At 65.9% G+C, this 57671-nt stretch carries 53 protein-coding genes (1 of these 53 running past the window's edge); 26 read left to right on the top strand and 27 right to left on the bottom strand.

Features of this window, described 5'->3' with window-relative positions:
• Positions 1–11 precede the first annotated feature (11 nt).
• From ACTDXD_RS14030 to ACTDXD_RS14020, 3 genes are all read left to right on the top strand, one after another.
• Positions 12–986, top strand: coding sequence for a D-2-hydroxyacid dehydrogenase (locus tag ACTDXD_RS14030; protein ID WP_440122947.1), 975 nt, complete (start codon positions 12–14; stop codon positions 984–986).
• A gap of 44 nt (positions 987–1030) precedes the next feature.
• Positions 1031–2404 (top strand): amidase, encoded by a 1374-nt coding sequence (locus ACTDXD_RS14025; protein WP_440122946.1) that lies wholly within the window; start codon positions 1031–1033, stop codon positions 2402–2404.
• Between the two features lie 146 nt (positions 2405–2550).
• A complete protein-coding gene (locus tag ACTDXD_RS14020) occupies positions 2551–3912 on the top strand; it encodes a cytochrome P450 (protein WP_440122945.1) in 1362 nt (453 codons plus the stop codon).
• A 106-nt stretch (positions 3913–4018) separates the two neighbouring features.
• Here the strand turns inward: ACTDXD_RS14020 and ACTDXD_RS14015 are convergent, their stop codons facing one another.
• The 4 genes from ACTDXD_RS14015 to ACTDXD_RS14000 form a co-directional block, all read right to left on the bottom strand.
• Complete coding sequence (locus ACTDXD_RS14015; protein ID WP_440122944.1) at positions 4019–4828, bottom strand: SDR family NAD(P)-dependent oxidoreductase; 810 nt, start codon at positions 4826–4828, stop codon at positions 4019–4021.
• 106 nt (positions 4829–4934) lie between these two features.
• Complete coding sequence (locus ACTDXD_RS14010) at positions 4935–5402, bottom strand: SRPBCC family protein (protein WP_440122943.1); 468 nt, start codon at positions 5400–5402, stop codon at positions 4935–4937.
• A gap of 17 nt (positions 5403–5419) precedes the next feature.
• Positions 5420–5917: a DUF3830 family protein gene (locus ACTDXD_RS14005; protein WP_440122942.1), complete on the bottom strand. Its 498-nt coding sequence runs from the start codon at positions 5915–5917 to the stop codon at positions 5420–5422.
• A gap of 12 nt (positions 5918–5929) precedes the next feature.
• Positions 5930–7171 (bottom strand): aspartate aminotransferase family protein, encoded by a 1242-nt coding sequence (locus ACTDXD_RS14000; protein WP_440122941.1) that lies wholly within the window; start codon positions 7169–7171, stop codon positions 5930–5932.
• A gap of 110 nt (positions 7172–7281) precedes the next feature.
• On the opposite strand from ACTDXD_RS14000, the gene ACTDXD_RS13995 reads away from it, so the two are divergent.
• The 4 genes from ACTDXD_RS13995 to ACTDXD_RS13980 are packed head-to-tail and all read left to right on the top strand — an operon-like array spanning position 7282 to position 13440.
• Positions 7282–8769, top strand: a complete 1488-nt coding sequence (locus tag ACTDXD_RS13995) for an NAD-dependent succinate-semialdehyde dehydrogenase (protein WP_440122940.1) — start codon at positions 7282–7284, stop codon at positions 8767–8769.
• 60 nt (positions 8770–8829) lie between these two features.
• Positions 8830–9630: a hypothetical protein gene (locus ACTDXD_RS13990; protein ID WP_440122939.1), complete on the top strand. Its 801-nt coding sequence runs from the start codon at positions 8830–8832 to the stop codon at positions 9628–9630.
• A gap of 4 nt (positions 9631–9634) precedes the next feature.
• Positions 9635–10948 (top strand): alpha/beta hydrolase, encoded by a 1314-nt coding sequence (locus ACTDXD_RS13985; protein ID WP_440122938.1) that lies wholly within the window; start codon positions 9635–9637, stop codon positions 10946–10948.
• 35 nt (positions 10949–10983) lie between these two features.
• On the top strand, positions 10984–13440 hold the full coding sequence (locus ACTDXD_RS13980; protein ID WP_440127645.1) for a bifunctional lysylphosphatidylglycerol flippase/synthetase MprF: 2457 nt from the start codon (positions 10984–10986) through the stop codon (positions 13438–13440).
• A 44-nt stretch (positions 13441–13484) separates the two neighbouring features.
• On the opposite strand, the gene ACTDXD_RS13975 is transcribed toward ACTDXD_RS13980, so the two are convergent.
• The 5 genes from ACTDXD_RS13975 to hsaA all read right to left on the bottom strand — a co-directional run bounded on the left by ACTDXD_RS13975 (position 13485) and on the right by hsaA (position 17463).
• On the bottom strand, positions 13485–13769 hold the full coding sequence (locus tag ACTDXD_RS13975; RefSeq protein WP_440122937.1) for a DUF4193 domain-containing protein: 285 nt from the start codon (positions 13767–13769) through the stop codon (positions 13485–13487).
• 130 nt (positions 13770–13899) lie between these two features.
• Positions 13900–14508: a 3-hydroxy-9,10-secoandrosta-1,3,5(10)-triene-9,17-dione monooxygenase reductase subunit gene (gene hsaB, locus ACTDXD_RS13970; protein WP_440122936.1), complete on the bottom strand. Its 609-nt coding sequence runs from the start codon at positions 14506–14508 to the stop codon at positions 13900–13902.
• Positions 14505–15407 carry an iron-dependent extradiol dioxygenase HsaC gene (hsaC, locus tag ACTDXD_RS13965; RefSeq protein ID WP_440122935.1) on the bottom strand — a complete coding sequence of 301 codons (903 nt, stop codon included), beginning with the start codon at positions 15405–15407 and terminating at the stop codon, positions 14505–14507. Before hsaC ends, hsaB begins: the two co-directional genes overlap by 4 nt.
• Positions 15407–16279 carry a 4,5:9,10-diseco-3-hydroxy-5,9,17-trioxoandrosta-1(10),2-diene-4-oate hydrolase gene (gene hsaD / locus ACTDXD_RS13960; RefSeq protein ID WP_440122934.1) on the bottom strand — a complete coding sequence of 291 codons (873 nt, stop codon included), beginning with the start codon at positions 16277–16279 and terminating at the stop codon, positions 15407–15409. The genes hsaC and hsaD overlap by 1 nt, the downstream gene beginning before the upstream one ends.
• 8 nt (positions 16280–16287) lie before the next feature.
• The gene (gene hsaA, locus ACTDXD_RS13955) at positions 16288–17463 is read right to left on the bottom strand and encodes a 3-hydroxy-9,10-secoandrosta-1,3,5(10)-triene-9,17-dione monooxygenase oxygenase subunit (protein WP_440122933.1); all 1176 of its coding nucleotides are present in this window, start codon (positions 17461–17463) and stop codon (positions 16288–16290) included.
• Positions 17464–17652: 189 nt separating this feature from the next.
• Between hsaA and ACTDXD_RS13950 the strand changes: the two genes are divergently transcribed.
• The 6 genes from ACTDXD_RS13950 to ACTDXD_RS13925 all read left to right on the top strand — a co-directional run bounded on the left by ACTDXD_RS13950 (position 17653) and on the right by ACTDXD_RS13925 (position 24907).
• A complete protein-coding gene (locus tag ACTDXD_RS13950; protein WP_440122932.1) occupies positions 17653–18801 on the top strand; it encodes a Rieske 2Fe-2S domain-containing protein in 1149 nt (382 codons plus the stop codon).
• A 1-nt stretch (position 18802) separates the two neighbouring features.
• The gene (locus tag ACTDXD_RS13945; RefSeq protein WP_440122931.1) at positions 18803–19153 is read left to right on the top strand and encodes a hypothetical protein; all 351 of its coding nucleotides are present in this window, start codon (positions 18803–18805) and stop codon (positions 19151–19153) included.
• A 261-nt stretch (positions 19154–19414) separates the two neighbouring features.
• Positions 19415–21130, top strand: coding sequence for a 3-oxosteroid 1-dehydrogenase (kstD, locus tag ACTDXD_RS13940; protein WP_440122930.1), 1716 nt, complete (start codon positions 19415–19417; stop codon positions 21128–21130).
• 51 nt (positions 21131–21181) lie between these two features.
• Positions 21182–22042 (top strand): MaoC/PaaZ C-terminal domain-containing protein, encoded by an 861-nt coding sequence (locus tag ACTDXD_RS13935; protein ID WP_440122929.1) that lies wholly within the window; start codon positions 21182–21184, stop codon positions 22040–22042.
• A 29-nt stretch (positions 22043–22071) separates the two neighbouring features.
• Positions 22072–23817, top strand: coding sequence for a cholesterol oxidase substrate-binding domain-containing protein (locus ACTDXD_RS13930; protein WP_440122928.1), 1746 nt, complete (start codon positions 22072–22074; stop codon positions 23815–23817).
• Positions 23818–23845: 28 nt separating this feature from the next.
• On the top strand, positions 23846–24907 hold the full coding sequence (locus ACTDXD_RS13925; protein WP_440122927.1) for an alpha/beta hydrolase: 1062 nt from the start codon (positions 23846–23848) through the stop codon (positions 24905–24907).
• Here the strand turns inward: ACTDXD_RS13925 and ACTDXD_RS13920 are convergent, their stop codons facing one another.
• Both ACTDXD_RS13920 and ACTDXD_RS13915 read right to left on the bottom strand, forming a co-directional pair.
• Entirely contained in the window at positions 24908–25711 is an 804-nt protein-coding gene (locus ACTDXD_RS13920) for an ABC transporter permease (RefSeq protein WP_440122926.1), read from the bottom strand.
• Positions 25708–26667 carry an ATP-binding cassette domain-containing protein gene (locus ACTDXD_RS13915; RefSeq protein WP_440122925.1) on the bottom strand — a complete coding sequence of 320 codons (960 nt, stop codon included), beginning with the start codon at positions 26665–26667 and terminating at the stop codon, positions 25708–25710. Before ACTDXD_RS13915 ends, ACTDXD_RS13920 begins: the two co-directional genes overlap by 4 nt.
• A 178-nt stretch (positions 26668–26845) precedes the next feature.
• On the opposite strand from ACTDXD_RS13915, the gene ACTDXD_RS13910 reads away from it, so the two are divergent.
• Positions 26846–28474 (top strand): MFS transporter, encoded by a 1629-nt coding sequence (locus tag ACTDXD_RS13910; protein WP_440122924.1) that lies wholly within the window; start codon positions 26846–26848, stop codon positions 28472–28474.
• Between the two features lie 6 nt (positions 28475–28480).
• On the opposite strand, the gene ACTDXD_RS13905 is transcribed toward ACTDXD_RS13910, so the two are convergent.
• The 7 genes from ACTDXD_RS13905 to ACTDXD_RS13875 form a co-directional block, all read right to left on the bottom strand.
• Entirely contained in the window at positions 28481–29317 is an 837-nt protein-coding gene (locus ACTDXD_RS13905) for a mycofactocin-coupled SDR family oxidoreductase (protein ID WP_440122923.1), read from the bottom strand.
• Positions 29318–29411: 94 nt separating this feature from the next.
• Positions 29412–30584, bottom strand: coding sequence for a lipid-transfer protein (locus ACTDXD_RS13900; RefSeq protein ID WP_440122922.1), 1173 nt, complete (start codon positions 30582–30584; stop codon positions 29412–29414).
• On the bottom strand, positions 30581–31006 hold the full coding sequence (locus tag ACTDXD_RS13895) for a MaoC family dehydratase (RefSeq protein ID WP_440122921.1): 426 nt from the start codon (positions 31004–31006) through the stop codon (positions 30581–30583). Before ACTDXD_RS13895 ends, ACTDXD_RS13900 begins: the two co-directional genes overlap by 4 nt.
• Positions 31003–32046, bottom strand: coding sequence for a bifunctional MaoC family dehydratase N-terminal/OB-fold nucleic acid binding domain-containing protein (locus ACTDXD_RS13890; protein WP_440122920.1), 1044 nt, complete (start codon positions 32044–32046; stop codon positions 31003–31005). Before ACTDXD_RS13890 ends, ACTDXD_RS13895 begins: the two co-directional genes overlap by 4 nt.
• Positions 32043–33194, bottom strand: coding sequence for an acyl-CoA dehydrogenase family protein (locus ACTDXD_RS13885; protein WP_440122919.1), 1152 nt, complete (start codon positions 33192–33194; stop codon positions 32043–32045). The genes ACTDXD_RS13890 and ACTDXD_RS13885 overlap by 4 nt, the downstream gene beginning before the upstream one ends.
• On the bottom strand, positions 33179–34225 hold the full coding sequence (locus ACTDXD_RS13880; protein ID WP_440122918.1) for an acyl-CoA dehydrogenase family protein: 1047 nt from the start codon (positions 34223–34225) through the stop codon (positions 33179–33181). Before ACTDXD_RS13880 ends, ACTDXD_RS13885 begins: the two co-directional genes overlap by 16 nt.
• 135 nt (positions 34226–34360) lie before the next feature.
• Positions 34361–36502: an acyl-CoA dehydrogenase gene (locus tag ACTDXD_RS13875; protein WP_440122917.1), complete on the bottom strand. Its 2142-nt coding sequence runs from the start codon at positions 36500–36502 to the stop codon at positions 34361–34363.
• Positions 36503–36593: 91 nt separating this feature from the next.
• Here ACTDXD_RS13875 and kstR point away from each other — a divergent pair, with 91 nt between their 5' ends.
• On the top strand, positions 36594–37271 hold the full coding sequence (gene kstR, locus ACTDXD_RS13870; RefSeq protein ID WP_440122916.1) for a cholesterol catabolism transcriptional regulator KstR: 678 nt from the start codon (positions 36594–36596) through the stop codon (positions 37269–37271).
• Between the two features lie 106 nt (positions 37272–37377).
• Positions 37378–39936: a trehalose-phosphatase gene (gene otsB / locus ACTDXD_RS13865; protein WP_440122915.1), complete on the top strand. Its 2559-nt coding sequence runs from the start codon at positions 37378–37380 to the stop codon at positions 39934–39936.
• A 6-nt stretch (positions 39937–39942) separates the two neighbouring features.
• On the opposite strand, the gene ACTDXD_RS13860 is transcribed toward otsB, so the two are convergent.
• Complete coding sequence (locus ACTDXD_RS13860; protein ID WP_440122914.1) at positions 39943–41052, bottom strand: LacI family DNA-binding transcriptional regulator; 1110 nt, start codon at positions 41050–41052, stop codon at positions 39943–39945.
• 152 nt (positions 41053–41204) lie between these two features.
• On the opposite strand from ACTDXD_RS13860, the gene ACTDXD_RS13855 reads away from it, so the two are divergent.
• From ACTDXD_RS13855 to ACTDXD_RS13825, 7 genes are all read left to right on the top strand, one after another.
• Positions 41205–42236, top strand: a complete 1032-nt coding sequence (locus ACTDXD_RS13855) for a metal ABC transporter solute-binding protein, Zn/Mn family (RefSeq protein WP_440122913.1) — start codon at positions 41205–41207, stop codon at positions 42234–42236.
• A 45-nt stretch (positions 42237–42281) separates the two neighbouring features.
• Positions 42282–43163: a metal ABC transporter ATP-binding protein gene (locus tag ACTDXD_RS13850; RefSeq protein ID WP_440122912.1), complete on the top strand. Its 882-nt coding sequence runs from the start codon at positions 42282–42284 to the stop codon at positions 43161–43163.
• Positions 43160–44047, top strand: a complete 888-nt coding sequence (locus ACTDXD_RS13845; RefSeq protein WP_440122911.1) for a metal ABC transporter permease — start codon at positions 43160–43162, stop codon at positions 44045–44047. The genes ACTDXD_RS13850 and ACTDXD_RS13845 overlap by 4 nt, the downstream gene beginning before the upstream one ends.
• A 28-nt stretch (positions 44048–44075) precedes the next feature.
• On the top strand, positions 44076–44624 hold the full coding sequence (locus tag ACTDXD_RS13840) for a TetR/AcrR family transcriptional regulator (RefSeq protein WP_440122910.1): 549 nt from the start codon (positions 44076–44078) through the stop codon (positions 44622–44624).
• Between the two features lie 79 nt (positions 44625–44703).
• Positions 44704–46317, top strand: coding sequence for a GMC oxidoreductase (locus ACTDXD_RS13835; protein ID WP_440122909.1), 1614 nt, complete (start codon positions 44704–44706; stop codon positions 46315–46317).
• Positions 46318–46364: 47 nt separating this feature from the next.
• Positions 46365–47123, top strand: coding sequence for a LamB/YcsF family protein (locus ACTDXD_RS13830; protein ID WP_440122908.1), 759 nt, complete (start codon positions 46365–46367; stop codon positions 47121–47123).
• 10 nt (positions 47124–47133) lie between these two features.
• Positions 47134–47742, top strand: coding sequence for a 5-oxoprolinase subunit B family protein (locus ACTDXD_RS13825; protein ID WP_440122907.1), 609 nt, complete (start codon positions 47134–47136; stop codon positions 47740–47742).
• Between the two features lie 16 nt (positions 47743–47758).
• On the opposite strand, the gene mgtE is transcribed toward ACTDXD_RS13825, so the two are convergent.
• Complete coding sequence (mgtE, locus tag ACTDXD_RS13820; protein ID WP_440122906.1) at positions 47759–49132, bottom strand: magnesium transporter; 1374 nt, start codon at positions 49130–49132, stop codon at positions 47759–47761.
• A 98-nt stretch (positions 49133–49230) separates the two neighbouring features.
• On the opposite strand from mgtE, the gene ACTDXD_RS13815 reads away from it, so the two are divergent.
• The gene (locus ACTDXD_RS13815) at positions 49231–50094 is read left to right on the top strand and encodes a biotin-dependent carboxyltransferase family protein (protein WP_440122905.1); all 864 of its coding nucleotides are present in this window, start codon (positions 49231–49233) and stop codon (positions 50092–50094) included.
• On the opposite strand, the gene ACTDXD_RS13810 is transcribed toward ACTDXD_RS13815, so the two are convergent.
• The 6 genes from ACTDXD_RS13810 to carD form a co-directional block, all read right to left on the bottom strand.
• A complete protein-coding gene (locus ACTDXD_RS13810) occupies positions 50001–50450 on the bottom strand; it encodes a hypothetical protein (RefSeq protein ID WP_440122904.1) in 450 nt (149 codons plus the stop codon). The two genes, ACTDXD_RS13815 and ACTDXD_RS13810, sit on opposite strands and share 94 nt — an antisense overlap.
• Before the next feature lie 95 nt (positions 50451–50545).
• Positions 50546–51505: a 23S rRNA (guanosine(2251)-2'-O)-methyltransferase RlmB gene (gene rlmB, locus ACTDXD_RS13805; protein WP_440122903.1), complete on the bottom strand. Its 960-nt coding sequence runs from the start codon at positions 51503–51505 to the stop codon at positions 50546–50548.
• On the bottom strand, positions 51505–52899 hold the full coding sequence (gene cysS / locus ACTDXD_RS13800; protein ID WP_440122902.1) for a cysteine--tRNA ligase: 1395 nt from the start codon (positions 52897–52899) through the stop codon (positions 51505–51507). Before cysS ends, rlmB begins: the two co-directional genes overlap by 1 nt.
• Positions 52900–52910: 11 nt before the next feature.
• Positions 52911–53387: a 2-C-methyl-D-erythritol 2,4-cyclodiphosphate synthase gene (gene ispF, locus ACTDXD_RS13795; protein WP_247274578.1), complete on the bottom strand. Its 477-nt coding sequence runs from the start codon at positions 53385–53387 to the stop codon at positions 52911–52913.
• A 6-nt stretch (positions 53388–53393) separates the two neighbouring features.
• Positions 53394–54110 (bottom strand): 2-C-methyl-D-erythritol 4-phosphate cytidylyltransferase, encoded by a 717-nt coding sequence (ispD, locus tag ACTDXD_RS13790; protein WP_440127644.1) that lies wholly within the window; start codon positions 54108–54110, stop codon positions 53394–53396.
• A 39-nt stretch (positions 54111–54149) separates the two neighbouring features.
• Positions 54150–54638 carry an RNA polymerase-binding transcription factor CarD gene (gene carD / locus ACTDXD_RS13785; RefSeq protein WP_169688069.1) on the bottom strand — a complete coding sequence of 163 codons (489 nt, stop codon included), beginning with the start codon at positions 54636–54638 and terminating at the stop codon, positions 54150–54152.
• Between the two features lie 273 nt (positions 54639–54911).
• On the opposite strand from carD, the gene ACTDXD_RS13780 reads away from it, so the two are divergent.
• Together ACTDXD_RS13780 and radA are read left to right on the top strand one after the other, a co-directional pair.
• Positions 54912–55541, top strand: a complete 630-nt coding sequence (locus ACTDXD_RS13780; RefSeq protein ID WP_440122901.1) for a hypothetical protein — start codon at positions 54912–54914, stop codon at positions 55539–55541.
• A 97-nt stretch (positions 55542–55638) separates the two neighbouring features.
• A complete protein-coding gene (gene radA, locus ACTDXD_RS13775) occupies positions 55639–57027 on the top strand; it encodes a DNA repair protein RadA (RefSeq protein WP_440122900.1) in 1389 nt (462 codons plus the stop codon).
• A gap of 19 nt (positions 57028–57046) precedes the next feature.
• Here the strand turns inward: radA and ACTDXD_RS13770 are convergent, their stop codons facing one another.
• Positions 57047–57671: the 3' portion of a crotonase/enoyl-CoA hydratase family protein gene (locus tag ACTDXD_RS13770; protein WP_440122899.1), read on the bottom strand. The gene runs 170 nt beyond the window's last position; 625 of the gene's 795 nt are visible here — the last part of the coding sequence; the start codon falls outside the window, past its right edge; it ends in the stop codon at positions 57047–57049.

Here is a 57671-nt window from a genome sequence, read left to right as displayed (position 1 = left end):
CGGTGTCAATCGTGACAGCGAACCCTGTGGTGGCAGTGCTACATGCCGAGTCCGTGCCGGACGAGACACTCCTTGCCCCGGTCGCCGAGCACGCAGACATTCGCTACACCGACAGCGACGGCCTCGCGACCGCGCTCGCCGGAGCCGAGGTGCTCTTCGTCTACGACTTCCTCACCGATTCACTCCCCCGTGCATGGCATGCCGCCGAGACGCTGCGCTGGGTCCACGTGGCCGCAGCGGGAGTGGATCCGATCATGTTCCCGGCCCTTCGCGACAGCGACGTCACCGTCACCAACTCTCGGGGTGTGTTCGATCAGCCGATCGCAGAATACGTTCTAGCGCAGATCCTCTCGTTCGCAAAGGATCTCCCGCAATCCCTCCGGCTCCAGAGCGAGCACACGTGGCGGCACCGCGAATCCGAACGTATCGCCGGACGAACCGCTCTCGTCGTCGGCACCGGCCCCATCGGTCGCGCGATCGCACGCCTCCTCACCGCGGTCGGCATGAGGGTCCGGGGCTCGGGGCGACGCGCACGCGACGACGACCCCGATTTCGGCACTGTCACCGCCACCGAAGACCTCGCCAAAGCACTCGCCGTCGCCGACTTCGTGGTCGTCGCTGCACCCTTGACCGAGCAGACACGTGACATGTTCGATGCCTGCATGTTCCGCGCGATGAAACCGAGCGCACGCTTCATCAACGTCGGACGCGGCGACCTCGTCCGCACCGACGACCTGGTCGAGGCCCTGCGTTCCGGGGAGGTTGCCGGCGCCGCACTCGACGTCGTCGACATCGAACCGCTCCCGCCGGAACACCCCCTGTGGGATATTCCGAATGTGATGATCACACCGCATAATTCCGGCGACTTCGCAGGATGGAGGGACGCACTTGTCGACGTGTTCGTCGACAACTTCCAGCGGTGGCGCTCCGGCGGCAAACTCGAGAATGTCGTCGACAAGCGCCTCGGCTACGTGCCGAGTACCTGAGGCCCGACGCCAGGGAGCGGGCCCGAACACCAGGGAGGCAACGCATGAAGCCCACCGACATGACCGCGGTCGACATGGTGACTGCCTTCTCCGCGGGTGAGCTTTCCCCGGTCGAGGCCACTCGGGCAGTTCTCGACGACATCGCCGAGCGCGACCGCGACATCAACGCGTTCTGCCTGGTCGACGAAGACCGAGCCCTGGAACAGGCCCGCCTATCCGAGGAACGCTGGCGCACAGGGTATGCAAAGGGACTGCTCGACGGAGTCCCCATTTCGATCAAGGACATCTTCCTCACGAAGGGCTGGCCGACACTGCGCGGCTCTCAGGCCGTCGACGCCGATCAGGTGTGGGATGTCGACAGCCCCGTCACCGCACGGCTCCGTGAGGACGGGATGGTGTTCGTCGGCAAGACGACAACACCGGAGATCGCCTGGAAAGCCGTGACAGACTCCGCGTTGTACGGGATCACCCGAAACCCTCACGACACAACGAAGACCGCGGGCGGATCCTCCGGCGGCAGTGCCGCCGCCGTTGCAGCGGGGTTCGGGCCATGTTCAGTGGGCACCGACGGAGGTGGCAGCATCCGCATTCCCGCGTCGTTCTGCGGTGTCGTCGGATTCAAACCGACGCACGGGCGGATCCCGCTGTTCCCTGCCAGCCCGTTCGGTCCGCTTGCTCACGCCGGGCCCATCACCCGAACGGTGGAGGACGCGGCCCTGCTCACCGACATCCTGTCGCTGCCCGACCCCCGTGACCCGACCGCGCTCGCGCCTCCCGTGATGACGTTCCGCGGCTCACTGGACCGAGAGGTCGTCGGTCTCGGTGTCGCGTACTCGAAAACGCTCGGCTACGTGTCGGTCGACCCCGAGGTGGGCGACATCATCGACCGCGCCGTGCGTCGACTCGCTGATGCCGGCCTCGCCGTCACCGAAGCCGATCCCGGATTCGGCGACCCGCTCGAAGCCTTCGAAGTGCTGTGGGCATCCGGTGCTGCCGCAATGCTGAAGAACTTTCCCGACGGCGCCCGCGACAAGGTCGATCCGGGCCTGGCCCGAGTGTGGGAGCGCGGCGAAACACTGAGCGCCGTAGAGTATCTCGATGCGCGCGCGGTCGCCGCCGCCCTCGGCATCACGATGGGGGAATTCCATCTGACGCACAACGTGCTGCTGACGCCGACGATGCCGATTCCCGCATTCGAGGCGGGCTACGACGTACCTCCGGGTTCGTCGGCAACGAGCTGGCCACAATGGACACCGTTCAGCTACCCGTTCAATCTCTCGCAGCAACCGGCGATCAGCATTCCGGCAGGCACTACGTCGGCCGGGCTTCCCGTCGGGCTCCAGATCGTGGGACCGCGCCACTCGGATGATCTGGTACTCGCCGTCGCGCGATTCGCGGAGTACGCGCTGGCCGAGTAGGGATCGTCGCTCCGCTGCACTGTACGAACTCCGCCCGGTCGGATCTGCCCTCCCGGGGCGACACACGATTCGACCGTGCTCGATACGGGTAGACCCCGGTAACGCGCGAGAAGTGCTCGCCCGAGGACATCCACCCGGAGGTATCGATGACACTGACCGCCACAGGACCGGCCTCGACCGCACAGCAGCGCCGTGCAACTCCCGCTGATACGGCACGCCTGTTGGGTCAGGTCGCGCTGCCATTCGTCGCGGCGGGCGCTATCGCCCGGCGCCGTCCCGTCATGGGTCTGCTCGAACGGCTGCAGGCCGACTCGGCCACTGTGCGGCAGATTCCCGTGCTCGGTGAGCGCTACGGGCACGGGCCGTTGCCGTTACGGGTATTCGGCCGCGACCTCGCCCTGGTTCTGTCGGCCGATGACGTCGATACCGTGCTGACGCGCAATGCCGACTCGTTCACCGCGGCGAACCGCGAGAAGGTGGCAGCGCTCAGCCCGTTTCAGCCCAACGGTGTCCTGATCTCACGCGGTGACCTCCGGGCTCACCGCCGGGACGTGAACGAGCACGCCCTCGACACCGGGCACGCGATGCATCGCCTAGCGGACCCGATCACCGACCTGATTCGCGACGAATCGGACGAGTTGCTGCGCAATGCCCGCACTTCAGGCACCCTCGATGCGGCCGTGTTCACCCGGTGGTGGTGGCGGATGGTCCGACGTGTCGTGTTGGGAGACACCGCACGAGACGACCACGAACTGACCGATCAGCTGTGGACGCTCCGGTCCAACGGGAATTGGTCGTTCGCCCATCCGACCCGGCATGCTCTCCGGGACAAGTTCACCCAGCGCCTGCAACGGTACGTCGAATCAGCACCGGCCGAGAGTCTCGCCGGTGCGCTCCGAGAGGTTTCCACGGTTGCACCGATCGACCCCGTCGGCCAGATCCCGCACTGGTTGTTCGCCTTCGACGCCGCGGGCATGGTCACCTTCCGAACAATGGCGCTGCTGTCCACTCACCCACTCCAGCGCACCAGAGCACTCGAGCTGATCGACGAGTCCACACTGGACGCGCCGCAACCCTACGACTATCTACGCGGGTGTGTCCTCGACAGCACCCGGTTGTGGCCGACCACGCCCGCGATCCTTCGAGATTCCCTGGTTGCGACCGAGTGGGAGGACGATCACGGCCGGTATTCCATCCCGGCAGGTTCTGCTTTCGTCATCCTGGCGGCGGCGTTCCACCGGGATCGCGACACTCTTCCGTTCGCCGACCGATTCGAGCCCGAAATATGGGTGGACGGACGCGCGGAACAGTATCGGGGACTCGTTCCTTTCAGCGCCGGGCCCGCAGCGTGCCCCGGACGCAACGTGGTCCTGCTGGTGGCCAGCACAGTACTGGCCAACCTCTTCACCCGCGCCGGTTTCACCCTCACCTCGCGCACCACTCCCGACCCGGACCGTCCGCTTCCCGCCACGCTGAACAACTTCGGGATCAGCTTCTCCGTCCGATAGGACTGCAGTACAACGGTATCGGAGCGTCGATGCCGAGCGCCGTAAGCTCGTAGTCCCGACACAAGCGTCGGCGGAGGACCATCAGCGCGGCAGTCCTGACTCACGCTCACTTCGAACCCGGCTTGGTTTGCGTCCGGTGCAGAGCCGCTGCAATGCCATCCGGCAACAGCCGGCCTACCGCCGCTTGCACACGATTCATGGCCTTGCCGGTGACGACGTGCTCCTTACCGTCGAGCAGTCCCTCGACGGCCTCCGCCGCGACCTGCTCGGGATCGTCCAGATCGGTGCTGGTCACCTTCGCTTCGTTCATATCCGCACGGTCGAAGAATTCGGTGTCCGTGGGCCCTGGAATCAATGCGGTGACTGTGACACCGGTATCGGCGAGTTCGTTGCGAATCGCTACGGCGAACGACTGGAGGAACGCTTTGCTCGCCGCATATGTCGCATACAAGGGGCCCGGCATGGTTGCTGCTACCGACGAAGTGATCATCACCCGTCCGCGACCACGCTCCACCATCGCCCTCGTCAGGCTCTTGGCCAATGTCACATTGGCGGTGATGTTCACGGCCACCACTGCCAGATCGTCTTCGAGTGGAATTTCGTGGAAGAGACCGTACGCGCCCACCCCTGCGTTGAGAGCAGCAACCTCGATGGGCCGCTCGAGCGCGTCGAGTGAACGTTGCACCTCGTCGAGACCTTCCCTGGTACCGAGGTCGGCCTCGATGGCGTGGGCAGTGACGCCTTGGGGCGCAAACTCCTCCGCGACTCGATAGATCGACGGCTCGTCGGCCACGAGAACAAGATCGTAGCGATGACGGGCAAGCTGACGCGCGAGTTGATAGCCGATCCCTGTAGAGGCGCCGGTGATCAGCGCCAGCGGACGTCCGGTTGTCGAAGTCGAATCGGAAGAGCTCATGGTTATCCCTCACTTCCGGGAGCGGTAGACGCGTGGGTCATACCCCGGCACGCCGCATCGAAACGGCTGCCGATCACGGAATGGGACGAGCAGCCGACGCTGCGCGTCAGCTCTCCAGGATTCGTTTGATCGCGGCGAGTGTCGTGGGGATGCCCTCGCGAGCGGCCTGCTCACGCGCGGCGATTTCGCGCGGAGCCTCCGCCCCGAAGCGCTCGTCGAAGAATTTCTTTCCTGCGTCGCCGAACTCCCACGTCTCCGTCAGCTCCGCGCCGCCGTCCGTCGGCTCGATGAGATAACCCCAGCGCACCACGCCGGGCCCGACCGACCACGCGAACTCCCGGCCCCGATCGGCGACGACAACCTCCGAGCGTGTCTCCCAGGTGCGCTCCGGAGTCACGTTCCGGCCGACGAAAACGGCACCGACCTCGGGACCGTCGCCGTTGTCCCACCAGCACCCCGTGCACACCGGCGACCACTCGCCGGTCCGGGTCACATCCGACACCAATGCGTACACCTCCTCCGGGGTGGCGCGCACGACGACGGAGGACTGGAACGTGAGAGGCAAGGTCTGCATGGGCCCATCCTGCCCGCTCACCTCGCTCGTGTGAAACTCAGTGTCTCCCCCACTACTCCCTGCATCCACAGGTCGTTGCATGCCGCGGCGAGCTCAGGTAAGCCATCCTCGATGGTCGCGAACACATTTCCCGGCACCCACCCGACATCACCGTTGATCAGCAGATTGTTGCGGCCGTAGAACAGCGCCAGATCGGTGGCGCCCTGTTCGTGGTGCGCTTCGGACCCCGGCTCGTACCCATACGCCGGGTTGCCGATCTCCCACGGTTCGAAATCGAACAGGCACACATCACCCGGAATGGGCGTCACGGTGGGGTTTTCCCGATGTGGCGCCGCGGTGATCCGTGGCACCAGCGTGTACACCTCGTTGCGGGCGTACTTCGCGTGGAACGCCGCACCGCTCTGAGGAAGGGCATTCCACACTGCTTCGCACGTGAGTGGCGCTTCGATGTCGAGTAGTCGTGCACGACAGGAGATTCGTCTCTTGTCGAGTGCGATCGTGATATAGCGGGCCACAGGAACTCCTGGTCAGACTTCGGCGAGCACCTCGGACCAGATGCCGAGGGCATCCTCGACCTGCTCGGACGTGACGATCAGCGGCGGAATCATCCGGACGACATTCATATACGCGCCGCACGTCAGAAGGAGCAGTCCTTTGCTCGCTGCAAGTTTCTGTGCGGCCGTGGCGCGTTCGCGATCCGGGCCACCCTCGGCAGTGACGAACTCACTGCCCACCAGCAAGCCGAGCCCCCGCACGTCACCCACTGCGTCGGTAGCGCGTGAACGCGCCCCTTCGAGCAGTTCGGTGCCGCGGGCCGCGGCATTGTCGACGAGGCCTTCCTTCTCGATGACGTCGAGGGTCGCCACCGCTGCCGCACACGACACGGCATTGGCACCGTAGGTGCCGCCCTGGGAGCCCGGCCACGCCTTGGACATGAGCTCTTCGGAGGCCGCGATGCCCGACAGCGGAAACCCACTCGCCAGGCCCTTCGCGATCGTGATCACGTCGGGCCTGGTGTCGAAATGCTGGTGTCCGAAGAACTTTCCTGTTCGGCCGAATCCGGTTTGGATCTCGTCGAACACGAGGAGGATTCCGTGCCGGTCGGCGCGCTCGCGGAGCCCCTGGAAGAACCGGGTGTTACCCGGGACGTATCCGCCCTCGCCGAGAACGGGTTCGACGATGAACGCCGCGGTTTCGGCGGGCGATGTGACCGTCGCGAACAGGTAGTCGAGTTCCTTCAGCGCGAAGTCGGTGGCCTGCTCTTCGGTCCAGCCGTAGCGGTAGGCGTTGGGGAACGGCGCGATGTGCACACCGCCCATCAGCGGACTGAAGCCCGCGGAGAATCGGGTGCCCGAGGTGGTCATCGATGCGGCGGCGACAGTGCGGCCGTGGAATCCGCCGTGGAAGACGATCACGTTGGGGCGTCCGGTCGCTTGGCGAGCGAGACGCAACGACGCCTCGACCGCCTCACTCCCCGAGTTCGCGAAGAACAGTGAGTCGAGGCCCTCGGGCAGGACGGCGCCGAGCCGTTCGGTGAGCTCGAGCAGCGGTTTGTGCATGACTGTCGTGTACTGGCCGTGGATCAACGATCCGATCTGACGCTGCGCCGCTTCGATGACGTGCGGATGACAGTGGCCGGTGCTGGTCACACCGATCCCCGCCGTGAAGTCGAGATATCTTCGTCCGTCGGTGCCGTAGATGTAACTGCCCGCGGCATGGTCGACGGTGACGGGCGTGGCTTGCTGAAGCAGTGGAGACAGTCGAGTCATGACAACCCTCCCGGGTTCGGCGACCGATTCGAATCTCAATCCCATTGTTGGATTGTTGACAATATGCATAACATGGGCGAAGGCCGAAGGCAACGGACGAAAGGCACGCCATGCCCGATCAGACGGTCAGTCGCAACGACACGCTCAGCCCGAACGAGGATGCGGCCATCCGCACTGTCCCGACGGGCCTGTTCATCGACGGGCGATGGCAGGAGGCCGACAACACGATGCCCGTCGTCGACCCCTCCACCGAACGCGAATTGTGTGCGGTCGCCGACGCGAGCCCCGCCGACGGAATGCGCGCGCTCGATGCTGCAGCTGCAGCGCAGGATTCGTGGGCGCAGACATCACCGCGTGAACGCTCGACGATCCTCTCGGACGTCTATCGGCTCATGATCGAGAACGTCGATCGGCTCGCGCTCGTCATGACGCTCGAAATGGGTAAGCCGCTTGCCGAGGCACGCGGTGAAGTCAGCTACGCAGCCGAGTTCTTCCGCTGGTTCGCCGAGGAGGCCGTCCGCATCGACGGCGGTTACATGCAGGCGCCCGCCGGCGAATCGAGATTTCTCGTGACCAAGCAGCCGGTGGGCCCGTGCCTGCTCATCACCCCGTGGAACTTCCCGATGGCGATGGGCACACGCAAGATCGGTCCGGCCATCGCCGCCGGTTGCACGAGCGTGATCAAACCGGCGTCCCAGACCCCCCTGTCGATACTCGCCCTTGCCGATCTGCTCAGCGAGGCGGGACTCCCGCCCGGGGTCGTCAATGTCGTCACCACGTCACAGTCCGACGAGGTGATGGCCCCGCTGATCCTCGATTCGCGTTCGCGCAAGCTCTCGTTCACGGGATCGACCGGAGTGGGCAAACACCTGCTCGAACTGTGCGCGCGCACTGTCATGCGCACGTCCATGGAACTCGGCGGCAACGCGCCGTTCCTCGTGTTCGACGACGCGGATCTCGACGCCGCCGTCGACGGCGCAATGGCCGCGAAGATGCGCAACATCGGGCAGGCCTGCACCGCCGCCAACCGTATCCTCGTCCAGCAAGGCATCGCCGCGGACTTCACGAAGCGCCTCACCGAGCGCATGTCCGCACTGCCGATGGGCCGCGGTGTCGAAGACGGCGTCGTCGTCGGACCGCTCATCAACCGCGCCGCCGTCGACAAGGTCGGCGAGCTCATCGACGACGCCGTCGCCCGCGGCGCGACGGTCGCCCTCGGCGGCACCCCCGTCGACCGACCCGGATTCTTCTATCCGGCATCGGTGCTCACCGACGTCGCCGACGACGCGCAGATGTGCCATACGGAGATCTTCGGTCCGGTCGCGGCGATCAGCACCTTCGAAACCGAGGACGAAGCGATTCGGCGCGCCAACGATACTCCCTTCGGGTTGGTGTCCTACGTCTACACCGAGAACCTTCGACGGGGTCTGCGCGTGTGTGAAGCGCTGGAAGCCGGGATGGTGGGGCTCAATCAGGGCGTGGTCTCCAACCCTGCCGCACCGTTCGGCGGGATCAAGGAATCCGGGCTCGGACGCGAAGGTGGCTTCACCGGAATCGACGAGTTCCTCGAAACCAAGTACATCGGTGTGGCCTTGTAGTCACGCGGAGACGCAGTCGTTCGGCGCACATGAAGAACGGGTCCCTGACAGGATCGGTCCATGCTGGCGGCGACGGTGGCGCGGTTCCGCGCCGAGTTGAATACCCACCCGGTGGGTCGCGCTCTCGAGCGCATCCTGGTGGGGCTCGGGCGGATCGAGCTCGTCGACCGCTCGATGACGCTCGCCGCGCAGCTGTTCACTTCGGTACTGCCCGTCATCATGGCGGCGTCGCTCCTCGTCGACACGTCCGCAATTCGGGAGACCCTGCTCGCTCCGTTCGGAGTCGATCCGAGCGCACTCCTCCAGGACGGATTCGAGGTGACGTCGGAAGCGGCGGCGTTCGGCGCAGTGGGACTGTTGATGGTCCTCATCAGTGGCACATCGTTCGCGCGTGCGCTCGGCAGGGTGTACGGCAGGATCTGGGATACGCCGGTGTTGCGCCTGTCCCATGCGTGGCGGTGGTGTGCTGTTCTATTGCTGGTGGCGACCTCCGCGTTGGTCACCGGACTGATCCACCAGCTGGGGGCACCGATCCTCGCGCTGGTCGCCCAATGGTGCATGTGGGTCTGCGTGTGGACGGCGTGCCCGACACTGCTCACAGCAGGCCTCGTTCCCACCCGTGTCCTGGGCGCCACCGGTATTCTCACCGCGACGCTGCTGACCGCTGTCAGCATCGGAGGACGAATCACACTCCCCCATGTCACCGCCAGTTCCGAAGCGCATTTCGGGACACTCGGGATCGTCTTCACCATCGTTGGATATCTGTTCGTCGTCGCTGTCGCGCTCGTTGCATCTCCGGTGATCGTCCAAGCGCTCATCGGCGACAACGACTCCGGAGACGTCGAGGCCGATCCATACTGAGTCGGTGTCCTTGTCCGGGATCGCCGACCCTGTGCTGGATCTACCGCTGACGACGAGTGCAGCGGCGATCGTCTTCACCGCGGCTGCGGTCGTCGGGCTCGGCATACTCGCCGTCCGGCGAAGCAGGCGGTGGCTCGTCCTCTTACCTGTGCTTGCATCATGTGCGCTGGTGGTCACGGTGGCGGCCGCGGTTGTGGTCGAGAAACTGTGGCGGCCGTTTCCCGATCCCCTTCCGACGACGGTCTATGTGTGGGCGGGGATTGCGGTTCTGGCTCTCGCTCTCCTCGTGGGCCGTCTGCTGTCCCGTGATCGGGCCCGGCGCCATCTTCCCGCGGCATGCGGGTTGATCGCGGCGTGGCTGGTCGTCACGCTGGCTGCCGCAGGTCAAATCAACACCGTGTACGACGCGTACCCGACCGTCCGCGCGGCCTTGGGTGTGAGCAGCTTCCGCACCGTGTCGCTCGATTCACTGGAGCCCGCGAGGACGGTCCCGATCGACACGTGGACTCCACCGCCTCGTCTGCCGACCAGCGGCGCGGTGATCACCGCTCCGATACCGGGCGCAGCCTCAGGGTTCGAGGCCCGCGCCGCGAACATCTACCTTCCGCCCGCTTATTTCACCGATCCTCGTCCGGAGCTGCCCGTCCTGGTGCTGTTGGCAGGGCAGCCCGGCAGTACCGAGGACTGGCTCATCGGGGGCCGGCTCACCCAGACCATGGATGCATTTGCCGCCGAACACAGCGGACTCGCACCGATCGTGGTGCTCGCCGATGGAACCGGCAGCGAGTTCGCAAACCCGATGTGCGTCGACTCGCATCTCGGCAACGTCGCAACATACCTGTCGGTCGACGTCCCGGAGTGGGTGCGCAGCAACCTCCAAGTCGACACCGACCCGCGAGCGTGGGCGATCGGAGGCCTGTCGTACGGCGGCACCTGCGCACTCCAACTCGCGACACTTCGACCGGACGTCTATCCAACCTTCCTCGACATGTCCGGGCAGGCCGAACCGACCCTCGGCGACCGAGCCAGCACGATCAACGAGGTGTTCGGGGGCGACGAAGCGGCGTTCGATCGAATCAACCCCGCGTACCTGCTTGTCCACGAACGCTTCCCGGATTCGGCCGGTGCATTCGTCGTCGGAAGTGACGACAGCGAATACCGTTCCGGCATCGAACAACTCACCGCTGCCGCGCAGGCTGCGGGTATGGATGTCCATCTCACCGAGCTACCCGGCGGGCACAGTTTCGAGGTGTGGTCGGCCGGACTGGAGAAGGAGTTGCCGTGGCTCAGTCAGCGACTAGGCCTGACACACCCGTGACACACGTTCGGCCGGTGATCGCGCGCTACACGTCGATGCTGCGAAGCGCTCCCGTCTCGCTCACGCTGCTTGCTGGACTCTGGATTCTCGGGGTGGCCACGGGAAGCGTCCTGCGCGGCCCGTCGCGAGATCTCGCCCACGACGTCTCGCTCGGAGTCTCGAGCTTCTCGGACGGGCATGTGTGGGTGCTCTGGACGTCCGGGTTGTTCGCGTCGAGGCTCGCGGATTACCTTCTCGTCACCGCCGCCGTTCTGGCAGTTGCCGTTCCGGTCGAGAACCTCTGCGGTAGCAGGCGGTTCGCGATCGGCGCGGCCGTCACTCAGGGCGTGGGCGCAGCCGCAGCATTGGCGGTAGCACAGCTCGCCTCCACGTTTCCGAACTCGTGGGGAATCGCCCTCCACGGCCATCTGATCGAGGATCCACTTCCCTGGATCATCGGCACGCTGCTGACCGCCACCGCTGCGATGTCGACGCTGTGGCGACGACGAATCCGCATGGTCGTGCTCGTCTTCCTGATCACCACCACGCTGTTTGCCGGTCACCTGCAAGACCTGACTCGCCTCGGCGCTGCTGTCGCCGGGTCGATGCTGGGACCCCTCGTCTTCCGCGGGCGTCCGCGCGCCGCAACGCTCGGCGGCACGATCAGAGAACAACGCACACTCATCGCTCTCGTGGTTGCGGCCAGTGTGCTCGGCCCTGCGCTCGCTGCCTTCTCACCACACGCCATCGGTCCGCTGTCGGCCCTGCGTGAATTGTTCGGCCAGGTCCCCTACACGGCTCGCGAACTCGTGGACGTGTGTGACGATCCGGCTCTGGCAGGCGAGTGCCGTAAAGGGCACCAAGCCCTCCGACTCTCGGGGTTCGGTCCGCTGGTCGCGAATCTGATGCCCGCTGCAGTGTTGCTGGTGGGCGCGGAGGGTCTGCGGCGAGGTCGCCGCGCCGCGTGGTTGCTCACGGTATGGGGGCATCTCGCACTCATCGCTGCAGCGACGGCAAGTGCCGTCGTCCGGGCGACCGAGACGCGTTCGCTGGTGTACGGATATCACCGGCACGGATCGTTGTACCAGGAACTGGCGCCGTTGTCCGTGCTCCTCGCGGTCCTCGTGGTGCTTCTGGCGACGCGCCGGTTGTTCCAGGTACGGGCGCCACGCGGAACCTACCGGCGCGTGTGGCTCGGTACTGCCGCCGTGACCGCGGCGGCTCTGGTCCTCTACGTTGCAGCAGGAATGATTCTCGCCGGGAGCTTCGATCGCGATCCCGGTCCGGTGACGCTGCTACGCGACTTTCCGCGCCGGCTCGTGCCGCCGGTGTATCTGCAGTTGTTCGACCCACCGATATTGCCTGCGACGATTCCCGCGACGGTGCTGTTCGAATGGGTGGGCATCGCGGTCTGGGTCGTCTTCGCTGTATTGATGTTCCGCAGCTTCACGATTCCCGCACTCGGGCACTCCACTACCGACGAGCAGAGGGTTCGCGCGCTGTTGCGATCACCAGGAGGCGAATCACTGTCATGGATGATCACGTGGCCGGGCAACAGCTATTGGTTCAGTGACGACGGTGCACACACAGTCGCGTATCGGGTGCACTCGGGTATCGCTCTGACCACAGGCGACCCCGTTGGCGATCCGTCGACACGCGCCGACGCCGTCGATGCGTTTGCTTCGTACTGTCTGCGCAACGGATGGACGCCGTGCTTCTATTCGGTCGGCGAGGATCTCGCAGTCATTGCGCGCAACCACGGCTGGAGTTGTGTGCAGGTCGCCGAGGAGACACTCCTCGACCTGCCGGAACTCGCATTCAAGGGCAAGAAGTTCCAGGACGTACGGACCTCTTTGAATCGCGCGACCAAACAGGGCATCGAAGCCCGCTGGACCACGTTCACCGACGCTCCCCTGTCGGTGGTTTCACAGATCGTCGAGATCTCGGAAGAGTGGGTCTCCGACAAGGGGCTTCCCGAAATGGGTTTCACCCTCGGAGGGCTCGAGGAACTGAAGGACCCGGAGATCCGTCTGCTGGTGGCAGTCGATACCGGCGGCCACGTGCACGGTGTCACGTCGTGGATGCCGGTGTTCCGCGACGGCAGGCTCGTGGGGCTCACACTCGATTTCATGCGACGACATTCCGACGGGTTTCCGCCGGTGATGGAGTTCCTCATCGCGTCGGCTGCGCTGTCTGCCCGCGAGGACGGGCTCGAGTTCCTCAGCCTGTCCGGCGCCCCGCTCGCCAGTGCGGCGGACGAGTCCGGTGCCGATGAGCGGGGTGCACTCGACGACCTCCTGAACCTGCTCGGTCAGGTTCTCGAGCCCGTGTACGGGTTCCGGTCGCTCTTGTCGTTCAAAGCCAAGTTCCAGCCCCGCCATCGACCCATGTACATGGTGTTTCCCGACTCGACGGCATTGCCTCGGATCGGGCTCGCGGTCGGCCACGCGTACCTGCCGAACATGTCGTTCGGGCAGGGACGGCAGCTGATGTCACGGATATTGCAACGCTGACCGCAGACGTCGAACGGCGTTCAACCGCTGCGAGAACGGCGTTTTCAGGCGCAATCCAGGCAGATGTTCTCTTCCTGGTCGGCCATGCGATTGCGATGTTGGACGAGAAAGCAACGAGTGCAGGTGAATTCGTCGGCCTGTCGAGGAACGACGCGGACGGTCAGTTCCTCACCCGACAGATCCGCACCGGGAAGCTCGAACGATTCGGCGGTGTCGGCTTCCTCGACGTCCGCCACCGCCGCCTGTGCGGTGTTGCGGCCCGGACCCAAAATGTCGAGCGGCTCGTCATTGTTCTGTTCGACCCTGGGGCGGTCGTAGTCGGTTGCCATGGGCTCCTCCCATTCATGCACGTCTGGCGGCTGTACCAGGTCTTGGTTGACCGATGGTAGAGCACAACACGCTCAGGGGAGGATTTATGCCCGATCACATGAGGAAGATTTCCGGACCGAATTGCAGCCCCTACAACCAGGTGTCCTCGGACGCGGTGGTGAGGAACGCTTCGAGATCATCGCGCCACGGCGCCGGGGTGGTCTTCTCCGGTTCGATACCCGTGTACTGACCTCGGTAGAAGAGCAACGGCCGCTCGGTGTCGTCGGGGACCTCGCTCAACGAGGCGACACGTCCGAAGACGACCCAGTGGTCGCCGCCGTCGTGCACGGTCTCGACAGTGCAGTCGATATGCGCGAGGGATCCGGCGAGGATGGGCGACCCGAGAGGTGACGCGGTCCAGTCGACGCCGGCGAACTTGTCCGGTTCTCGCGACCCGAATCGGGCGCACACGTCCTGCTGCTCCTCGCCGAGCACGTTCACACAGAATCGGCCACTACGCTCGATCGCTCCCCACGAGCGGGATTGCTTCGTGGGGCAGAACAGAACGAGCGGCGGGTCGAGCGACAGTGCCGCGAACGACTGGCAGGCGAATCCGACGGGCGCGTCGTCGTCGACGGTGGTGATGATGGTGACGCCGGTGCAGAACTGCCCGAGGACGGTGCGGAACGTCCTCGGGTCGAGGGGCGCGACCCCCTGCGGCTCGAACGCACCGGCGCCACCGTCTGTGGGGGCACTCATTGCGTGAACCCCACCGAGAAGTCGTGCCCCCACAGGCTCACGGCAGTCGATTCCCGAGCGATCCAGCCCTCGTCTTCGACCTGCAATCCTTCACAACCGAATTCGACGTCGAACCCGCCCGGTGTCTTCATGTAGAACGAGAGCATCTTGTCGTTGACATGGCGGCCGAGGGTCGCCGACATCTTGACCTTCTTGCGTAGCGCCCGGTCGAGCCCGAGACCGACGTCGTCGGAATTCTCGACCTCGATCATCAGGTGCACGATGCCGCTGGGTGTGGGCATCGGCATGAACGCGAGGCTGTGGTGGCGCGGGTTGCATCCGAAGAATCGCAGCCATGCCGGCTTGCCGTCGGCGGGTCGGCCCACCATCTGCGGGGGCAGCCGCATCGAGTCGCGCAGGCGGAAGCCGAGGACATCGCGGTAGAAGCGCAGCGACTCCTCGTCGTCCCGAGTGGAGAGCACGACATGTCCGAGACCCTGTTCGCCGGTCACGAACTTGTGCCCGTACGGACTGACGACTCGACGGTGTTCGAGCGCGGCTCCGTGGAACGCCTCCAGCGTATTGCCGGACGGATCCTGGAACACGATCATCTCGTCGACGCGGCGGTCGGCGATCTGCTCCGCAGTGCCTTCCTTGAACGGGACCCCGGCGGCCGACAGGCTGTCGCGCACCGACTGCAGGTCGCCGGCATTCGCGGTCTCCCAGCCCGACACCAGCAGGTGGTCGGTGTCGTGCGGCTCGATGACGAGACGAGCCGGGAAATCGTCCATGCGCAGGTACAGGGCGTCGGGGTTCGTACCCTTGCCCTCGACCATGCCGAGCACTTTGAGGCCGTAGTCACGCCACGCAGCGACGTCGGTCGCGCCGATACGCAGATACGCGAGGGACCGGATCGACATCACTTACCTCCGTCCGTGAGGAAATCCGCCGTGATCCGGTTGAATTCCTCGAACTTCTCGAGTTGCGCCCAGTGTCCGCAGCCACCGAAGACGTGCAGTTGTGCGCGCGGGATCATCTTGAGTGCCACGAGCGCACCGTCGAGTGGATTGACGCGGTCTTCACGCCCCCAGATGAGCAGGACGCGCTGCCGGAGCTTGTAGGCGTCGCGCCAGAGCATACCGAGCTCGAAGTCGCTGCTGGAGAACGACTTCCCCATTGCTTTGGCAGCGGCGAGCGATTCGGGGGCGCTGGCGGCTTCGAATCGCTCGTCGATCAGCTCCTCGGTGACGAGCGACTGGTCGAACACCATGATCCGCAGGAAGGCTTCGAGATTCTGCCGCGTCGGCTGATAACTGAACTTGCCGAGATTGCGCACCCCCTCGGTCGGGTCGGGGGCGAACAGGTTGACGCTGAGGCCGCCCGGGCCCATGAGGACGAGTCGGCCCGCGCGGTCGGGGAAATCGAGGGCGAAACGCACAGCCGCGCCGCCACCGAGGGAATTTCCGAGCAGGTGCACCCGCTCGATACCGAGGTGATCGAGCAGATCCTTCAACGCGGTCGAGCTGTGCACGAAGTACTGCGGGTGCTCGGTGGGCTTGTCGGACTTGCCGTATCCGGGCTGGTCGACGCAGATGACGTGGAACTTCTCGGCGAGCACCGGGATGTTGCGGGAGAAGTTCGACCAGCCCGAGGCGCCGGGGCCTCCGCCGTGCAGCAACACGATGGTGGTGGCGTTCCCGACGCCGGCCTCGTGGTAGTGCAGGCGCAGATCGTCGCGGACCTGCGCAAATCGGGACGTCGATTCGTAGGTGATCTCTTGCGTTGCAGTCACGGGAAACCTCACACCATCGTGTCGGTGAGCGGAAGACCGAACTCTGCGCCGCCGAACATCACGTACGCACGCTCGGCATCGTTGGCAGCATGCACGCGGCCGGCGTGCGCGTCTCGCCAGAAGCGCTGGATGGGTGTGCCATTGGCGAGAGCGGTAGCGCCCGAGTTCTCGAAGAGCAGGTCGATCGAGGCGATGGCGCGACCCGTCGCGCGCACCTGGTCGCGGCGCGCACGCAGGCGGAGTTCGATGGGAACGTCCTTACCGTCGAGGAGACATGCGTATTCGTCGGCGACATTGCCCGACAGCTGACGCCACGCGGCGTCGATGTCGCTGGATGCCTCGGCAATGCGGATCTTCGCGAACGGATCGTCCTTGGCCTTCTCCCCCGCGTAGGCGGCACGTACCCGTTTGCCCTGATGTTCGACGTGGGCGTCGTAGGCACCGTAGGCCATGCCGACGATCGGTGCGGAGATGGTCGTGGGGTGGATGGTTCCCCACGGCATCTTGTAGACGGGAGCCGTGTTGCGCTCCAGCCCGGGCGAGGCGAGATCGTTCATCGTCTTGAAGCTGAGGAAGCGATGTCGCGGAACGAACACGTCCTTGACGACGATGGTGTTCGAACCTGTGCCACGCAGTCCGACCACATTCCACACGTCGTCGATCTCGTATTCGGATCGCGGAATCAGGAAGCTGCCGAAGTCGACGGGACGCCCGTCCTTGATGACCGGGCCCCCGACGACCACCCAGGAAGCATGATCACTGCCCGACGACCAGGCCCAGGCACCGTTGACCTTGTAACCGCCGTCGACGACCTCGCCGGCTCCCATCGGGGCATAGGACGAGGAGATCCGTACGTCGGCGTCCTCGCCCCAGACGTCTTCCTGCGCCTGCTGATCGAACAATGCGAGGTGCCAATTGTGGACTCCGATGATTCCGGACACCCATCCGGTGGACCCGCAGGCACTCGCGATGGTGCGTACCGCGGTGTAGAAGGTGACGGGGTCTGCTTCGTATCCCCCCCACTGGGCCGGTTGCAGAAGCTTGAAGAATCCGGACTCCTGAAGCGCCTTGATCGAACTATCGGGGATGCGGCGAAGATCCTCGGCTTCCTGCGCGCGTTCCCGCAGGCTGGGCAGCAGAGCGTCGATCCGCTGCAGTACCTCGTGGCTGTCGTGGTCCCCCACTGGACGCTCCCGTCTGTTCAGGAATTGATCGCTTGGTTCGAGACTAGAACATGTTCTTATTTGTGTCGAGACCGGACGAGTTCCGTGGCATCACAGGCTCCACGGGGATCAAAGTCCCCGTTCTCTTTCGATCGCGGGGGAAATTCTATAACGTGTTCTACTAAGAGATCCGGAAGGAAGTGAGCGGACATGGCACAGATTCGCGAGATCGACGTCGGAGAGGCGCGGACCCGGTTCGCGCGGGGTTGGCACTGCCTCGGACTGAGTCGCAGTTTCAAAGACGGCAAGCCACACTCCGTCGAGGCCTTCGGCACCAAACTCGTGGTCTGGGCCGACAGCAACGGCGAGATCAAGGTCCTCGACGGCTACTGCAGGCACATGGGTGGCGACCTGTCCCAGGGAGAGATCAAGGGCGACTCGATCGCATGCCCGTTCCACGACTGGCGCTGGGGCGGCAACGGCAAATGCACCGACATCCCCTACGCGCGTCGCGTCCCCCCACTCGCCCGCACTCGCGCGTGGACCACGATGGAGAAGCACGGCCAGCTGTTCGTGTGGAACGACCCGGAAGGCAACAAGCCGCCGGAGAACGTCACCATCCCCGAACTCGAGCAGTACGGGACCGACGAGTGGACCGACTGGACGTGGCATCAGATCCTCATCGAGGGGTCCAACTGCCGCGAGATCATCGACAACGTCGTCGACATGGCGCACTTCTTCTACATCCACTACGCCTTCCCCACGTTCTTCAAGAATGTGTTCGAAGGACACGTCGCGGAGCAGTACCTCAACACCCGCGGCCGCCCGGACAAGGGCATGGCCACCCAGTACGGTATGGAATCGAAACTCGAGTCGTACGCGGCGTACTACGGCCCGTCCTACATGATCAACCCGCTGAAGAACAACTATGGCGGATACGAGACCGAATCCGTGCTGATCAACTGTCATTACCCGATCACGCACGACTCGTTCATGCTGCAGTACGGCATCATCGTCAAGAAGCCGACGGGCATGAACGCAGAGCAGACCGACATACTGGCGGCCAAACTCACCGAGGGCGTGGGCGAGGGATTCCTTCAGGACGTCGAGATCTGGAAGAACAAGACGAAGATCGAAAATCCACTGCTGTGCGAAGAGGACGGTCCGGTGTACCAGCTGCGTCGCTGGTACGAGCAGTTCTACGTCGACGTCGCCGACGTCACCGACAAGATGACCGGGCGCTTCGAATTCGAGGTCGACACCGCCAAGGCCAACGAAGCGTGGGAAAAGGAAGTCGCCGAGAACCTCGAGCGCAAGGCAGCCGAAGAGGAAAAGCGTAAGCAGGAAGCGGAGGTCTGACATGAGCGCCTCGACCCGAGAAGCCAAATGGGCGAAGTCCCCGGATTTCGCCGATCGCCCCGACCGGGTCGAGGCCATCGCAGCCCAGACCGCGATAGACAAGATCAACTACCTCGACTCGGGTCTGAACGAAGTCGCGTGTCGCGAGTGCGGCACGTGCGTCCTCGTACGCAAGAACAGCTACCGGCATACAAGCGTGCAGTGGCAGGACGACCCGGCCGCGGTGTGCCCGGTCTTCCGCGCCGACGCAGCCGCCGCGGGCACATCGATCACCCCCCGCGAAGGCTGCCCGAATCTGCGCGCCAGCATCGAACAGGCCGTGATCGACGGAACGGTCCCCGTCCCGAATTGAGATTCGTTCCGCCCCGCGACATCGTGCAGGGACGGATCGCACCCACACTTCCACCACCGACGTTGCCGCGGCCTCGAACGCCGCGGCAACGTCGTCGTCGGAGTGCGCAAGTCGAGCGATTTACCTCGAGATGTCGGTTCCGGGCACCGCGCAGACCCGTCACGCCCTGAAACAAGTTCCGGTGTGGCACGCTCGAAAGATATACGCGATTCACAAGGAGGGGATGGACTCCGGACACCCTCATTCTATAACGTGTTCTACATGAGTGAGCAGGAGTACGACATCGTCGTCGTCGGCAGCGGCGCCGGCGGCATGACCGCCGCGATCACCGCTGCCCGCAAGGGCGCAAGCGTCGTCCTGATCGAAAAGGCACCCCACTACGGCGGCTCGAGCGCGCGCTCCGGTGGCGGCGTGTGGATCCCCAACAACGACGCCCTGAAGGCCGCGGGCATAGAGGACACCCCGGAAGCCGCACGCACCTACCTCCACAGCATCATCGGCGACGTCGTTCCGGCCGAGCGGATCGACACCTACATCGACCGCGGACCCGAGATGCTGTCGTTCATCCAGAAGAACAGCGCACTCGAACTCGCTTGGGTTCCAGGGTATTCCGACTACTACCCCGAAGCGCCCGGCGGACGTGCCGGTGGCCGCTCGGTGGAACCGAAGCCGTTCGACGGCAATCGTCTCGGCGACGACCTGAAGCTCCTCGAACCCGACTACGTCAAGGCACCACCGAACTTCGTCATCACCCAGGCCGACTACAAGTGGCTCAACCTCCTGATGCGCAACCCGCGCGGCCCACTGCGCGCAGCGAAGGTCGGCGCACGATTCGTCTGGGCCAAGATCACCAAGAAGAATCTGCTGGTCCGTGGGCAGGCCCTGATGGCGGGGCTGCGCATCGGCCTGCGCGACGCGGGTGTTCCCGTGCTGCTCGACACCGCCCTTGTCGAACTCGTCGTCGAAGACGGAGTCGTGAGCGGAGTTCGCGTCGAATCCGACGGTGAGCAGCGAACCATCCACGCGCGCAAGGGCGTCGTCCTCGCGACCGGCGGATTTGAACACAACCTCGAGATGCGTGAGCAGTACCAGCGTCAGCCGATCGGCACCGAGTGGTCGGTGGGCGCGAAAGCCAACACCGGCGACGGCATCCGCGCGGGCCAATCTGTTGGGGGCGCAGTCGATTTCATGGACGATGCCTGGTGGGGTCCGTCGTTCCCTCTCACCGGCGGCCCGTGGTTCGCGCTGTCCGAGCGCAGCCTTCCCGGCTGCATGATGGTCAACAGCGCAGGCAAGCGGTTCGTCAACGAATCCGCCCCGTATGTCGAGGCCACCCACGCCATGTACGGCGGAGAGCACGGCCGCGGCGACGGACCCGGAGAGAACATCCCCGCGTGGCTCGTCCTCGACCAGCGCTACCGCAACCGGTACACCTTCGCAGGCATCACACCCGGTCAGCCGTTCCCGAAACGATGGTTCAAGGCGGGAGTGATCGTCAAGGCCGACACCGTCAGTGAGCTCGCCGAGAAGATCGGCGTTCCGGCGTCTGCACTCTCCGAGACCGTCGAGCGATTCAACGGTTTCGCCCGCTCGGGCAAGGACGAGGACTTCGGTCGCGGCGAGTCGAAATACGACCACTACTACGGCGATCCCCGCAACAAGCCCAACCCCAGCCTCGCGGTGATCGGCAAACCGCCGTATTACGCGATCAAGGTGGTTCCGGGCGACCTCGGCACCAAGGGTGGTCTCGTCACCGACGTCGACGCACGCGTCCTGAAGGAGGACGGCACGGTCATCGACGGGCTGTACGCGACCGGCAACGTGAGCTCCCCCGTGATGGGCCACACCTACGCCGGCCCAGGCGCCACCATCGGTCCCGCGATGACCTTCGGCTACCTGGCCGTGCTCGATATCCTCCGCAGGAACGGAGCCCATTCAGCGGAAGACACCGTCGCCGACACCGCCGATCACGCTTAGGCTGCGCCCACCCGGCGCCGAAGTGCGGCCCGGCAGCAAGAAAGGATCCCCGTGCCCATCGATCCCTCAGTCGCCATCGGCGCAACGCTCCCCGCCCAAGAATTCTCGTGGAGCAGCAGCGACGTCCAGCTCTACAATCTCGGACTCGGTGCAGGCGCCCGCCCCACCGACGCCGGCGAGCTGCGCTACCTGCGCGACGGTGATCCTCAAGTGCTCCCCACCTTCGCGACGGTGGCCGCGACATTCCACGACACCGAACCCCCGAAGGTATCCTTCCCGGGTATCGAGATCGATCTGGCGAAGGTCGTGCACGGCAGCCAGGAGGTTGTGGTCCACGCGCCGATCCCGGCATCCGGCAAAGGCCGCACCACCACTCGCATCGCCGAGGCGTGGGACAAGGGCAAGGCCGCGGTCATCGTGCAGGAATCCGTCACCGAGGACCTCGACGGAAACCCGCTGTGGACCGCACGATCGTCGATCTTCGCACGCGGGGAAGGCGGTTTCGGCGGTGAGCGCGGGCCGTCGGAAGCGCTCGCGCTGCCCGACCGCGATCCGGATGCCGAGTTCGACGTCCCGACGCTGCCCCAGCAGGCACTCCTGTACCGCCTCTGCGGCGACCGTAACCCCCTCCACTCGGATCCGGAATTCGCGAAGGCTGCAGGGTTCCCGGCGCCGATTCTTCACGGCCTGTGCACCTACGGGACCGTCTGCAAATCGATCACCGACCACCTCCTCGATTCCGACGCGACACGTGTCGCCGGGTTCCGCGCAAAGTTCGCCGGCGTCGTGTTCCCGGGTGAGACACTGCGCGTACGCGTGTGGAAGAGCGGCAACCAGCTACTCGCCACCGTCACCGTCGCAGACCGAGATCTTGCACCAGCCCTGGCCGATGTGGTCCTCACCGTCGCGTGAGTCCACCTTCGTGGAAAGCTGTCCGATAAATGACAATTCGAGATTCTGCACCGCGCCTTTCCCGGCGGGGATTCCTCGCCGTCGGCGCCGGCGCACTGGCCGCGACCGCTGTCGGCGGCTGGACACCCGCGCACGCGATTCCATTCGGATCGTCCGATGCGACGCTTCCAGCGCCGCCGTCGTTCCCGGAGGGAATCGATCTGTACCAGCAGGCGTACCAGAACTGGTCCAAAGAGATCATGCTCGACTCGATCTGGACGTGCGCACCGAACAATGCCGATGACGTGGTGCGGCTGACCAATTGGGCCCACGAGAACGGCTACACCATCCGGCCGCGGGGTGCAATGCACGGCTGGACGCCGCTTACGATCGTCAACGGCGCTCCGGTCGACCGAGTGATCCTCGCCGACACCATGCTTCACCTGAATTCGGTGAGCGTGAACCCGGGTGGCGATCCGGCCACGGTGACGGCAGGACCCGGCGCCACACTCGATGCGATCACGTCGGCATTGCAGGCCCACGGACTCGGGTTCGCGAATCTTCCCGCACCCGGTGTGCTGTCGATTGCCGGGTCGCTCGCAGTCAACGCCCACGGGGCAGCGCTTCCGGCCGACGGCGAAAACAATGTTCCGGGACATACTTTCGGTTCGCTGAGCAATCTCGTCACCGAACTGACCGCCGTCGTGTGGGACGGCAGCAAGTATGCGTTGCGCACCTTCACCCGCGCAGACCCCGATATCACTGCGCTTCTGACGCACCTCGGTAGAACGTTCCTGACGTCGGTCACGCTCCAGGCCGGACCCAACTACCGGATGCGGTGCCAGAGCTTCACCGATATCGACTGGCGCGAACTGTTCTCGCCTGCAGGCGCTTCGGGTCGTACGTTCGAATCGTTCGTGAGCAGCACCGGCCGGGCGGAAGCAATCTGGTATCCGTTCACGGAGAAGCCGTGGATGAAGGTGTGGTCACTCGCGCCGGACAAACCTGCCGAGTCGCGCGAGGTCACGGGGCCCTACAACTACCCGTTCTCCGACAACGTCCCCGAGCCGATCACCGATCTGCTCGGCCAGCTGACGGGCGGAAACCCGCAGATCGCGCCACTTTTCGGTCAGACGTACTACGGGGTGACCGTTGCGGGGCTCGCAGCGACTGCGTCGTCGGACATCTGGGGCTGGTCCAAAGACCTGCAGTTCTACATCAAAGCCACCACTCTGCGTCTGACCGAGGGCGGTGGCGCAGTGCTGACCAACCGCGCCAACATCGCCAACGTCATCCATGACTTCACCCAGTGGTTCAACGAACGGATCGAGCACTATCGCGGCCTCGGCCAGTTCCCGCTCAACGGTCCCGTCGAGATTCGTTGCTGTGGTCTCGACCAGCCCTCCGACGTGCGCGTGCCCTCTGCCGGTCCGCCGACCATTTCCGCGACGCGTCCACGTCCCGACAAGCCCGAGTGGGACACCGCGATCTGGCTGAATGTGCTGGGTGTTCCAGGCACACCGGGCATGTTCGCGTTCTATCGCGAGATGGAGCAGTGGATGCGCCAGCGCTACAACGGCGGTGATTCGACCTTCCGTCCCGAGTGGTCGAAGGGCTGGGCGTTCGGACCCGAACTGCCGTATACGGACGACCACATCATCACCCAGGGCCTGCCCGATACCTATCGCGAAGGTGTTCCCAACGATGAGAATTGGGATAGTGCGCGGGCGGTGTACAACCGGCTCGATCCCCATCGGGTGTACAGCAACACGTTCATCGACCGACTACTGCCCTGATCGTTGACCTTTGCTAAGGTTCGCAACCATGCGAAGCTTGCGACGTGCGATCGGTGCTGCAGCGGTTCCCCTGCTCGTGGTGGCAGGCGGTGCGGCGTTCACAGGTACAGCGTCCGCACTGCCCGACACGGGCTCGGTGATCGCACCGGCCGGCTCCGATACCGAGGTTGCGTTCGACTCTTCCGGAACCACCTTCCACGGCAGTCTCCGCACCCCCGACGGTGACATCAAGGGCGCGGCACTGCTGTTGCCGGGCAGCGGAGTCACCGATCGTAACGGCAACCAGGCACCGTTGATGGTGGCAGACACCCTGCTTCGTGTCTCCGACTCGCTCGCCGCCCACGGGATCGCGAGCCTCCGCTTCGACAAGATCGGTGCGGGCGCCACCGGTCTCGGGTCGTACGCTCCCGAGACCGGAAAGGTGTACGGGTTCACCGATCAGGTCGATCACGCTCAGGCCGCTGCCGAGTTGCTCTCGGAGCGCACCGGATTTACGACCGACGACATCCTGGTGCTGGGTCACAGCGAAGGCGGTCTCACCGCGCTCGCACTGGCACAACGCGGTGTCGGCGACGGCTACGGGCTACTTGCACCGCTGTCGATGCGCTACCTCGACCTGCTGCGCGGCCAGCTCGAGTCGCTCGCAAATTCGGGGCAGCTCCCCGAGTCCGACGCCGACGCACTGCGCACCGACATTCCCCGCGCGATCGAGTCGCTCCGCACCACCGGCACCGTCCCGGAGGGCTTGAGCCCGATCATGGCGCAGTTCGGATTCAATGATTTCACCGCGACGTTCCTGGCCGAGGCCGACGCACTCGATCCCCCGGAGCTGGCCGCGTCACTCCCGGACGGCACCCCCGTCCTGCTGACGTGCTCCGACAAGGACCTCAACATCAGTTGCGATCAGATCGAGCCGCTGCGGGTCTCGCTCGAACACACGGATCTGCAGTTCGGGCACTTCACGACTGCCAATCACACGCTCGAAGAGCTCGGCCCGCTGCCCGCCGGCGGCGCCGACGGCCCGGTGCTGCTGCCCGCATCGACCGAGTTCGCGACCGCGATCAACGGATGGGCCGCACAGCGCGGCTGATCACCGACTCACCGCCTTCTTGTAGCGACGGATCGCGAACGGCACGAACACAACCAGCATCAGCGCGGTCCACAACAGCGACGCAATGATGGGGTTCTGCAGGGGCCACACCTCCGGCACGGGCATCATCGGGTTCGTGTTGCCGAACAACTCGCGGACGGCCTGGGTCACCGCTGACACCGGGTTCCATTCGGCGAACGTGCGCAGGACGGTCGGCATCTGTGAGGTGTCGACAAATGTGTTGGCGATGAACGACAGCGGGAAGATCACCATGAAGCTGGCATTGTTGAACACCTCGGGCGTGCGAATCCACATGCCCACCACCGCCATGAGCCACGACAGGGCGTACGCGAACAGCAGCAGCAACACGTAACCACCGAGCGCCTCGAGCGGCGACGAGGTGATGCGCCAGCCCACGATCAGACCGGTCAGCGACATGACGACCAAGCTCACGATGTTGATGAGCACGTCGGTGGAGGTGCGGCCGATCAGCACCGCCGACGGCGCCATCGGCAACGTCCGGAATCGGTCGATGATGCCCTTCTGGAGGTCTTCGACCATGCCGAGGCCCGTCCATGTCGCGCCGAAGATGACCGTCTGCGTGAACACGCCCGCAATGAGGAACTCCCGGTACGACGTACCGGGGATTTGAATCGCGCTGCCGAACACGTACGCGAACAGCAGTACGAACATGATCGGCGACAGCGTCGTGAAGACGATCAGGTCGGGTACACGTTTGATCTTGATCATGTTGCGTTTGGCGATGGTCAGACCGTCGGATGCGGTCATCTGCAGAGTGTTCACGTCGCGCTCTCCTCGATTTTCTCCTCCGCCTCGTGACCCGTCAGGGTGAGGAACACGTCGTCCAGGGTGGGCCGACGCAACGTGACATCGGTGACCTGGACACCGGCCTCCGCGACCCGCCCGAGCGCGGCGACGAGCAGTTCGGTGCCGCCGGTGGAGGGCACGATCACCCGGCCCGATTCGATGCGGATATCTCCGGCAGCAAGCTCCGCCAGAGCTTCACGAGCGGTCTCGATCTGCCGGGCGTCGGGAATTGCCAGCTCGATACGTTCACCGCCGACGAGCGATTTGAGTTCGTCTGCGGTCCCCCGGGCGATGATGGTGCCCCGATCGATCACGACGATGCGGTCGGCCAGACGTTCCGCCTCGTCCATGTACTGCGTGGTGAGCAGCAGAGTGGTGCCACGTTCGACGAGTTTCTCGATGATGTCCCACAAATCGAGGCGGGCGCGGGGATCGAGGCCCGTGGTGGGCTCGTCGAGGAACAGGACGGGAGGCTCGGCGACCAGTGCGCCGGCGAGGTCGAGCCGGCGCCGCATTCCACCCGAATAGGTCTTCACGGGACGATCGCCTGCTTCGACGAGGTCGAATTGGCCGAGCAACTCGCGTGCCCGCTCACGGCTTCGTTTGACACCGAGATGGTAGAGACGGCCGACCATTTCGAGGTTCTCGTATCCGGTGAGGTATTCGTCGACCGCGGCGTACTGACCGGACGCCCCGATCTGGGTCCGCAGAGCGGCGGCCTCGGCGACCACATCGAATCCGGCGACCTCGGCGCGGCCACCGTCGGGGACGAGCAGTGTGGTCAGTACGCGGACCGCGGTGGTCTTCCCGGCGCCGTTGGGACCGAGCAGCGCCGTGATCGTGCCCTCCGGAACACGGAGATCGATTCCGTCCAGCGCGGTGAAGTTCCCGAACCGCTTGATCAATCCTTCTACGACAATGGCGTCGGCCATATGTTCTCCCCTGGATTTCGGGTGCTCGCCCAGTGTGCACCAGGGCACCGACACGTGCGACCGATTTTTGCCCGCGAGCCCGGCGTGGAGTTCGATCGAGTCACTCCTTTGCCGCGCCGGGCTGCTGTACTTTGTGTGCACTGCGGGATTCACTTCTGGACTCGGAAGCCGGTTCACCATGAGTACTGGTCGCGATTCGGGTGGTGTCGATTCGGCGCCGGACAGTCGATCCGGCTCCGCTCTGATCCTGGCCGTGTTGGCGTCCGGCCAATTCCTGATGACGCTCGACAGTTCGGTGATGAACGTATCGATGGCGACTGTCGCGCAGGACCTGGATACGACGATCACCGGTATCCAGACCGCGATCACGTTGTACACGCTGGTGATGGCGTCCCTGATGATCACGGGCGGCAAGATCGGCGCGGCACTCGGGCGACGCCGCGCTTTCGGCATCGGTCTCGTGATCTACGGCGTCGGCTCGCTCGTCACCGGGCTCGCCCCGAATCTTCCGATCCTGCTGGTGGGATGGTCGCTCCTCGAAGGCATCGGCGCGGCCCTGATCATGCCGGCGATCGTCTCGCTCGTCGCCGCGAACTTCCCACCGGAACGTCGCGCCGCAGCCTACGGTCTCGTCGCGGCGGCCGGCGCGATGGCCGTCGCCGTCGGTCCCCTGCTCGGCGGCGCCGTGACGACCTTCGCTTCGTGGCGGTACGTATTCTTCGGTGAGGTCGTGGTGGTGGCGCTGATCCTGCTCGTGCTGCGGCGGGTTCGAGATGTCCCGCCGTCGCCGGTCTCGATCGATGTGCCCAGCGCGATCCTGTCCGTCGCGGGGCTCGCGATGATCGTGTACGGCGTGCTGCGGTCGAGCGAATGGGGATGGGTGCTCGCATCGCCCTCCGGTCCGCAGGTCATCGGCATGTCACCGGTGATCTGGCTGGTGCTCGGCGGGTTGCTCGTGCTCTATCTGCTCATGCGACGGCAGCACGCGCTGATCGGCAAGGGCCGCGATCCACTCGTCGATCCGGCGCTGTTCGAGAACCGCCAGCTCACCGGTGGAGTGACGATGTTCTTCGCACAGTTCGCAGTACAGGCCGGGGTGTTCTTCGCAGTCCCGCTGTTCCTGTCGGTGGTGCTGGAATTGAGCGCACTCGAGACCGGCGTGCGAATCCTTCCGCTCTCGATCGCACTCGTCCTGGCTGCGGCCGGTATCCCCAAACTCCGGCCACACGCGAACCCTCGACGGGTGGTACGACTCGGACTCGCGTCGATGATCGTGGGAATCACGATCCTCACCGCCGGAATGGATCCCGGCGCGAACGCCGCGGTCGTCGCGATTCCGATGCTGTTCATGGGCCTGGGCCTCGGGGCCCTGTCCTCACAGCTCGGGGCGATCACGGTGTCCGCGGTGCCCGATGCGCAGAGCGCAGAGGTCGGCGGTGTGCAGAACACCGCCACCAACCTCGGCGCGTCGCTCGGCACGGCACTGATCGGTTCGATCCTCATCGCGACGCTGACCACCTCGGTCGCCGGAGGCATCGAGGACAACCCGGAGATCCCGGCATCCGTCCAGCAACAGGCCACCACGCAGATCACGAACGGAGTGCCGTTCTTGTCGAACACCGAACTCGACAACGCGCTGGTGACCACGGGCCTGGACGAGCCGACGCGCGACGCCGTCGTTGCCGTGAACAGCGACGCGCGCCTCGAGGCCCTGCAGGTGGCGTTCGCCGCGACAGCGTTGATTGCGGTCGCGGCACTGTTCGGGACGGGTCGACTACCGACCCGAGCCGTCGGGTCGGAGCCGTGAGCAGACCTATCCGGTGACGCGCGCGGCGTTCCCCGCGTCGATCGGGAGCACGGTTCCGCTGATGTGTGCGGACGCCTCGTCACAGAAGAACAGGACCGCGCGGGTGATCTCAGCAGGCTCGAGCCACGGCACAGGCTGGGCATGTAGCGACGTGAAGACGGGAGCGACGTCGTCGGCCGTGGGGTTCTCCAGATCGGGCCGGAGCATGCCGTAGAGCGCGTCGTTGTGGATCATCGGAGTGGAGATATTGCCGGGTGCGATGGCATTGACGGTGATCCCGTTCTGCGCGAGATCCAGCGCGGCGCTCTTGGTCAGGCCGATGACACCCCACTTGGATGCACCGTAGGCCACCATGTTGGTGTTTCCGGCGCGCCCGAGCATCGACGAGATCGTCACGATCCGCCCGTATCCGCGCTCGATCATCCCCGGGGCAACGGACGCGATCGTGTTGAACACACCCGTGAGGTTCGACGAGATCGTCTCGTCCCACATGGCCTGCGGCATCGACTGGACCGGCGCCGCCGTCGACACCCCGGCGTTGGCGACCGCGATGTCGATGCGGCCGAACTCGTCGTGGGCGCGTGCGACGAGCCGGTCCATCGCGGCGCGATCCGCGGTGTCGAGCTTCTCCGAGACGACCTTCGCACCTGCGGCTTCGGCCAGACGCACCGTTTCCGCGAGGTCGTCCTCGGTGGCGAGAGGGTAGCGCACGACGGGCGAATCCTCGCAGCGGTCGCACAGGACGAGATTCGCTCCCGCCTCCGCGAATGCCAGTGCGTGCGAGCGCCCCTGGCCGCGAGCGGCTCCCGTGACGAACGCGACCTTGCCCTCGAAGTTGCTCATGCCGTTCCCTTCTCGATTCCTGGCTACTGACCCGGTCTACACCACAGTCCGGTGTCGCGCCCGGAATTCTCCCGCCGACCGGGAGTACGCCGGGTCAGGACCGGGACAGCATCAGACCCGACGTCGGGACACCGGTACCCGCGGTGACGAGTACATTTTCGACGGTCTCCACCTGGTTCACGGACGTCCCGCGAATCTGGCGGACGCCCTCGGCGATGCCGTTCATGCCGTGGATGTAGGCCTCACCGAGCTGGCCACCGTGGGTGTTGAGCGGCAGGTGCCCGCCGAGTTCGATTCCGCCGTCGGCGATGAAATCCTTCGCTTCGCCGGGTTTGCAGAAGCCGAGTTCCTCGAGCTGCATCAGCACATACGGGGTGAAGTGGTCGTAGAGCACCGCGGTCTGCACGTCCTGCGGAGTCAAACCCGACTGCTCCCACAGCTGATTGCCGACGATGCCCATCTCGGGCAGTCCCGTCAGGCCGTCCCGGTAGTAGCTGGTCATGATGTACTGATCCGGCCCGCTGCCCTGCGCAGCCGCCGTGATGATCGCCGGCGCGTGCTTCAGGTCTTCGGCACGCTCCGGAGTCGTGATCACAAGCGCCACACCACCATCGGATTCCTGGCAGCAGTCGAGCAGGTGCAGCGGCTCTGCGATCCACCGGGAACTCTGGTGATCCTCGATCGTGATCGGCTTACCGTGGAAGAACGCCTTGGGGTTCGTCGCCGCGTGTTTGCGGTCGGCGACCGCGACGGCACCGAAGTCTGCACTGGTGGCGCCCGTGACGTACATGTAGCGCTGCGCGGTCATCGCGACGAACGAGGCGGGGGTGCTCAGGCCGTGCGGGTAGGAGAAAGCGTTGTCGGTACCCGATGAATTCACCTGGGTTGCAAGGGCACCGTTCACCTGCCCGTAGCGGGCACCGGAGCGTTCGTTGAAAGCACGGTAGGCGACGACGACGTCGGCGACACCGGTCGCGACGGCCATCGCGGCCTGCTGCACAGTCGCGGCCGCAGCCCCGCCGCCGTAGTGGATGCGGGAGAAGAACTTCAGGCTCGGGATACCGACCGACCGCGCGACTGCCACCTCGGTGTTGGTGTCCATCGTGAAGGAGACGAGTCCGTCGACGTCGGCCGGCGTGAGTCCGGCGTCGTCGAGGGCATCGGTCACCGCTTCAGCGGCGAGGCGCAGTTCGCTGCGCCCGGAGTCCTTGGAGAAATCGGTCGCGCCGATTCCGGCGATCGCAGCCTTACGCGACAGCCCGCTCATGCGGCTCCTCCTTCGGATGCGCCCTCACCTGCGAGGAACGTGGCTTTCGCGACGATGTGGTTGCCGAGTGAGTTGCTGCCCACGATATCGACGGTGATGACTCCGTCGTCGGCGATGCCGGCGACGGTACCGTTCAGCGTGAGCGTGTCGTACGCGTACCACGGGACACCGAGGCGCAGCGAGATGGACTTCACGACGGCACGCGGTCCGGCCCAGTCGGTCAGGTACCGCTGGACCAGTCCGGTGTCGGTGAGGATGTTGACGAAGATGTCCTTCGAGCCGCGCTGCTGAGCCAGGTCACGGTCGTGGTGGACGTCCTGGAAATCCCTGGTGGCCAATGCCGTCGAGATGACGAAGGTCGGGTCGCCGTGGATGGACAGAGGTGGGAGCTTCTCCCCCACCGTCGTCGCGGGTGTGCTCACGCGTCCTCCTCACGGGGTTGCCATGCGTAGAGAGTCCAGGGGCTTCCGCCGGTCTCGTCGTCGCCGGGGAAGTCGAGATAGGTGACCTGGACGGGCATTCCGATCTTCACGTCGGATGGGTCGACGTCGCGCAGCTCGCCGAGCATGCGGATTCCTCCCCCGTCGCTTCGCTCGCCCCTGTCCCCCTCCTCGAGTTCGACCAGCGCCACCACGAACGGGAGTTGCCTTCCGGGGGCCTTCGGCGCGTGGTGCACCACGAAGCTGAACACGGTGCCGCGACCGCTCGAGACCAGGTAGTCGGTCGTCTCGTTCTTGTCGAGCCACAGCGCGGGCACCGGCGGATGCTGCAGTGACCCGTCGGGCCGGCGCTGGATCCGCAGCTCGTGCTCGGCGACACCGTCCCAGAAGAACTTCGTATCGTGCGACGCGGACGGGCGGAGCATGCGGGTCGGGTCGAGATCCTCCGGTACCTGCTGCGCTGCAACCGTCTTCGATGCTCCACCATCTGAGGCGGGGGGCGCGAACTTCAGAATGCGGAAGATCATCTCGGCGACCGCTTCGTCGCCGACCTTCCAGATGTTGCGGGTGGTGAAGAACCACCCCTCACCGAGTCCGGTCTTCTTGGGTCCGACGACGTCCTCGAGCGTGGACTCGATCGTCACCTCTTCACCCGGGCGAAGGTAGCGGTGGTAGATCTGGTCGCAATTGGTCGCGACCACCGATGTGTAACCGGCCTCGTCGAGGATGGCGGTCATCCGGCCGAGTGGATCATCCTTCTCCCGTTCGGCGCCGAGGCCGCGCATCGTCCACACCTGCGCCATCGCGGGAGGTGCGACGAGACCTCCGTGACCGGCCGCAATGGCCGCGGCTTCGTCGGTGTAGATGGGGTTGTCGTCCCCCAGCGCCTCCACCCAGTTTCGGACCATCGGCATGTTCACCGGGTCGCGCCCCCAGCGGGGGGCGGAGGCCCCATCGGCACGAACCGCGTCGGCTGAGGCGAGGATCTCTTCGGCTGTGCTCATCGTGTTCGCCTCCGTCATCGCGGCACCCGGGGCATCCCGAGACCGGCTGTTGCGATCAGTTCCCGCATCACCTCGTTGACGCCGCCGCCGAAGGTGATGACGACGTTCCGCTTGGCCTGCATGTCGAGCCAGCTGAGCAGCGCACCGGTATCCGGGTCGGCGGGATCCCCGTAGCGTCCGACGATCTCTTCGGCGAGCATGCCGACCCGCTGGATGCGCTCGGTGGCGAAAACCTTGGTGGCCGACGCGTCGGCGATGTCCACGGCGTCTCCGTCGCTCGACGCCACCTGCCAATTGAGCAGTTCGTTGAGCCGGTACGTCGCGTGGATCTCACCGAGTGCGCGGCGCACCTCGGGTTCGTCGGTGAGCTTGTGTTTGCGCACCCACTCGACGAGGTGCTCGTAGATGCCCGCAACCTTGCCTGCCGGTCCGAGCATGACGCGCTCGTGGTTGAGCTGCGTCGTGATCAGGCGCCAGCCCTTGTTCTCTTCGCCGACGAGCATGCTCGCGGGCACTCGCACGTCGCTGTAGTACGTGGCGTTGACGTGGTGGGCGCCATCGGCGGTGATGATCGGGGTCCAGCTGAAGCCGGGATCGCTGGTGTCGACGATGAACACCGAGATGCCCCGGTGGCGGGAATCCGCGGAACCGGTGCGAGCGGCGAGCCAGATGTAGTCGGCGTCGTGACCGCCGGTGGTGAAGATCTTCTGGCCGTTGATCACATACTCGTCGCCGTCGCGGACGGCAGTGGTGCGCAGCGCCGCGAGGTCGGTTCCCGCTTCGGGCTCGGAGTAGCCGATGGCGAAATGGACTTCACCGGCGAGGATTGCGGGCAGGAACTTCTGTTTCTGCTCGTCGGTGCCGTACACCTGCAGGGTCGGGCCTACGGTCTGCAGAGTGACGCTGGGCAGGGGCACGTCGGCCCGGACGGCTTCGTTGGCGAAGATCTGCTGCTCGACATCACCGAAACCGTGGCCGCCGAATTCCTTGGGCCAGCCGACGCCCAGCCAGCGGTCCTTGCCCATGCGCCGGATCACATCTCGGTAGGTGGGTCCGTGCCGCTCGGTGCGCATGATCTCGGCCTCCTCGGGCGAGATCAGGTTGGAGAAGTAGCCGCGCAGTTCGGTCTGCAGTGCGCGCTGGTCTTCGGTCAGTTCGATGAACACCGGGCCCCCACGAGGTCGAGTCGGTACGAAGCGCCGCCGAGCAGGCGCGCAATATCCTTGGCCAGAGACGAATACCTGTGCATCGGATAGGTTTCGTCGACGCCGATGCCGCCGTGCAGGTGATGCAGCACGCGCATCGCCGGGAGCAGTTCCGCGGCGATCCAGTAGGCAGTGACGTCGAGATCATCTGCAGCGTCGAGATTCTCGGAGATCCGCCAGATCGTCGACAGTGCCGCAACGTGCAGGGTACGGGCGGTGACGTAGACGTCGGCAATCTGCTGTGCGACGGCCTGGAAGGCCGCGAGCGGCTTGCCGAATTGGTGGCGTTCGCTCACGTGCTTCGCGGTGAGTTCGGTGGCTCCGGTGAGTAGTCCATCGGAATGCGCGGCGATCCCCGTTGTCGCGAGGCTGTACAGGGTCTGGACGTCGGACGCTGCGTCGCCGCCGCCGAGCCGCGTACCGACTGCGGACTCGAGCCGGACGGAGAATTCGGGGGTGTGCGCCGAGGTGGGGCTCTCGAGCAGGGTCACTCCGTCGGCGTCCGGCGCTACTGCGACGACTCCGGCGTTGGTGGGAACGAGGATGCTCTGCGCGCGATCCGCGTAGGGCACCGCGACGAACGAACCGGTGACTGCGATACCACCGTCGACCTCGACGACTGTGGCGGAGGGCGTCTGCGGGAAGGGCCGGCCCGGTTCGGCGAGTGCTGCGGTGAGGACTCCTCCGGAGGCAACCTCGCCCAGCAGCGCGTCCTGCTGCTCTTCGGTCGCGAGTGCGAGTACCGGGAGCACACCGAACCCGATGGTGGGTAGCGCCGGGACCAGTGCCGCAGCGCGGCCGACCTCGGTGAGGACGGTGAGGGCCTCGGCGACTCCGAGTCCGGAACCCCCGAGTCGTTCGGGTAGTGCCAGCGAAAGGAGATCCGCGCCCGCGAGCGCAGACCACAATTCGTCGGAGTCGAGCCCCCGACCGAGCAGGTCGGCGGCAACTCCGGCCACTTCCTCCTGCGTCTCGTCACGTGCGAAATCCACCGTAACCGCCTTCTAGTTAGAACGTGTTCTAGTTGTAGCACCATTCCGGTGTCGGCGAAACCGCCATCTGCCCGTATCGTGCACGCCTCGGGGAGTCACCGTCGAGCTCGTCCCGACCTTCGGGACTCCGTTCCGTCAGCTCCTGGGTAGCCCCAGGAGGCGTTCAGCGGCGACGGTGAGCAGAATCTGCTCCGTGCCGCCCGCGATGCTCAGGCAGCGCAGATTGAGGAACTCGCGGGTCAGGGGGCCCTCCACCCACCCGGCCTCCCCCGCAAGATCCATCGCGAGCTCCGCGGTGTCCTGCCGCTGACGCACTCCGATCAGCTTCCGCACGCTCGACGCAGGCCCCGGGTCCTGTCCCTCGAGTTGCGCGAGCGTAGTGCGCAGGTCCAGCAGCGAACCGACCAGCGCCTCACCGATCTGGACGCCGATGCGGTCGTCGGCCACCGCGTCGCCCGGTGCAGCCAGGCTGAGGAGCTCTTCGATCGCGGGACCGAGCGACGATTTTCCGCCCATCGCGACCCGCTCGTTCGCCAATGTGGTCCGGGCAAGTTTCCAGCCGCCGCCGAGTGAACCGACGACACAGTCGTCGGGCACGAACACCGAGTCGAGGAACACCTCGTTGAACAACGCGTCGCCGGTGATCTCCCGAAGCGGTGCGACGGCGATGCCCGCAGATCTCATATCGACGAGGAAGTATGTGATGCCCTTGTGCTTCGGAACGTCCCGGTCGGTGCGAGCCAGGCAGATGGCCCAGTCCGCCTGGTGCGCGAGCGAAGTCCATACCTTCTGCCCCTGCAGTTTCCAACCGCCGTCGACCTTCTCCGCTGTGGTACGCAGTGCCGCGAGGTCCGATCCGGCACCGGGCTCGGAGAACAGCTGGCACCACACGATGTCGCCGCGGAGGGTGGGCATCGCGAAACGTTCGATCTGCTCGGCGGTTCCGTGTTCCAGAATGGTCGGCACCGCCCACCAGCCGATCACGAGGTCCGGACGCGAGATACCCGCGGCAGCGAGCTCTTCCTGAATCAGCAGCTGCTCGGCCGGCCCGGCCCCGCGCCCGTACGGAGCCGGCCAATGCGGTGCGAGACAACCTGATTCGGCAAGTGCTACCCGGTGCTCGGATTCAGGACGCGAAGCGATCGCCGCAATCTCGCCGCGGATGCGTTCACGATCGGCGGCATGCCCCGACAGATCGATGCCGAGATGACGGCGCGCACCTCCGCGGGTCAGATCGGTCAGGCGTGCGCGCCACGTGGTCGAACCCCCGAGCAGCTGCCGCGTGGCGACCGCACGCCGCAGGTAGAAGTGCGCGTCGTGCTCCCACGTGAAACCGATTCCGCCGAGTACCTGGATCGCATCCTTGGCGGTCTCCACGGCGGCGTCCAGTGACACCGCGGCAGCGACAGCAGCCGCAACAGGCAGCTCTGCCGCATCTGAATCCGCGGCGACAGCCGCATCCCAGGCGAGGGTTCGGATCTTCTCTGTGCGGCAAAGCATTTCCGCGCACAAGTGCTTGATGGCCTGGAACGAGCCGATGGGCTTGCCGAACTGCTCGCGGATCTTGGCGTATTCGACGGCGGTGGTCAGTGCCCAGCCTGCGACACCGGCGAGTTCGGCTACCGAGAGCGCAACGATGAGATCGCGGACGAATCCCGGTGGGGTTTGCACCATTCGCTCGGCGGGAACAACCGTCCCGCCGAGTCGTACCCGTGCGAGGGGTCGAGACTTGTCGATCGTCTCGAGCGCGTCCAGATGCAGGCCCGGCGCATCGGAGTCCACCAACGCCCAGCGCTCGGCCCCATCGGCATCGGTGTCGAGGCGGACGAGAACTGCGACACCGGACTCCGCCGCAATCACGGCACCGGCTCCGCCGGTGAGCACAGCCCCGTCGGCAGTGAGTTCCGCGGCGACCGGGTCGAGTGCGAGGGCCGTGGGCAGTGCGCCTTCGGCCAGCAGGGCGGCCGTCTTCCCTACTGCGTCCCCACCGCGACCGAACACGAGCGCTGCGACCGCGGTGGTCACGACGGGTCCTGGGGCAAGTTCGTGCGCGGCCTGTTCGAGCATGACGGCCAGGTCGACCACAGTGGCACCGAGCCCGCCGGCCTCTTCCGGAACAGCAACACCGAACAGGCCGAGTTCGGCGAGCGATGCCCAGCCCTCGCGCCAGGCGTCACCGGGGTCGCGACGTATCCTCGACACCGGCTCCACGCCTCGTGACCAGGCCCGAACAGAGGCCTGAACGGCCCGCTGCTCCTCTGTCATGGCAATACTCACAGCGGGACTCCGACCTTTCGAAATGACATCATTACCTAGAACGTGTTCTAATATGACACCGGTCCAGAGTCAAGGTGTGAGGAAACGATCTATGGTCACCCCGTCCCGCTCGCGTTCCAACGGCAACGGAACCCTGGCCGCCCTCACCGAGGACGATCTCAGTTCCAACGCCCAGAAGGAACGGCGCAAGCGGATACTCGATGCCACCCTGACGCTCGCGTCCAAGGGTGGATACGAGGCCGTGCAGATGCGCGCCGTGGCGGAACGCGCAGATGTCGCGGTGGGCACGCTGTACCGGTACTTCCCGTCGAAGGTGCACCTGCTGGTCTCGGCACTCGGACGTGAGTTCGCCCGCATCGAGGGCAGGGGGAAGATCCCGCCCGGACACAGTCCACTCGAACGCATGCACCTGATCCTCAGCCTGATCACCAAGGCCATGCAACGCGACCCGCTGCTCACCGAGGCAATGACACGGGCGTTCATGTTCGCCGACGCGTCGGCAGCCGCCGAGGTCGACCAGGTGGGCAAGCTCATGGACCGACTCTTCGCCAAGGCGATGAACGAAGGCGAACCCACCGAGGAAGAACTCGCGATAGCGCGCGTCATCAGCGATGTGTGGCTGTCCAACCTCGTGGCGTGGCTGACTCGCCGGTCTTCGGCCACCGACGTTGCACGCCGCCTGGAACTGACCGTCGACCTGCTGCTCGGCGATTCCCCCCGCGAGGTCTACTCCACGCCGGGTGGCGCCGAGTCGCGCAGCGATTCCTGAGCAGAACGACTCTTTCATCCAGCACTTCGCGGGTGTAACGCGAAACACCCCCGCGATTGCCTCCACACGGGTGGGTGCACCGGCTTTTTCGCCTACCTTGGGACAGGTGAGCGCACTAGACCTCCCCATCGAGCTGCGCCGGGCGCTGGCCGCCGTCGCACGCGCGCCCCGGTTGCTGGTTGCGAGCGACTACGACGGCACCTTGTCTCCCATCGTGTCGGATCCCGACAACGCTCATCCGCACGCCGAAGCAGTCCGCGCCATGCGGGGCCTCGCGGTTCTGCCTGCGACGTCCGCGGCGGTGATCTCGGGGCGCGCGCTCAAGGATCTGGCAGCGCTTTCACGTCTGCCGGTGGAGGTCAAGCTCGTCGGAAGTCACGGCTCCGAGTTCGATGTCGGATTCGTGCACGCGATCGACGACGAATCCAAGAGCCGGCTCCGTTACATCGTCACGGGACTCGAGGCCATCGCGAGCCGATTCCCCGGTACCAGGGTGGAGGCGAAACCCGCCAGCGCCGCCCTCCACGTACGCAACGCCGAGTGCGGGGACGCCGAACACGCCCTGACTGCGGTACGCGGCGACCTCGCGTTGCTGCCCGGCATCCAGGTCACCGAAGGCAAGGCCGTCATCGAGCTGTCCGTCGTCCCGACCGACAAGGGCAGCGCACTCGACATCATCCGGCACCAGGAAGCCTCCAGCGCCGCCGTGTTCTTCGGCGACGACGTCACCGACGAGAAGGCATTCGCTTCCTTGCGCGGACCCGACGTCGGCATCAAGGTGGGCGAAGGCGCGACGGTCGCCGAGTACCGGGTGGACCGCTCCGAGGACGTGATCGCGGCGCTGGCATTCCTTCTCGAAGAACGCCGCACGTGGCTCTCGGGTGCGCATGCCAGCCCGATCGAGCGACTCACCATGCTCGCAAGCCCGCGTTCGAAGGCGCTGGTCACCCCCGATGGCACCATCACCTGGCTGTGTCATCCCGAGCCCGATTCGGCCGCGATCTTCGCGCATCTCCTCGGCGGCGACGCTGCTGGTCATTTCACTATCGGACCGACGCGCGAAGCACTTCCGCTGAGTCAGCGGTACATCGACTCGACGATGACGGTCGTGACCCGCTGGGCGAGCCTCGCGGTGATCGACTACCTGCCGCACGACGTCGAGGCCGGCCGCACCGACCTGACACGGGTCATCTCCGGCCGGGCAACGGCGGTCGTGACATTTGCACCGCGTCCCGAATTCGGCCAGGGCCAGGTGGTCCTCGAAGCCGTCGACGAAGGCCTACGGGTGCACGGCTTCAACGAACCGTTCGTCCTGCGGTCGCCGGGAGTCCGCTGGGACATCACCAGCGAGGGCGTCCACCAGACCGCCCACGCTGTCGTCGATCCTGCCGACGGCGACATAGTCTTGGAATTACGTTGCGGTACAGATGATCTCGAGAAGCACCCGACATCGGAGGTGGAACGGCGGGCACACGCGGAAGCGTACTGGTGGCAGTGGGCCGCCGAACTCGACCTCCCCACACTCAAGCCGGATCTCGCCAAGCGGTCGGCACTGACGTTGCGCGGCCTCGTTCACGAGCCGACCGGGTCGATTCTCGCTGCGGTGACCACCTCACTGCCCGAGGAGATCGGCGGGGTACGCAACTGGGACTATCGGTACTGCTGGCTGCGAGATGCGGCACTGACGTCGCATGCGCTCGTCGACGTGGGCTCCCTCGTCGAGGCGGAGAACTACCTCGACTGGGTGCACGACGTCCTCGAGACCCTACCCGGGCCCGAGCGCCTGCACCCGCTCTACACGCTTGCGGGTGGCCCGTTGCCACCGGAGGCCGTTCTCGATTCCCTTCCCGGATACGCCGGTTCACGACCGGTGCGCGTCGGTAACGCGGCCAACCAGCAGGTTCAGCTCGATGTGTTCGGTCCCATCGTGAACCTGATCGCCGCAATCGCTCACCGGCGTGATGCACTCGGCGCCGACCGGATCTCTGCGCTCACCGATCGCGACTGGGAGCTGGTCTGCTCGATGGTCACAGCGGTCGAGCGCCGCTGGTTCGAACCTGATCACGGCATCTGGGAGATCCGCGACAACCCTCGACACCACGTCTATTCGAAGGTGATGGGCTGGCTCACCGTCGACCGGGCCCTCACTCTCGCCGATACGTTCTCCCGCCCCGCCGGTGAAGGGTGGGAATCCCTGCGCGACGAAATCGCGGAGGAGGTCCTCGAGAAGGGCTGGAACGACGACGTCCGCTCCTACACCGCCGCATACGACGGCTCCGACCTCGATGCGGCAACTCTGTTCATCGGGCTGACCGGACTGATCGATCCCACGGACGAGCGGTTCCGCGAGACGGTCCGCGCCACCGAAGCGGAACTGCGAAGCGGTTCGACGGTGTACCGGTATCGCCATGAGGACGGGCTACCGGGCATCGAAGGCGGCTTCCACCTGTGCGCGGCGTGGCTCGTCGAGGCGTATCTGCTCATCGGGCAGCGCAACGACGCGGAGGCACTGTTCGCACAACTCGTCGCCGCGGCAGGCCCGACCGGACTGCTCAGCGAGGAGTACGACCCGGTCGCCGAGCGGTCGCTGGGCAATCACCCGCAGGCCTACAGCCACATCGGCCTCTTGCGCTGCGCGCAGCTGCTCGCCGCCAACCCCGCCTGAGCCGGCCTACTCGGCGTACCAGCCGGTGCTCTCGACCGGCCCAGAGGTCTTGCCGAAGACGAGCTGGGTGTCGAGGGTCTCGATCTCGGGGATGCCCGAGTGCGCGGGCGAGGCCAGCAGGAGCTCACCCGCGCGACGTCCCTTGTCCTTCTGAGGCTGGCTCACCGTGGTCAGACCTTCGCGCAGTGCCTCGTCGACGCCGTCGAACCCGGTGATCGACAGGTGTCCGGGGACGTCGAGCCCCGCCTGGTCGGCCCATGCGAGCGCACCGAGCGCCAGCACGTCGGTGGTGCACATCAGCGCAGTGATCCGCGGATTGACGCTCATGATCTGCGCCGCAGCAGACTGCCCGTCGCCGGAGGTGTGGGTGAAACGCTCGACGACGGTGAGCGCGGAATCGTCGAGCCCGGCGTCGCGCATGGCGTCGCGCACGCCGAGTATCCGCTCATGTTGGACGTGGAAGCCCGTGTCTTCGAGCGCAGCGAGGTCCACGACACCGTCGTGTCGTTCGCGACCGAGCCGCATGCAGACGATCCCGAACTCGCAGTGACCGAGCTCGATCAGGTGGGCGGCGAGGTCACGCATGGGCGAGCGGTCGTCGATGCCCACGACGGGCGCCGCCCCGATACCGCGAGGCTGGTCGCATGCAACGATCGGCAGGTGTCGTTCGAGCACAGCGGCCAGATACGGATCCTCGGGCGGCACGGAATAGACGACGAACCCGTCGACGGACGAGCGATGCACGACCTGCGCGGCCTCGGTGTCGGTGAGGCCCGGCCCCGCCGGAATGAGCAGCAGGCCCTGCCCGGCAGCCTCACAGGCTTCGGAGAGGCCGGAGAGAAAACTCATCGCTGCCGGGTCGCGGAACGAATAGCTCAGCGCTTCGGTGAGTAGTACTCCGACCGCGCCTGCCTTGCGGGTACGCAGGGATCGGGCCATCGGGTCGGGGCCGGCGTAGCCCCGGCGTTTGGCGACCTCGAAGACTCGTTCGCGCAGTTCAGTGGACAGTTGGTCGGGCCGGTTGTACGCGTTCGAGACCGTGGTGCGAGAGATTTTCAGCTCGGCGGCGATCGACGCCAGGGTTGCCTGTCGGCGCGGCTGACGGGACCTGGACATGATCGGACCGTAGTCCTGTGTCGATGCTCACGACCAGGCGGGTTGGGCGGAATGCGCGGAATCGTCCGCTAAAGTGGAACGGTAACGGTTTCCAATAGCGTTAGGGTGGCCTCATCGCCTTCCCCCGCGCCCCGATTCAGGAGAGAACAACAGTGCGTATGTCCTCCCGCGCCGCGCTTGCTGCGGCCACCCTGTCGTGCGCCACCGTCCTCGCAGCGTGTGGCTCCGGCACGACCGGCGACTCGGGCTCGGACGACGAACTGAGCGTGGTCGCGTCGACGAACGTGTGGGGCTCGATCGCCCAGGCCGTCGCGGGCGACCGGATCGAGGTCGAGTCGCTGATCTCCGAACCGAGCGCAGATCCACACTCCTACGAGGCCAGTCCACTCGATGCCGCTGCCATCAGCGACGCGTCGCTGGTGGTCTACAACGGCGGCGGATACGACCACTTCGTCGATGACATCCTCGAGTCCGTCGGTGGCGACGTCCCCACCGTCGAGGCGTTCGCACTGTTCGAGTCGGGTGAATACAGCGACCTGCACGCAGGCCACGACCACGGCACGGACCACGACGCCCCCGCCTCGGATGCTCCGGCGACGGACGAGGCCGCCCCCGGTCATGACGGCCACGATCATGACGGCCACGATCACAGCGGCATCAACGAACACGTCTGGTACGACCTCGCGACCGCGGACGCGGTCGCGCACGCCGTCGCCGAGCAGCTCGCAGGCCTCGACCCCGACGGCGCGCAGGTGTACCGCGACAACGCCGCGGCGTTCCACGAGAGCCTGCACGGCATCTCGGACGTCACGGCTCGGATCGCGGAGACCCACGCCGACGCGCCCATCGTCCAGACCGAGACCATCGGCCAATACCTCGTGCTGGCGGCCGGTCTCGACGACGTGACTCCCACCGATTTCACCAACGCGATCGAGAACGGCACCGACCCGTCGCCCGCGAGCATCGCCGAGACTCGGCAACTGCTGCTCGACAAGAAGGTCGGAGTCCTGCTCTACAACCCGCAGACCGAGGACAAGGTGAGCAGGGAGATGCGCTCGGCTGCCGAGTCTTCGGGCATTCCCGTCGTCGAGGTTTTCGAGACCCTGCCCGAGGGCGTCGATTACATTCAGTGGCAGACCACGACCGCCGAGTCGCTCGCCACCGGACTCGATTCTGCGTCGTAAATCCTCACCACAGTCCCTGACCACAGCTCGAGAACGCGAACTCCGGTGACATCTTCCCCCTCCGACCATCCCCGCGCGGTCGAACCTCACGCGGTCGAGCTGAGCGGCGCCCGCCTGGCATTCGGCGAACGCATCCTCTGGGACCACCTCGACCTCGCGGTGCACCCCGGAGAGTTCGTCGCGGTCCTCGGGCCGAACGGCGCCGGAAAGACCTCCCTCCTCAAAGTCCTGCTCGGTCAGCTCGCGCTCAGCGCTGGAACGGCCACCATCGCGGGCACACCGGTTCATACCGGCAGCCCTCATGTCGGATACGTACCGCAACAGAAGACCCTCGACGTAGGTGTCCCGTTGCGTGGCCGCGACCTTGTCGGACTCGGCGTGGACGGACACCTGTGGGGCACCGGTATTCGACATTTCAAGCGCCGCAAAGCCGCCGTGAACGCCGCGATCACCCAGGTCGGTGCGCAGTCGTACGCGAACGCGTTGGTCGGCGACCTGTCCGGAGGTGAACAGCAACGGCTCCGGGTGGCGCAGGCACTCGTCGGTGATCCGCAAGTGCTGCTGTGCGACGAACCGCTACTCAGCCTCGACCTCGCCAATCAGCATCTCGTGTCGGCGCTCATCGACCAGCGGCGCAAGGACCACGACACCGCCGTGCTGTTCGTCACCCACGAGATCAATCCGATCCTTCCCCTCGTCGACCGGGTGCTCTATCTCGTCGACGGCCAGTTCCGCATCGGTACACCCTCGGAGGTCATGACCTCCGAGGTGCTCTCCGAGCTGTACCGCACCGAGGTCGAGGTGCTCGAGATGCGGGGGCGGCTCGTCGTCGTCGGGACCGGTGACGCCATCGATGCGCTCGGCAGCGCGGGCGGGCTCCGCCCCGGCGAAGGCGTCCACCATCACCACCCGGAGGACCAGTCATGAGCAGCAAGTTCACGGACGCTATGGCACGGCTGTTCGATTTTCAGGCCACTGCCGAGCTGCTGCAGTACGACTTCGTGCAGCAGGCGCTGATCTCCGGCGCCATCCTCGGCCTTCTCGCCGGTGTCATCGGCCCCCTGATCATCAGTCGCCAGATGGCGTTCTCGGTGCACGGCACCTCCGAGTTGTCGCTCACCGGCGCTGCCGCTGCGCTCCTGGTCGGAGTGTCCGTCGGGCTCGGAGCGGTCGTCGGCGCCGTGGTCGCCGCGATCCTGTTCGGGCTGCTCGGAACGCGTGCCCGCGAACGGGACTCGGTGATCGGCGTCGTCATGGCGTTCGGCCTCGGCCTCGCGGTATTGCTGCTGTGGGCGTACGACGGACGAACCGGCGCCGCGTTCTCACTGTTGACCGGCCAGATCGTGGCGCCGGGCGGAACCGGCATCTCGCTGCTCGCAGGCTGCGCGGTCCTCGTGATCGGCGCACTGCTCCTGATGTACCGTCCGCTACTGTTCGCGAGCACCGACCCAGAGGTTGCCGCCGCACGCGGCGTCCCGGTGCGAGCACTGTCGATGGTCTTTGCGGTGCTCGTCGGCATCACCGCGGCGCTCGGTGTGCAGATCGTCGGCGCACTGCTCGTGATGGCCCTGCTCATCACGCCTGCCGCAGCAGCAGCGCGGGTCACGCGCGGACCACTCGCCGCGACGATCCTGTCGGTGATCTTCGCTGAGGTCGCGGCCGTCGGCGGCATCCTGCTCGCGCTCGCACCCGGAGTCCCGGTGTCGAGTTTCATCACGACGATCGCCTTCGTCATCTACCTCGTGTGCCGGGCTATCGGGTCGGTGCAGCGCCGCCGGGGCGCGGGGCGGGTTCTCACACCGGCGGCCTGACGTCCACTCGGTGCGGGACAATCAGCGAATGCGCTCCCGTACGAAGGTCCTCGACGCGACGCTCGCGCTCATCACCCACGAGGGGTTCGATGCCGTCACCATCGCGGGGGTCGCGAAGGCCGCAGGTGTTTCCCGGCAGACCGTGTACTCGATATTCGGCAGCCGGGAAGATCTGGTGTCGCAGGCGGTCGCCAGCGCTGCCCTTGGGGGCCTCGACGACATCCGCACGCGCTTGGCCGGGACCACGACGCCGTGCGAGTACGTGGTCGAACTTCTGGTCGCGGGGCGGATGGCGGTGCGTAGCAACCCGGTGCTCTCCGCGTTGCACCGCTCGGGTCGCGAGCATCCGTTCTTCGACAGAGGCATGGTGAGCCGCGCGAAACCGGTCGTCCACCAACTGCTTACGCCCATGACCGACAGGCACCCCGAGGTGATTCCGTTCTTCGACGACATCGCCGATCTCACGCTCTTTCTCGGTTTGTCGGTAGTTCTGTTCGACGATCCGCAGATGCATTCGGACGACGAATTGCGGCGATTTCTCACCAGATGGCTGGGTCCTGCGATGCCTAAACCTTGACACTCGACACCCTTCTGTCTAGTTTTGCACGCGGCCCGGAGAAGACCGGGCCGGAGCAGACTCTTGGGGGGTCGAGATCTTGTCGAGCATCACCAGACGCACTTTTCTCGCAGGAGCAGCCACCGTCGGCGCCGCGTTGGCGGGGCCGGCCGTCGCCCATGCATCCAGCGGTATTGCCGCTTCGTCGGGCATCGCTGCCCGAACGAACAAGGTTCCGCTGACACGCGAAGAACATCGCGTCGTCGTCATCGGCTCCGGGTTCGGCGGCGGGGTGAGCGCACTCCGTCTGGCCGAAGCCGGGGTGCCCGTCACCATCCTCGAGCGGGGAAAACGCTGGCCCACCGGACCCGACGCGACGACCTTCCCGCGAGTCGACGCACCCGACGGGCGCATGCTGTGGTTCCGGTCCGCACCCGAACTCTTCGGCAGGCCCGTCATGGTCGAGCCGCACACCGGCCTGGTCGAGGCGGTCGTCGGACAGAACATGACCGCCCTGTGTGCCGCAGGCGTCGGCGGAGGCTCGCTGGTCTACCAGGGAATGTCATTGCAGCCCAGCGAGGAAGTGTTCAACACCCACTTCCCGAACGAGCTCGACTGGGCCACGATGAATCGCGTCCACTACCCACGTGTGTCGCGGATGCTGGGACTCGCGACCGCCCCCGACGAACTCGTCTCCCACCCCAACTACGCCGCCGCGCGGATATTCGCCGAGCGCGTGAAACAGGCGGGGCTTCCACTCGAGAAGATTCCCATGCCGATCGACTGGGACTACGCGCTCGCCGAACTGCGCGGCGAGATGGCTCCGTCGTACACGGACGGCTCCGGCGCTCTCGGTGTCAACAACGGCGGCAAGCATTCCGTCGACGTCACCTACATCGCCGCTGCCGAGGCGACCGGTCTGGTGACCGTCCAGGCCCAGCATGAAGTCAAGGACATCGAACGAGCGTCCGACGGCCGGTGGACCGTGTACGTCGACCGGATCGACACTTCCGGGCAGCTCCTCGAGAACAAGATCCTCACCACCGACACGCTCATCCTGGCCGCCGGTAGCCTCAACACGACCCGGCTGCTGGTCCGGGCGGCGCAGAAGGGGCAGATCCCGGATCTCCCCGACGATCTCGGACGCAACTGGGGGAGCAACGCCGACCGTATCTACCTCTGGTCCGACATGCGTGAGGACTTCGGTGCACTGCAGGGCGGTCCGGTCGTCTACGGCAGCAAGAATTGGGACGACCCCAACGCCGCCTTCACGGTGATCCAGGCGTCGATTCCGGCGATGGGACTCGACGCCCACAGCACCGTGCTCGTGGGCTACGGCATCAGCGACAGCCGCGGTTCGTTCGTCTACGATTCCGCGAACGACGACGCGATTCTGCACTGGCCGAAGGACGGCGACGTCGCGATCCAGAACGGTCACATCGATCCCACGGTGCGCAGGATCGTCGGCAACACAGGTATCGCCACCGACACCAACGCCATCGTGCCGTCCACGTGGCACCCGCTCGGCGGTGCGAGCATGGGCGGCGTCTGCGACCTCGACGGACGAGTGCACGGCCAGCGCGGCCTGTACGTGCTCGATGGTGCACTGCTTCCCGGCCAGTCGGGTGCGTGCAACCCGTCGATGACCATCGCCGCTGTCGCCGAACGCGCGCTCGACAATATCGTCGCGAAGGACGTGGGGGCAGTAATCTGACATGCGCCTTCGAGGCGACCATCCGACGCACGCCTAGAATCGGACACGTGACACGCATCGACCTGAACAGCGACCTCGGCGAGAGCTACGGGCAGTGGCGACTCGGCGACGACAAGGCCATGCTCTCGCTTGTCACGAGCGCCAACATCGCGTGCGGGTTCCACGCGGGTGATCCGTCGAATCTGCTCGAAACCTGCAGGGGCGCAGTGGATCACACCGTACGCATCGGAGCCCAGGTGGGGTACCACGATCTGGCGGGGTTCGGTCGACGGTTCATCGATGTCGAGCCGGCAGAGCTCACCGCCGAGGTCATCTACCAGATCGGCGCCCTCGACGGCCTCGCCCGGGCTGCGGGCTCAACGGTCGGATACGTCAAACCGCACGGCGCTTTGTACAACGCGATCGTTCACCACCGCGAGCAGGCCCGCGCGGTCGTGGCGGCGATCCGCTCGTACAACGCCTCACTACCTGTTCTCGGGCTTCCCGGATCGGCGTTCCTCGAGGAGGCCGAACGCGCGGGTTTGATCGTGGTGACCGAGGCGTTCGCCGACCGCGCGTACACCCCCGGCGGGGCCCTCGTGTCGCGGCGCGAACCGGGTGCCGTGCTGCACGATCCGGATCTGGTGGCCCAGCGCGTGTTGCGCATGGTCACCGAAGGCGTGGTCACAGCAATCGACGGCACCGATGTTCGTGTGGACCCTCAGTCCGTGTGCATCCACGGCGACTCCCCCGACGCCACCGCCATGGCCGTAGCCGTCCGGGCCCTGCTGGATGCCGAGAACATCGACGTCCGCGCTTTCGTCTAGGCGGCGGCACGTGAGGATCCTGCGCAACGGCGACTCCGCAGTACTCGCGGAGTTCGATTCACTCGACGACGTACTCGCGCATTTCCGTGCACTCGACGCGAATCGGATACACGGTGTCGTCGATCTGGTGCCCGCTGCCCGCACACTGCTCGTCCGTTTCGACACGCGAACGACCCACGCCGACACGGTGCGCCGCTGGCTCGTCGAGACGCAGCCGATGCGCACCGACACCGCCCCGGGGACCGAAGTGGTGATCGGCGTGCGGTACGACGGTCCCGATCTCGAAGAGGTCGGTGAACGAACCGGACTGGGGGTCAGCGGTGTGATCGCCGCGCACACCGGACGCGCCTGGACGGTGGCGTTCGGCGGCTTCGCTCCCGGCTTCGCCTATCTCACGGGCGGCGACAGCCGATTGCAGGTACCGCGTCGAGACTCCCCGCGGACCTCGGTGCCCGCGGGCGCCGTGGGGTTGGCAGGCGAGTTCTCCGGGATCTATCCGCGAAGCTCTCCGGGAGGCTGGCAGCTGATCGGCACCACCGAACAAGTTCTGTGGCAACCGGATCGGACTCCCCCTGCATTGTTGCACCCCGGTGCCGCAGTACGATTCGAGTCCTACTGAACACCAAGCGGTCTCGTCAAATTCCCAGCACGGCTTTCGCAATGAGAAAATACAGTACCAATCCCGTCGAATCGACGAACGTCGTGATGAACGGATTGGAGAACACTGCGGGATCCACGCGGATAGCCTTGGCGACCAACGGCATCGCTCCACCGACAGTGGCTGCGAGGGTGCACACGGTGACCAGGGTCAGCCCGATCACCGCGCCCACCGACATGTCGTAGACGGCAGTTGCGAGGACGAACGCCACGGAACCGAGCAGCACCCCGAGCGAGAACCCCACCCTGAGTTCACGGACGACGACACGGCCGACATCTCGGGGACTCACGTCGTCGAGAGCCAATGCCCGCGTGACGGTGGTCGCCGCCTGATTTCCCGTATTGCCACCGGTGCCGATGAGCAGCGGCACGAACAACGCCAACGTCACGGCCTGTTCCAAGGTCGATTCGAATACCTCGAGCACCTGCACGGTCAATGTCGCTCCGATCGCCAGCACGAGCAGCCACACGACCCGCGAACGCACCAATTGTCTCGCCGGCGTGGCGAGATAGGGCTGGCGTAGCGGCTCGGTGCCGCCGATCCGGGCCTGGTCCTCGCTCTCGGCCGACTCCAGGATGCGCAACGCATCGTCGACAGTGAGAATGCCCACCAGTCGTGTTTCGCTGTCCACGACGATCAACGCCAGCAATTTCAGCTCGGCACAGCGGCGGGCAGCTTCCTCTGCGTCGTCGGTGGCCCGCGCGAAATACGGTTCGCTCATGATGTCGCCGACTGCGCCATCCTTCGGGGCGCCCATCAGATCTCGCAAGCCCACCACACCCACGAGGATCCGATTCCTGTCGACAACCGGCAGGGTGTAGACCGTCTCGGCATCGTGGAGGCGGCTACGGACCATCGCGAGGGCTCGCTCGATCGGCATGTCTTGGCGCAGCGAGACGAACTCCGGGCTCATGCGCCGTCCGAGAGCGCCCTGCCTGTAGCCGAGGATCGTCGCTGTCATCTCACGTTCGTCGTACGGGAGGCCGCGCATGAGCTTCGCCGCAACGGTGGCCGGCAACTCGTCGAGCAGTTCGACTCGATCGTCGGGCTCGAGATCAGCAAAGATCGACGCGACCTGATCGTCTTGCAGGCCGCCGACGAGGGCGCTCTGCAGACTCGGATCCAGCTGCTCGAACACCTCCATCGCCTGATCCTTGGGAAGCAACCGATAGAGCACCGCGCGGTCGGTGTGGTCCAACCGCTCGAGCACGTCGACGAGCAGTTCCACGCTCAGCTCGGCTACTGCGGCGTGCGCCGCAGCCAGATCGCCGTCGTCCAACGCACCCTCGACTGCCCGGGTCGCCTCCACCCGGGTGGCCTCGATACTGGTGGTCGGATCGTTCCGGCTCATCGTGTCTCCCTCGAACTGCGGCACTTCAACCTAACGCGCGCCGGCTGCGCTCACCGAACAGTCCTCACCGCCGCCCCGGATTGCGAGACCATGGATCCATGGCATGGCTCGAGGTGGTCAACCCTGGAATCTTCACAACTGTGCAGGATCACGGACGCATCGGATACGGGGCCGACGGCGTGACCGCATCCGGCGCTGCGGACCGCACGGCGCACGACGCTGCGAATCGCCTCGTCGGCAATCACCCGGACGCCGCGGCCCTCGAGGTGACCGGTGGCGGACTCTCGGTCCGAAGCGTCGGCGACACGATCGTCGCGATCACCGGAGCGCGCGTCGACGTGACGGTCAACGGCCGCTCCGTGGGTGATTGCGCGAGGGTGCGTCTCCGTGATCAGGACGTCGTCTCGGTCTCAGCACCATCCGAGGGATTGCGGTCGTATCTGGCAGTCCGCGGCGGCATCGACGTTCCGGAGGTACTGGGAAGCCGTTCGACCGACACGTTGTCGGGCACGGGCCCAGCGCCGGTGCACACCGGTGACCGGCTGCTTGTCGGCGCACTCGCCGACGAACTCCCCTGCGAAGAGCAGATCCCTCCGCCTGCGCCCGCGGGCGATCCAGTCGAGCTCCGCGTGCGAACAGGGCCCCGCGACGACTGGTTCACTCCCGCCTCGGTCCGCGCCCTCCTACACGAATCGTGGACGGTGACTCCGCAACTCGATCGGGTGGGGATTCGGCTCCGGGGCCCCGGACCGCTACACCGCTCACGCAATGACGAACTACCCAGCGAGGGTATGGTTGCCGGGTCCGTCCAGGTGCCACCGGAGGGTCATCCGGTGTTGTTCCTCGCCGATCATCCCGTCACCGGCGGTTATCCGGTGATCGCGGTGGTGACGACAGCGGACCTTCCCACTGCGGCGCAATTACGTCCGGGACGGCGTGTGCGGTTCGTCCGGCTGATCTGAACTGTGACGTCGTTGTCACGCACAGTGATCAGGCCGTGGTCGCCGGCGCTGGTGCGCACCTCCACCGTCCCCGACACCTCATGGCCCCGGGATGCCAGGAACGCGGCGATCAGGTACTGAAGCCATTCTGAGTACCGGTAGAAGACCGGGTCGCCGTCCCACTCGAGGGCGCATCCGTCACTGCTCGGGACCCACTGACACCACGACAGCGGCCGTCCCTCTGTCGGCAGACCGTCGCGGCCCGCGTTGTGCGGACCACTCGCAGCACCCGCGAACCCGGTGAGGAAGTCGATGTCGGGCCGACTCAACGGCGGTGTGATCTCGAAACGCCCGTCGAACGCCGTTGTGTATGCCACTGTGTGCCTCCGCTTCCGTCCGGCCCTACCGGTACAGACGCAGCGAGGGCCCGATCGGTTCCCGCGGGTACGCCCTGGCCTTCAGGACTTGGCCTTCAGGACCGGCGGCGACGCGCGATGTCGGCGAGCACGACGCCTGCCGCGACCGACGCGTTGAGCGATTCCACATCGCCGGCCATCGGGATGGACAGGATCGAATCGCACGTCTCCCGGACGAGCCGCGAGAGTCCCTTACCCTCGGACCCCACCACCACGACGACGGGATCGGTGCCGTCGAAAGTGTCGAGGTCGGTATCACCACCGGCATCGAGTCCCACGACGCGGACGCCCTGAGACTGCCAGTCCTTGAGCGTGCGTGTCAGGTTGGTCGCCCGGGCAACTGGAAGCCGCGCCGCGGCACCCGCGCTGGTACGCCATGCGACAGCGGTCACCGACGCACTCCGACGCTGTGGAATCACCACGCCGTGGCCACCGAACGCCGCGACGGACCGGATGATCGCACCGAGGTTGCGCGGATCGGAAATGTTGTCGAGCGCCACCAGCAGAGGTCGCTCGTGCCTCTCCTTGGCGCGCACGATCAGATCGTCGGGATGCGCGTAGCGGTACGGCGGCACCTGCAGGCCGATGCCCTGATGCATACCGTTCGCGGTGAGCCGGTCGAGTTCGCTGCGCTGCACTTCTAGAATCGAAATGCCGGCATCAGCGGCGCGCTGCACTGCTTCCTTGAGCCGGTCGTCGGCTTCCGCACCGACCGCGACGTAGAGCGCGGTCGCCGGGACCTCGGCCCGCAAGCACTCGACTACGGGGTTGCGGCCGAGGACCATTTCCGGCCCGTCCTCCGGCTTGCGTCCCCCCGGACGGCGGCCTCGGTTGTCGGCGGCCTTCGCCGCTGCGCGAGCGCGCCGGGCCGCAGGATGGTACGAACGATCCTCGGCCTTCGGGGTCGCGCCGCGGGCTTCGAGACCGCGCCGACGCTGACCGCCCGAGCCGACGACCTGGCCTTTCTTCGTTCCGCCCTTGCGAATCGCTCCGCGTCGCTGGGAATTGCCTGCCATCACTGCCCTGCTTTCAGGGACCACTCGGGTCCGTTCGGCGTATCCGTTACTTCGATCCCCGCCGCTGTCAGCCGGTCACGTACTTCGTCGGCGACCGCCCAGTTCTTCTCGGCGCGGGCGCTCTGTCGACGATCGAGTTCTGCTCCCACCAGCACATCCAAGGCGGCGAGCGCACCCGACTCGTCGCCGGAGCTCTCCTGCCAGTGTGCATCGAGTGGATCGACGCCGAGGACAGAAAGCATCGCACGGATCTGGGACGCGATGCGCACCGCTTCGGTCAGGTCTCCGTTGTCGAGCGCTTTGTTGCCCTCGCTGCGTCGACCGTGGATCTCGGCGAGCGCCTTGGGTACCCCGAGATCGTCGTCGAGTGCTTCGGCGAACGCGTCGGTCCACGTTCCGACGGGAACGTCGCCGGCGCGGTCACGGGTCTTGGTCACGAACGACTCGAGTCCCCGGTAGGCCGCGGCCGCCTCGGCCAGCGCCGTGTCGGAGTATTCGAGCATCGACCGGTAGTGGGCGCTGCCGAGGTAATAACGCAGCTCCTGGGCGCGCACGCGGGTGAGGACGTTGGGGATGGACAGCACATTGCCGAGCGACTTGGACATCTTCTCGCCGCCCATGGTCACCCAGCCGTTGTGCAACCAGTAACGAGCGAAGCCGTCGCCCGCGGCGCGGGCCTGCGCGATCTCGTTCTCGTGATGCGGAAAAACCAGATCCATGCCGCCACAATGGATATCGAACGCGGAACCGAGATAGAACTCCGCCATCGCGGAGCATTCGAGATGCCAGCCCGGACGGCCACGGCCCCACGGCGTAGGCCACGACGGCTCGCCGGCCTTCTCGGCCTTCCACAAGGTGAAGTCGCGAGGGTCGCGCTTGCCCTGTCCGGCGCTCTCACCCTGATGGACGTCGTCGAGTTTGTGCCCCGACAACGCGCCGTACTCGGGGAAACTCATCACGTCGAAGTAGACGTTGCCGTCGGATGCGTAAGCATGACCCGCGTCGATGAGACGACGCATGAGCTCGACCATCTGGGTGATGTGCCCGGTCGCGCGAGGCTCCACGGAGGGCGGCAATACACCGAGAGCGTCGTAGGCGCGGGTGAAAGCGCGTTCGTAGGTCGTCTTCCATTCCCACCAGGGGCGGCCCGCCTCGCCTGCCTTGCGGAGAATCTTGTCGTCGATATCGGTGACGTTTCTCACAAACGCGACGTCGAGTCCCTTCGCTGCGAGCCATCGTCGCAGAACGTCGAACGCGACGCCGCTGCGCACGTGGCCGATATGCGGCTCACCCTGAACAGTGGCGCCACACAGATACACCGAGGCGTGTCCGGGCACCAGCGGTTCGAAATCCCGCACGGCTCGTGTTTCGGTGTCGAAAAGGCGCAAAGTCACGACAGACCATCCTACCGTTGATCGACGTCAGGTAATACGAGTGCGGTGGCGATAGCCGCCACACCTTCCCCGCGGCCGGTCAGCCCGAGTCCGTCGGTGGTTGTGGCCGACACCGACACGGGTGCGCCGAGCAGATCGGACAGCACACGCACCGCCTCGTCGCGTCGCGGCCCGATCTTCGGGCGGTTCCCGATCACCTGCACGGCCGCGTTGCCGATGGTCCAGCCTTCTTCGGTCAGCAGCCGCCGTACCTCGGTGAGCATCGAGGCCCCCGATGCTCCCGACATCTCGGGACGATCGGTCCCGAACACCGAACCCAGGTCGCCGAGGCCGGACGCCGACAACAACGCATCGCACAATGCGTGTGCGGCGACGTCGCCGTCGGAGTGCCCCGAGCAACCGTCCGCATCGTCGAACAGCAGACCGGCCATCCAGCACGGACGCCCCGGTTCGACCGGGTGCACATCTGTTCCGATTCCGACACGCACGTGTGTTCAGTTCCCCTCTTGTGTCCGTTCGCCGGCAGCGAGCAAGGCTCGGGCCAGCACCAGATCCAGCGGTGTGGTGATCTTGAAGGCGAGCGGGTCGCCCGCCACGGTCTGCACGAGCTCGCCGAGCCGTTCCACCAGCCCGGCATCGTCGGTCGCGTCGCCCGTATCGCGATTGGCGCGATCGAGCAGGTCTGCATCGAACCCCTGCGGTGTCTGCACCGCTCGCAGGGACGCCCGCTCAGGGGTGCCGGTGACGACCCCGTCGGAGTCGACGCTCTTGATGGTGTCGGCGACCGGCAGGACGGGAATCACTGCGCGCCGCCCACCCCGGAGCGCCTCGACCACTCGGGTGAACAACTCCGGTGGAGTCAGCGCCCGCGCCGCATCGTGCACGAGCACGAACTGTGCGTCCGACGCCGCCCGGAGACCCGCGCGCACAGAATCGGCGCGTTCCGCACCACCGCCGGTGACCGTGACCCGGTCGGCGTACTCGGCGCGTACGAGCTCCGCCGGAGGTGCCGAGGCGAGCTCGGGCGGCGCCACCACCACGACACGGTCGACCGCGCCGGAACCCAGCATCGCTTCGACGGCCCGGTCGAGCATCGTGCGCCCACCGAGCTCGACGAACGCCTTGGGTAGTGACTCACCCAGACGGACGCCGCGGCCGGCCGCCGGAATAATTCCGACGACCGGCCCGCTGCGATCGTGTACTTGCTGTATTCGATTCACTTGATGCTGATTCGAGGGTCGCGTCGCCTATCAGGATGCGGCGGCGAGAACCTCGTCGAGCATGCTCTCTGCCCTGACATCGTCAGTTCCCTCGGCAAGCGCGAGCTCACCGACGAGGATCTGCCGAGCCTTCGCCAGCATTCTCTTCTCACCAGCAGAAAGGCCGCGGTCCTGCTCCCGGCGCCACAGGTCGCGGACTACCTCTGCGACCTTGTTGACATCACCGGAGGCCAACTTCTCGATATTGGCCTTGTACCGCCGTGACCAGTTGGTCGGTTCTTCTGTATGCGGTGCGCGCAGCACCTGGAAGACCTTGTCGAGGCCTTCTTGTCCCACCACGTCGCGAACTCCGACATATTCTGCATTCTCAGCAGGTACCCGCACCGTGAGGTCGCCCTGCGCGACTTTCAGAACCAGATATTCCTTCTGCTCCCCCTTGATGGTGCGTGTTTCGATTGCTTCGATCAGCGCCGCACCGTGATGGGGGTATACGACGGTGTCTCCGACCTTGAAAATCATGTGTCCCGTGCCCCTTTCGATTCTTCGAGTTTAACACGTGACCACATCGGCCTCTCATCAACGGCGCAGGTCAGGGGCACCGACACGTGGGCGTAGGGCTTGACAGGCAACCGGTTACGTGCATCCGGTGACGTGCGACACACCCGCCCTGACAGGGCGTTATGCCCCGTTGTGGTGCACAAAATGGCAATATCGATGACCCGACGCACACTCCAGGCGGGACAACTACTACTCTGCCTAGTGGATTGCGAGCCTTACCCGAGTGGAGGAAAAGTGACTGCTCTCAACACGTCGACTCGTCGAGTCGCGACCGCTGTCGCCCTGGCCGCGGGTGCGACGCTGGCGTTGTCCGCGTGCGGCGCCGGTCAGATCACCCAGACCTCCGACCAGGTGGCTGCGATCAACGGCACCAACACGGACGCGGGCAGCCTTGCACTGCGCAACGTGCACATCATCTACCCGGATTCCGAGGAGTACAGCATCGAGCCGGGCGGAACCGCTCTGCTCGGCTTCACCATCGCGAATCTCGACGGCTACCGGGACGACGTCCTCACGGGCATCGAGACCGAGTACGCGGGCTCGGTGACCGGCGCGGACAACATCACGATCCCCGCTCTCGGCTCGGTCATCGCCGGTGTTTCCCCTGAGACCACCGATCTTCTCGAGTCCGTCGACGAGTCGCCGCAGCCGACCTCGCCGGAGGACACCCCCGTGGTGCCCGCGACGGTCGAGACCATCGAACTCGTCGACCTGAAGGAAGGTGTCCGGCCCGGCCTGACCATCCCCTTCACCTTCTCCTTCGAGGAAGCTGGCGACGTGACCCTGTCCGTACCGGTCGATGCAGGCCCGGTTCTCGATCGCCACGAGTCGGAGATGTCGCCGATCATCGGCGAAGCGCACTGACCCAGCGCGACCGGCAAGACCCTTCCGGAAGGTCCGGACGAGCATTCTCGTCCGGACCTTCCGGCGTTCTGTCACCACGTTCGCATATCCTCCGGCAGTGGCCAGATCCAAAACGATGTACCGCTGCTCCGACTGCTCGCACACCGTCGCCAAGTGGGTCGGACGCTGCCCCGAATGCGGAACGTGGGGATCGCTGGACGAGGCACCGGTGCAGCCGACAGCTGTCGCATCGCGACCGGGCACCTCGCTCGCGCGTGCGGGCGCCGCGGCAGTCCTCCCCACCACCCCCGCCACTCCTCTGACCCGGATCGACGGGAAGGAAACCGCGGCCAAGACCACTGGAATCTCCGAACTCGACCGGGTTCTCGGCGGGGGGATCGTGCCCGGCTCCGTCGTCCTGCTCGCGGGTGAACCTGGCGTCGGCAAGTCGACGCTGCTCCTCGAGGTCGTCCACCGCTGGGCTCAGCGCGGCGCCGACGACAGGTCGCTGTACGTGACAGGCGAGGAATCCGCCGGTCAGGTTCGACTCCGCGCCGACCGCACCGGGTCTGTCCACGAGCGGGTCTACCTGGCTGCCGAATCCGATCTGGCGACGATCTTCGGCCACGTCGAACAGGTCAAGCCGACACTGCTCGTCGTCGACTCGGTGCAGACGATGCTCGCCGCCGATGTCGACGGCGTGTCCGGCGGTGTCACTCAGGTCAAGGCCGTCACGAGCGCGCTGACCTCGCTCGCGAAGGCCAGCGGTATCCCGGTGTTGCTGATCGGTCACGTCACCAAGGACGGCGCAGTGGCGGGCCCACGCTCGCTCGAGCATCTCGTCGACGTCGTACTTCATTTCGAAGGTGACAAACATTCGACGCTGCGTATGGTGCGCGGGGTCAAGAACCGGTTCGGTGCAGCCGAGGAAGTGGGCTGCTTCGAACTCACCGAGGGCGGCATCGTCGAGGTGAGCGACCCATCGGGACTGTTCCTGCAACACCGGAACGAGGAGGTGCCGGGGACGGCGGTCACCGTCACGATGGACGGCAAACGCCCACTGCTCGGCGAAGTTCAGGCGCTTGTCGTCCACACCCAGAATCCGTCACCGCGGCGCGCGGTGAGCGGCCTGGATTCGGCGCGCGTCGCGATGGTGCTCGCCGTACTCGAACGGCGCTGCAACGTCCGCAATCTCGGAAAATGCGACGTATACGCCTCGACGGTCGGCGGCATGCGGATCACCGATCCGTCCGCCGACCTCGCGCTGGCGCTTGCCATCGTCTCGGCTGTCCGAGATCAACCGGTCCCGCCCGGCACCGTCCTGCTCGGCGAGGTCGGACTGGCAGGCGAAGTCCGGCGCGTGGCCGGAGCAGGACGACGGCTCACCGAAGCACACCGGCTCGGGTTCACCCGCGCAGTGGTGCCCCGCAACACGGAGGGCGCGCCTTCCGGCATGAAGGTCCGCGAGGTGACCAACCTCGGGCAGGCGCTCATGAACATCGGCTGACGCCCGCTTCGAAACACGACTAGCGGAAGGCGCCGTGTCTTCCTTCTCCCGACGTGAACCGTGCAGCGCCTGCGATGCCCTCCCGCTCGACGATCGGCGCACCGTGGGCGCCTTCGGCCCGCAACGCGGTGTCGAGTGGAAGATCGAACGAGCGGTAGACCGACGCCCGGTCCACCGACATGCATTCCTGCGGAAACGTTGCCAGTTGCCGCGCGATCTCCTGCGCTACAGCGAGTGACGTACCCGCGTCGACGACCCGGTTGGCGAGGCCGAACGACAAGGCCTCGGCCGCATCCACCGCGCGACCGGTGAGGATCATGTCGAGCGCTCTCCCCTGCCCGATGATCCGCGGCAGTCGCACCGTGCCGCCGTCGATGAGTGGTACACCCCAGCGGCGGCAGAACACCCCGAAGACTGCGTCGGATTCGCACACTCGCAGGTCTGCAAGCAGTGCGAGTTCCAGTCCACCTGCGACCGCGTAGCCACTCACCGCCGCGATCAGTGGTTTGGACAGCGCCATCCGGGACGGGCCCATCGGTCCCGTGCCGCCGCCCTGCGGGTCGAGCTCGTGACGCCGCTGCGAATCACCCAGGGCCGTGAGGTCGGCGCCAGCACAGAAATGGCCGCCCGCACCCCAGAGCACC

This window comes from Rhodococcus sp. SJ-3, assembly GCF_051918125.1.
Classification (GTDB): Bacteria; Actinomycetota; Actinomycetes; order Mycobacteriales; family Mycobacteriaceae; genus Rhodococcus.
The sequence above is the reverse complement of the archived record's forward strand: the minus strand, read 5'-3'. Positions and strand labels throughout refer to the sequence as shown.

Coding starts and splice junctions, on each gene's coding strand:
- ACTDXD_RS14025 (WP_440122946.1), top strand. CDS start 1,031: ATGAAGCCCACCGACATGACCGCGGTCGACATGGTGACTGCCTTCTCC.
- ACTDXD_RS14020 (WP_440122945.1), top strand. CDS start 2,551: ATGACACTGACCGCCACAGGACCGGCCTCGACCGCACAGCAGCGCCGT.
- ACTDXD_RS14015 (WP_440122944.1), bottom strand. CDS start 4,828: ATGAGCTCTTCCGATTCGACTTCGACAACCGGACGTCCGCTGGCGCTG.
- ACTDXD_RS14010 (WP_440122943.1), bottom strand. CDS start 5,402: ATGCAGACCTTGCCTCTCACGTTCCAGTCCTCCGTCGTCGTGCGCGCC.
- ACTDXD_RS14000 (WP_440122941.1), bottom strand. CDS start 7,171: ATGACTCGACTGTCTCCACTGCTTCAGCAAGCCACGCCCGTCACCGTC.
- ACTDXD_RS13995 (WP_440122940.1), top strand. CDS start 7,282: ATGCCCGATCAGACGGTCAGTCGCAACGACACGCTCAGCCCGAACGAG.
- ACTDXD_RS13990 (WP_440122939.1), top strand. CDS start 8,830: ATGCTGGCGGCGACGGTGGCGCGGTTCCGCGCCGAGTTGAATACCCAC.
- ACTDXD_RS13980 (WP_440127645.1), top strand. CDS start 10,984: ATGCTGCGAAGCGCTCCCGTCTCGCTCACGCTGCTTGCTGGACTCTGG.
- ACTDXD_RS13975 (WP_440122937.1), bottom strand. CDS start 13,769: ATGGCAACCGACTACGACCGCCCCAGGGTCGAACAGAACAATGACGAG.
- hsaB (WP_440122936.1), bottom strand. CDS start 14,508: ATGAGTGCCCCCACAGACGGTGGCGCCGGTGCGTTCGAGCCGCAGGGG.
- hsaC (WP_440122935.1), bottom strand. CDS start 15,407: ATGTCGATCCGGTCCCTCGCGTATCTGCGTATCGGCGCGACCGACGTC.
- ACTDXD_RS13950 (WP_440122932.1), top strand. CDS start 17,653: ATGGCACAGATTCGCGAGATCGACGTCGGAGAGGCGCGGACCCGGTTC.
- ACTDXD_RS13945 (WP_440122931.1), top strand. CDS start 18,803: ATGAGCGCCTCGACCCGAGAAGCCAAATGGGCGAAGTCCCCGGATTTC.
- kstD (WP_440122930.1), top strand. CDS start 19,415: ATGAGTGAGCAGGAGTACGACATCGTCGTCGTCGGCAGCGGCGCCGGC.
- ACTDXD_RS13930 (WP_440122928.1), top strand. CDS start 22,072: ATGACAATTCGAGATTCTGCACCGCGCCTTTCCCGGCGGGGATTCCTC.
- ACTDXD_RS13925 (WP_440122927.1), top strand. CDS start 23,846: ATGCGAAGCTTGCGACGTGCGATCGGTGCTGCAGCGGTTCCCCTGCTC.
- ACTDXD_RS13915 (WP_440122925.1), bottom strand. CDS start 26,667: ATGGCCGACGCCATTGTCGTAGAAGGATTGATCAAGCGGTTCGGGAAC.
- ACTDXD_RS13910 (WP_440122924.1), top strand. CDS start 26,846: ATGAGTACTGGTCGCGATTCGGGTGGTGTCGATTCGGCGCCGGACAGT.
- ACTDXD_RS13905 (WP_440122923.1), bottom strand. CDS start 29,317: ATGAGCAACTTCGAGGGCAAGGTCGCGTTCGTCACGGGAGCCGCTCGC.
- ACTDXD_RS13900 (WP_440122922.1), bottom strand. CDS start 30,584: ATGAGCGGGCTGTCGCGTAAGGCTGCGATCGCCGGAATCGGCGCGACC.
- ACTDXD_RS13890 (WP_440122920.1), bottom strand. CDS start 32,046: ATGACGGAGGCGAACACGATGAGCACAGCCGAAGAGATCCTCGCCTCA.
- kstR (WP_440122916.1), top strand. CDS start 36,594: ATGGTCACCCCGTCCCGCTCGCGTTCCAACGGCAACGGAACCCTGGCC.
- ACTDXD_RS13860 (WP_440122914.1), bottom strand. CDS start 41,052: ATGTCCAGGTCCCGTCAGCCGCGCCGACAGGCAACCCTGGCGTCGATC.
- ACTDXD_RS13845 (WP_440122911.1), top strand. CDS start 43,160: ATGAGCAGCAAGTTCACGGACGCTATGGCACGGCTGTTCGATTTTCAG.
- ACTDXD_RS13840 (WP_440122910.1), top strand. CDS start 44,076: ATGCGCTCCCGTACGAAGGTCCTCGACGCGACGCTCGCGCTCATCACC.
- mgtE (WP_440122906.1), bottom strand. CDS start 49,132: ATGAGCCGGAACGATCCGACCACCAGTATCGAGGCCACCCGGGTGGAG.
- ACTDXD_RS13815 (WP_440122905.1), top strand. CDS start 49,231: ATGGCATGGCTCGAGGTGGTCAACCCTGGAATCTTCACAACTGTGCAG.
- rlmB (WP_440122903.1), bottom strand. CDS start 51,505: ATGGCAGGCAATTCCCAGCGACGCGGAGCGATTCGCAAGGGCGGAACG.
- carD (WP_169688069.1), bottom strand. CDS start 54,638: ATGATTTTCAAGGTCGGAGACACCGTCGTATACCCCCATCACGGTGCG.